Raw genomic sequence first — 55,659 nt, forward strand, 5'->3', positions numbered from 1 at the left:
CCGTCCTGGCCGCACGCTGACTCTCGCGAACGTGCGGCATGTCTTCAGTCTCTTCCCTATCACCTGAGATGGGAAAAGCCGATCCATTCTTCTCAACGACTGCTTCGACTTGGCAACGTCGTCTGGCATGATGGTCGCTCAATAAAACAAGGTGGTGAGGATATAAAGGTGGAAGAGCACTACGAGGTCGTGACAGATGTCGCCGAAATCGCGCGATTGAACAAACAACTTGCGAAGCACTTGCGCGCGGCTCTCCCCTACAAGGAGAGCCGTGAGATAACCTACCCATCCGGCCACCAAACCGGCATGGTGTACTTCGAGGCGCAGACTGGCACTGGTCTTCGTGCTTGGTCAGCGGGCTCCGATTCCGACAAGCTCATGAACTTATTGCTTTCCGCCGATCCGGGCAGCCCAAAGTGGATCGAGATAGCAGTGCAGTTGAATTTTCCGGCGGGTACCTATAACCGGCGCATGGCCGGCGCTTTTATCAGGGATGCCGACGGCGAGATTTTCGTGGCGCACCGGGGCAAGCTGACAAAAGGTCGGGCGGGACTTCCGAAGGACAAAGTGTTCCGCGAGTTTGCGGCCACGACCGTCGAAGCGGCTGATCATCGCAAGAAGACCTCGAGGGTCATCTTGATCGCCGGGCTAAACCACCCTGAACTGGTCGACCGGTTATGGGAATTCGCTGAGGAAGCCCGAGAAGTCGCGACCCGCCTAGGAGAAGAGTTGCATGGAGATGAGGAAAACGAGTCTGTCAGCACTGCACCTCGTGACCCCAACGGTCCTAACAGGTCAAACGGGGGAAAAGCGAGCGACCCAGCACCCACTTCTCCCGCCGAGCGCCTTCTGAAACTGCGGGCCTATTTCGACGAGTATTCCGGCGAGGTGAGCACCAAGGGACATGGCGGCGACAAACGCACCGTCGAGCACGGCGCGATTGTCCGAGCCCTGGAAGCACGACTGAGAGGCGGGGGGGATAGCCAGAAAGCACAAGCCATTGATCTGGCTATCGTCGCGACATCTAGTGTCGATCTATTCGAGGTCAAGACTTCGGCTCGGACGACGGATGTGTGCACGGGTGTAGGGCAGTTGTTGATCCACGGCGAGTGCATTATGGACGAGCTCGGGATCGCAGTGAACCGCTACCTAGTCCTCCCGGAGAAGCCGAAGGCCAGTCATAGCAAAGTGATTTCAGGCAAGCCAGGTATCAAGGTCGTCACTTACCAGAAGGCCGGTTCAACGTACGAATTCAACGGTTTGAGCTGACCTCGTCGCAGTCGCGTCGTAGGCGGAAATCTTTCCACCAACTTTCGCGAGTATGTGATGCAGCGAGTTCGGCCGCCGCCCCGTCCGGGAAAGCGCGTATCAGTAACGACTACATGAAAGGCCGCTCTTCGGCGCAACTGCCGTTCGAACGGCCATGTGCTCACCGTTGCGAACGTCCCATAGTGGCCGGAAGCGGCCCGGTGCGGTCGGCCGTAGCCGACCCGCTCCCGCCATTCGAGGCTTCACGACGGCAACGTCCGGTATCGAATCTTCATCGACTATTCCTTCAAGCTGGGACGCCTCCCGTTTGCCGGCCTGAGTAGAAGAATTCGATCGTGACCTCTGACCTCCCCTCAAGCACGCAGAACGGTTCCACAGAGCGACTCGACACTGAACCGTGCCGGCGGCCGAGAAGCGAGCCTCCCCCCACACGCACGCGGATGCCTGACCGAGACCGTAAAAGAAGAGATGCACGCCGGGTGTCGGCAGTGCCGTATCGGCAGGCGATCTGTCGATGCCGCGATAGATGCCGCAATACACGCGAAGATTGCAACGGCGAAGCGAGAACAGCCCTCAAGACATCTGACATCGCATATCAAAAACACGATACTGATCCCGATTCGTAATCTGTCGCCGTGCAATTAAACCTTGTCGGTGTTCAAAAAGTCTGAATAAAACGCTTAAATACAGGATTTATCAAACATTACAAACCGTTTTTCATAGGTAGATACGAACCTTGCTTTATTTTCCAATCGTCATATTATCGTGTCATCGTATGACATTAGATATCATTTCGTTATTGCCTTCCATCGACGAGATCACCCCCTATGCCGGAAACAGCCGTGAGCACCCACGACTTCGAAGCGCCTTCCGGCAAATCGGATCCGCTCAAGATATTCAGGATCACGAAGCGAAAGTTCATTGGCCATGACAGGGCTCCGATGGGCAGCGCGCCACTCGGCGCCGGTGGAGGCGAAGGCACCGATACGCCGGGGCCGCTGGCGCCTCCGCCACTTCCCTCAAGCGCGTCACGACGACAGCAGGTTCGATCTGGATACACGCCGGCCTGCGCTGATCCGCACAAGCCGGTCTCACCGGGCAGTACCCAGGGTTCGAAGAGGATCCTGGCAGAGGTTCGACCCACCGTTGGCAGAGATTCATTGGCCGCCTGCTTCCGCGTGCGTGTCGAGCTTGATTTCCTCCTCCATTCAAAGACAAGGAAAAACGATGAAAAGGAATATCAGCATGCGCGCGGCACTGGCGCTGTCTACCTTCGCCGCGCTCACCGTGCAGGCATCGGCCAAGGCCGAGACCTGCACGCCTCAGTGGAGCAGTTCGGCGAGCAGCAATACCACCAACCTTCAGAATGCAATCAAGCAGTGCGCTGCCAGCGGTACTAGCAGCAGCCCGGGCTTGGTCGACCTGACCAGCAACAACGGCATCTCGACAGCAGTCATCACCAGCGTGAACCTGGCCAGCAACATCGTGTTGAAGTTGGAGAAGGGCTTCACGTTGAAAGGCTCGCCCTCGCAGCCCGCCAGCGGCGCGATGCTTACCGGAAGCAATCTGAGCAATTTGACCATTACCGGCACCGGCGCGATCGATGGCGATGGCCAGGACTACTGGCCAGCGGCGGTCGGCCAAAACAACACGGCCCGACCGAAGCTGATCGCGATCACCGGCTCGACCCTGCAAATCGGCTCGAACTTCACCGATACCGGAAAATCGCAATCGATCGTCGCTTTTCCGAGTTCGTCCAATGCCACCGACAATGCGCTGATCATTCGCAATTCGCCGAAGGAACAGTTGGTGATCGAGTCCGGTTCCAAAAACGTCACGATCGACGGCGTGTGGATCTACGCAAACCCGAATCGCAATGCCAGCGGCAACGATCTCGCGCCGAATACCGATGCGGTCGACATCATCGGCACCCAGACGGCAGCTGTCCGCAACTGCGTGCTGGACACCGGCGATGACGACATCGCGATCAAGTCCAACGCGGGCGGTGCGGCCACCTCCAACGTCACCATCGACCATTGCGTGGTCGGCGGCGGTCATGGCATCTCGATCGGCGGCCAGGAAGCGGCCGGCAGCACGCTGGCTAACCCTGGCGTCTCGCAGGTGACGATCGACACGGTGCAGTTCAGCGGTACCGACTTCGGCTACCGGATCAAGACCGACCAGACTGCCAAGGACAGCGGCGCAACCACCGGCATCACCTATCGGAACACCTGCATGCGCAACGTCCAGCAGCCGTTCCTGTTCACCTACGCCTACGCATCGGGCACCGGCGGCAACCTGCCAATTATCGCCAACGTCAATATCGACAACGTGATCGCCACCGCCACCAAGCAGCAAGGCGCCATCGTCGGGCTCTCGAACAGCCGGATGGGCCAACCGGCAACGGGCGACACGGGAATCCGCATCACCAATAGCCAGATCAGCGGCGGCAGCGCCTTCTCGGTGACAAACGGCGAATTGCAACTGGGCAGCAAAAGCAGCCTGACCACCTCGATCGGCTCGAACGGTCAGGTGGTGTCTATCACCGACAGCGGCCCGACCCTGTCCTGTCCGAGCAGCATCACGATCCCGGCGCAACTCTAAACCGGATCGTTAAGGCGCAGCCGGTGGCGTTCGACTCGAACATATCGAACAGTGAACGCTTCTTGCGACAGGCCTTCCAATGCCGGCGCGATGACCATCGCGCCGGCACGCTGACCCGCGCCGACTCATCCGGCCAAACGGCAAGCGGGACATCACGGAGCAGACGTTACATCGCCGACGAAACGAATTCGGCGGCATGGGCATGCCCGCAGCCCGTCGACTCGAAGCGCTCGAATCCGAAAACGATCGCCTCACGCGACCGATCGCCTAGCAAGCGACCTGCGGCGATTCAAGTCGATCTCAAGATCTTGTTTTTCAAAAGCGTAAATATTCAATAAATCGAGGATTTTATTTTTATTACCATTGCGAACGACGATAAAAATCATAATTGACCGATCGCATCGCACCCACATGCGCGAACCTCCGGCAATCCCGAATCCGGCAATCTGCTTCCCATATCTGAAGATCCGATCATGTCATCCTTCATTTCATTTCCTCTCACGAATCTCGGCGAGCCGCACCGCACCTACGCTCCGTTGCCCGAGCGGCAATTGGAAGGCGTGCAAACCTGTCATAACTGGAACGTCGACAAGACAGCCGACGAAACCGTCGCCACCGGTGTCTGGGAAGTCACGCCCGGCGCCTACCGCTCGATGAAGGAAGGCGCATGGGAACTGTGCGTGATCCTGTCGGGCGTGGCGGAGATTACCGAGGACGGCGGCGAAACCGTGACCGTGCGGGCCGGCGACGCCTTCGTCCTGAAGCCCGACTTCGTGGGCACCTGGAAGGTACTGGAGACCACCCGAAAGATCTGGGTGCTGAAAAACAAGTAACGCCCGACGCCGTGCCCGAACCGCGAGTCAATAGGGTCATCAAAAGCGCGGCGCGCAATCGACGGCCGCCCTCGCCTTCAATCCGCCCGGTAGTTTCCGCATCCCCACCAGGAAAAGTGCGCGCTTTGCGTGATTCTCCACGGCGTGTCGGAAATCACCGGGGACGGCGGCGATGCCCCGTTCATCGTGCCCGCTGGCGACAAATTCGTGCTGAAGGTCAAGCCGTGGTGAAGTCGGAAGAAACAGGCATGGCCGCGCAACGACGACAGGGAGCGCGGCTCGCGCCGTGCCCCCTGCTCGCGTACTCGGAAACGATCAGGTCTGGAAATAACGCTTGGCCAGTTCGACCCAGTAGCGCACGCCGACCGGAAGAATGTCGTCGTTGAAATCGTAGGTGGGATGATGCAGCGCGGCCGGCGCGCGATCGGCACTGGCGTTGCCGATCAGCACATACGCGCCGGGGCGCGCCTCAAGCATGAAGCCGAAATCTTCCGACGTCATGTTGGGCGGCACGTTGGCGTGGACACGCGCATCACCAAAGGTGTCGCGTATGACGGCCTCGCACATCGCGGTTTCGGCCGGCGTGTTGACGGTGGCCGGGTAGTACTGGAAATACTCCACGTCGACGCGCGCGCCGTAAGCGGCCGCGAGCCCTTCACACATGGTCCGGATATCGGCCTGCAGGCGCTGCTGCAACGTGGATGACAGGGTACGGATCGTGCCGCGCAGTTCGGCCGTTTCGGGAATCACGTTGTCGGTGTCGCCCGCGTGCACCATGCAGACCGAGATGACGCCCGGATCGACAGGATCCTTGTGACGTGCCGCGATCGTCTGGCATTGCAGCACCATCGAGCAGGCCAGCGGAATCGGATCGAGGCCGAGCTGAGGCTGCGCCGCATGGGCGCCCTTGCCCCGCACCGTGATGCGGAAGCGCGAGCCGGCGGCCATGATCGGCCCAGTACGCAAGCCGAACTCGCCGGCAGGCAACCCCGGCCAGTTGTGCATGCCGAACACCGCCTCGGTCGGGAAGCGCTCGAACAAGCCCTCCTCGATCATCTGACGTGCGCCGGCGCCGCCCTCCTCTCCCGGCTGGAACACGAAATGCACCGAGCCCGGCAATTGCGGCATCGATTTCAGCACGCGTGCCGCGCCGAGCAGCATGACGGTGTGCCCGTCGTGGCCGCAGGCGTGCATCACGCCGGGGTTGCACGAGGCATGCGCGAACGTGTTGGCCTCGCCGACCGGCAAGGCATCGAGATCCGCGCGCAGCACGATGCCGCGCGCGGGATCCGCGCCGAGCAGGCTCGCGACGACGCCCGTCCTGGCCAGCCCGCGCACGGTCGTATAGCCGAGCGATTCGAGCTCGCGGGCAACCAGGTCGGCCGTTCGCGTTTCCTCGAAGCGCAGCTCGGGATGCGCGTGCAGATCGCGCCGCAAGTGCGACCAGTGCCCCAGATGTGCGCGATAAAAAGGCAAGGAGGCATCCGGGTCGATGGCGGTTGGCATGGGCGTTCAGTCGTCCTGTCGAAATGGGCGCCGCGCGAGCGGCTGGAAATACGATGCCTAAGCGTAATAACCGAGCATCGCCTTGGTCTCGAGATACTCCTCCATCCCCTCGACGCCGTACTCGCGTCCGTTGCCCGACTGCTTGTAACCGCCGAACGGCGCCTGCGGATCCCAGGCCGGGTAGTTCAGGTGCACCTGGCCGGAGCGGATGCGCGCGGCGACCGCGCGGGCCGTATCGAGGTCGGTGCTCTGCACGTGGGCGCCCAGGCCATACACGGTATCGTTGGCGATCGCCACGCCCTCGTCGACGCTGTCGTACGCGAGAATCGCCAGCACCGGGCCGAAAATTTCCTCGCGCGCAATCGCCATGTCGGATCGCACCTCGGAGAAGATCGTCGGCCGGGCGAACCAGCCCCGCGCCTGGCCGGCCGGCCGCCCCGCGCCGCCGGCAAGCAGCTTGGCATGCTCATCGATGCCGGCGGCGATCATGGTCTGCACGCGATCGAACTGGGCGCGGTTGGCCAGCGGGCCATGCGTCGTGCGCTCGTCGAACGGGTCGCCGACCACCATCTCGGCCAGCGCCGCGCTCGCAAGCCGTTCGACCTGCGGCAGCAGCGCGCGAGGCACGATCATCCGGGTCGGTGCGCTGCACGACTGGCCCATGTTGCGGAACGCGGCGGCCACGCCGAGCGACACGGCGCGCGGCAGGTCCGCATCGGGCAGCACGAGGTTCGGCGACTTGCCGCCCAGTTCCTGCGCGACGCGCTTGACCGTCGGCGCGGCGGCCTGGGCCACCAGCACGCCGGCACGTGTCGAACCCGTGATCGATACCATGTCCACCTGCGGATGCGACGCCATCCGCTCGCCGACCTCCGGGCCGGTCCCGCTGACGAGGTTGAACACCCCGGCCGGCAATCCCGCCGCTTCGACCACTTCGGCGAACAGCAGCGCGCTGAGCGGCGACAGCTCGCTCGGCTTAAGCACCACGGTGCAGCCGGCGGCCAGCGCCGGCCCGACCTTCGCCGTGATCTGATAGATCGGCCAGTTCCAGGGGGTAATCAGCGCACACACGCCGATCGCCTCCCTGAGCACGGCCGTCGAGCCGCGCTGCACTCGAAACGGATAGCCGGCAAGGTTGTCGCGCGCGACACGCAGATGTTCGGCCGCGAGCGGAACATGCGCGTTGCGCGCATAGGTGATGGGCGCGCCCATCTCGGTCGTCAGCGCCTGCGCGAACCATTCCGCGCGCTCGAGCATCAGCGCATGAAGCCGGTCCAGAAAGGCGGCACGCTCGCCCGGCGTCGTGGCGGACCAGCGCGCAAAGGCGCGGCGCGCGGCCTGCACCGCGCGTTCCACGTCGTACGCGTCGCCGAGCGGCAGTTCGGCCAGTGTCTCGCCGGTTGCCGGGCTGACCAGCGGCGCGCGCGCCGTGCCCCCCGGCGCTGTCCATTCACCGTCGATGAAGATCTGCGAGAGATGGCCCGAACCCGCCAGGTGGTCGAGTGGAGAAGTCATTGCGTTGCGTCCTTGTACCGGTACCATGCGCCGACGATCGGCAGGAACCACGGTTTGCCGAAGTGGCCGGGAATCGCCGGCCACGAGAAATCCTTCCAGGGGTTCAGGTCGGGCCGGCCATCCATGATGTCAGCCATGCGCGCGCCCATCAGCGTCGACATCTGCGTGCCATGCCCGCTATACCCCATCGAATAATAAATGCCGTCGCGCTGGCCGGCGCGCGGCAGGCGGTTCTTCGTCATGTCGACCATGCCGCCCCAGCAGTAGTCGATCCGCGTGTCGGCCAGTTCGGGAAACACACTGGCCAATTGCTGGCGCAGGATCCTCCCGCTTTGTTCATCGGCGCGCGGGTTCGACACGGCGAACTGGGCACGGCCGCCGAACAGCAGGCGATTGTCGGGCGTGGTGCGGAAGAAGTTGACGAAATTCTTCGTATCGGTGGCCATGCGCCGGCGCGGCAGCAGGCGATCGAGCAGTTCGACGGGCAGCGGCTCGGTGACGATCAGGAATGCCCCCACCGGCACGATGCGGCGCCGGATCCAACCGAACGGACCGACCTGCGAAATGCCGCTCGCGAGCAGCACCTGCTTCGCGCGAATCTCGCCGCGCGGCGTGCCGATCCGGTAGCTGCCGCCGGCGTCGCGCCGCAGCGCCAGCACCGGATTGTGTTCGAGGATGTGAGCACCGCGCGCCTCGGCCGAGCGTGCGAGGCCGCGCACATAGCGGCCCACATGCATGCCCGCGCTCTTGCCGAAAATGAGACCGCCGAAATACCGGTCCGAACCGATCTCGTCGCGCAGTTCGGCGCGCGTCACGAGCCGCGTGTCCGGGTCGGCATTGGCAGCCAGCAGGGCCTGACTGCGGGCGAGCTTGTCATAGTGCGTGGGCTTGGCCGCGAGCTTGAGCTTGCCGCTGCGCACGAAATCGCAGTCGATCGACTCTTCCTTGACGAGCCGTTCGACCGTATCGACACCGGCGTCGAACGCGCGATAGATCTCGTTGGCCCGTTCTACGCCGATCAGTTGCGACATCGTTCCGTAGTCCTGCGCGAAACCGTTGTTGCACATGCCGCCATTGCGCCCCGATGCGGCCTGGCCTACCGTGCCCGCCTCGCAGACAACCACGCTGGCGCCCTTCTTCGCCAGCGCCAGCGCGGCGGTGGTGCCGGTAATCCCGCCACCGACCACCACCACGTCGCAGGCCTCGACCGGCAGCCCGGCCGGACCGGCGAACGGCTCGGAGGTATCGAGCCAGTAAGAAGTGAATTGCATCTGAGCTCCCTTGCTCCCGATCGAACCCTGCCGGCGCGGCTCGGCAGCCCGCGCGTTACAGGCCGACGACGCCGGCCAGGCCGGAAATGTCGCGAATCTCGGTGTTTTCGTAAAACGGATTGGCCGGCTCGTGGCCGCGATTGACGAAGACCTTGTGCTTCACGCCCATGTCGTGCGCGGACATCAGGTCGTAGCGGAACGAGGACGACACGTGCAGGATGTCTTCCGGGCCGCAGCCGAGCGTATCGAACAGGTATTCGAATGCGCGCAGGCGCGGCTTGTAGGCCCCCGCCTGCTGCGCGGTCAGCACGGCATGGAACGGCGCGCCGAGCTTGGCCACGTTGTGCTGGATCTGCGCATCCATCGAATTGGTCAGGATCACGAGCGGAATTTCCTTCGCGACCTTGGCCAGGCCGGCCGGCACGTCGGCGTGCGGCCCCCAGGTCGGGATGCTCTCGTAAATCTTCAACGCGTCCTCGGCCTTGAACGGCATCGAGAATGCCTTGGCCGTGCGCTCGAGCGCGTTGTGGACGATCTGCTCATACGGTTTCCAGTCGCCCATCGCTTCGTCGAGACGATAAGCCGAAAACACCTTGCAGAAATGCGTCATCTGCTCGGGCTTCAGTTGCGCGCCATAAAGCGCGCGCGCCGCTTCGTTCATCTCGAAGTGGATCAGTGTGCCGTGACAGTCGAAGGTGATGTATTTCGGGCGAAACAAGTTCATGGAAGCAATCCTCGGCGTAATGTCGGCGTTGGGGGCGGAGGCATCCAATGCCGGGTGTTCAATTCAGAAAGAGGCGAAAGCCGGAACGCAGGCGCATCAGAAATCCGCGACCTTGCCCCAGACCGACTGCTCGAAACGTTGGTGACGGTATGGCGCGGGGTCGACGATCGGTGTCTCGCCGCTCGCCAGATCGGCGGTCAGGTGGCCGACGCCCGGCCCGATGCCGAAACCGTGGCCGCTGAGGCCCGCCGCCAAGATAAAGCCGGGAATTTGCGCCGACTCGCCGATTACGGGCACCCCGTCGGGCGTCATGTCGATATAGCCCGCCCAGGATCCCGCCGCCTGCGCCTGGGCGATCGCCGGGACCAGCGCCGCCGCGCGACGGCGGATTTCGGCGATCGTCGGTTCGTGCGGCGTGGGATCGAGTATGCGCATGCGCTCCATCGGCGTCGGCCGGTCGAGGGCCCAGCGCGCCGCGCTTTCGTGCCCCGAGCGCACGCCCTCGAGCGTGCCCATGCTCAGACTGCGCCAGCGGCTCGAGAACATCGGCAGGAAGTCGCGCGCATAGCGCGCCTTCTGCCAGGTCGGATCGAAGCGCGCGACGCCGCTGATCGCGAGCGTGAACAGGTTGTCACCGCGCCGCGTGATCGTGAGGTCCTTCGTGTGCAGCGCATCGGGCAGCGTGCCGCTCGGCAGCGATACCGCCGCCACGGAGGCCCGGATCGTCGCCTGCGGGAAACGGATGCCGAGCTGCCGGCAGAACGTCGACGCCCAGGCACCGCCCGACAGCACGGCGACCGGCGTGCGTATCGTCCCGTGTTCGGTCACGACGCCCGAGACGCGCCCACCCGATGTTTCGATGCCGCGCGCGGCGCAATGCTGATGGACCGTGCCGCCGAGCTTGCGAACGGCCCGCGCCACGGCCGGCGCCGCGCGGCCGGGGTCGGCCGTGCCGTCGGTGGGCGCGAAGACGCCCCCTTTCCACTCGCGCCCCGTTACGCGATCGCGCTTAGCGGCCTCGCCGCCGCCGAATACCTCGGTCCTGACACCGGCCGTCCGCGCGAAATCGCACCAGCGTGCCCAACGCGCGAGTTCAGCCTCGTCGTGCGTGAAATAAAGCAGACCGCCTCGGCGAAACCCGGTGGTTTCTCCCGACTCCGCCTCGAACTGCTCCCACAAGCGCAGGCTCTCGGTCGCGATCGGTAGCTCGCGCGCATCGCGATTCTGCTGTCGTACCCATCCCCAGTTCCGGCTCGATTGTTCGCAACCGACCAGCCCCTTTTCGACGAGCGCGACCTTCATGCCGCGCTTCGCGAGAAACCAGGCCGTAAACGCGCCGACAATGCCGGCGCCGATCACCACGACGTCGGCGTGGGTCGGCAACGGATCGGTGGTTTCAATGCGGGTCAACGGTACGCGCATGGATGGATTACTCCTCTTGGAATCGAATGTGATCAATCTCGTTGAACAAATTATCGAACAGGCACTGCGGGTGTTGTTGAATGGTCAATAAACGCCGCATTAAGACGCGTTTAATGCTGCGGGCAGATGGCGGCGGACTCAAACGCCCATGCATTCGCAAGCAGGTCTCAAGCAAAAACGGCCCGCGCGAGCGAGCCATCAGGACAACGCAACATCGCCGGATCGCCAGGCGCTCAGGCGCTTCCGGGCGCCGCGACGTCAAACGCCGCGGCCGCCTGGAGATGCGCGAGCTCGGCTTCCGTTCTGTGGCACAGCACCTGCGCACCGTTCGCGAAGGTGCGCAAGGAAGGCGCCGTGCGATTGCACATGCCGTCCACCCGCGCCGAGCAGCGCGCGAGGAAGGTGCACAAGTCCGGGTCGCCGGACGTCTCGCCGATCGGAGAGAGCGCTCGATGGCATCGCTCGTTGGCCTCGTCGAGCCATCCCTCGCGCGGCTCCGGCGCGGACGATACGAGCAGGTGCGAATACGGATGGAGCGGCGGCGCCGACAACGCATGGCGGTCGCCCGATTCGACGCGGTGCCCCGCGTACAGCACCACGATCTCGTCGCTGATCGCCCGCACCTTGGCAATGTCGTGGGTAATGAACAGGTAGGACACGCCGAGCTGCTGCTGCAGATCGCGCAACAACTCGAGGATCGCCGCGCCCACGACGGTATCGAGCGCGGACGTTACCTCGTCGCAAAGAATCAGGTCGGGCTCGGCGGCCAGCGCCCGCGCGAGATTCACGCGCTGCTTTTGCCCGCCCGACAGTTCGGTCGTACGGCGCTGCGCGACCGAGGCCGGCAGCTTCACCAGTTCCAGCAGCTCGGCCACGCGACGCCGCGCCGCCGCGCCCTTCAGGCCGTGATAGAACACGAGCGGGCGCGCCAGGGTCCGTTCCACCGTATGAACCGGGTTAAGCGCGGTATCGGCATTCTGGAACACGATCTGGATACGCCGGAATTGATCGCGCGTACGGCCGTTCAGCTCGCGCGGTAGCGGCTCGCCGTTCAGCAGGACGCTGCCGCTGCACGACGGCACGAGCCCGGCGATCACCTTCGCGAGCGTCGACTTACCCGAGCCGGACTCGCCGATCACGCCGACCGTCTGGCCAGGGCGAATCGACAGATCGATGTCGTTCAGTATCATCTTCTCCGGCCAGCCCTTCGCATTGCGCTTGCCGTAGCCGGCGAACACTCGTCGGATCTCCAGTAGCGGCTTGTCGACGGCGGACTCGGCCGGCGCCGCAGCCTCGGGCCTGGCCGCGGGCGTGACCGCCGCGACCAGGCTCTGCGTGTAGGGATGCGACGGCGCCTGCAGGATCTGCGCGGTCTCGCCGATTTCGCGCACCACTCCGTCGCTGAGGACTGCGATGCGGTCCGCCATCTGCCCCACCACGGCGAGATCGTGCGACACGTAGACGGCCGTCATGCCGCGCTCGCGGATGACCGAGCGGAATGCGCGCAGCACGTCCACTTGCGTGGTGACGTCGAGCGCCGTGGTCGGTTCGTCGAGGATCACGAGCTCGGGATCCGTCATCAGGGCCATCGCGGCCATCAGACGCTGCAACTGCCCGCCCGACACCTGATGCGGATAGCGCCGGCCGATCGATTCGGGCTGCGGCAAGGCCAGCGCCCGGAACAGTTCGATCGCCTTGGCACGCGCCGCCTGGCGGCTCATCGTCCGATGAATCAGCGCACTCTCGATCACCTGATCGAGAATCACGCGTGATGGATTGAACGCGGCGGCGGCGCTCTGCGCGATATACGCGACCCGCCGGCCACGGAACGACGCGAGTGCGTTCGGGCGCAGCGAGAGCACGTCGGTTCCGCCGACGCGAATCGTGCCGCCGGCGATCCGGCAGCCGCCGCGCGCATGACCCATCAAGGACAATGCGATGGTGGTCTTGCCGGACCCCGATTCTCCGATCAGCGCGAGCACTTCGCCCTGCATGATGTCGAGATCGATGCCGTGCACGATCGTGGTGTCCGGCTCGCCGGGACGGCTGCCGACCACGCGCAGGTCGCGCACCTGCACATGGGTAACAGTTGAGTGCGACGTCGTGTTCAAGCTCGGCCTCCCGATTTCTTCGACATACGCGAGCCGAGTCGCGGCAAACCATCCACTAGCAGGTTGACGCCGATCGTCAGCATCGCGATCGCCAGCGCCGGAAACACCACGACCGGCGTGCCCTCGCCGAGCCCGGTCATGTTTTCCCGCACGAGCGAGCCGAGATCTGCATAAGGCGGCTGCACTCCGAGCCCGAGAAAGCTCAGACTGCTCAGCAACAGCACGATGAAGGTGAAGCGCAGGCCGGTATCGGTCAGCATCGGATGCAGCATGTTCGGCAGCATTTCCGTCCAGGCGATGTACCACACGCCTTCGCCACGCGCCCGCGCTACCTGCACGTATTCCGAGGTGCCGATGTTGACCGCCAGCGAGCGGGCAATGCGGTACGAGCCCGGCATGTAGCTGACCGCGGCGGTCAGGATCAACAGCGTCAGCGACGATCCGAGCGCCGCCACGAACATCAGCGCGAACAGCTTGGACGGGATCGACGTGAAGGCGTCCAGAAAGCGGCTCAACGGCTCGTCCACGGCTCGCCCGGACACTGCGGCAAGCAGGCCGAGCAGGGTTCCCGTGACGGCGGACAGCAACGCGGAAGCCAGCGCGAGCAGGACCGTGAGTCGTGTGCCGTCGATGATGCGGCTCAACATGTCCCGGCCCAGATAATCGGTGCCGAGCGGCGTCGTCCAAGTCATCGGGCCGTAGAGATCGGGCGACACGATGGTGCCGACCGCGTGCGGCGCGACCCAGGGCGCGAAGGCCGCCAAGAACAGCGCGATCACCACCATCGCGGCGCCGATCCAACCGCCTGTCGACAGACGGAAGGCCGCCAGCTTGCGCGCCGTCCCGGGCGCCGTGTTCGGAACCGGGGCGTCCGCCCGGTCGGAACGCAGGGGAGATGACTTCATGTTCGCAGCCTCGGGTTGGAAAGGATGGCGCACAGGTCCGCGAGCAGGACCAGCAGCAGGTAGCCTGAACAGAACATCAGCGTGCAGGCCTGGACCAGCGCGAGGTCTCGGTTGCCGACCGCATCCACCATCAGGCTCGCGAGCCCCGGATAATTGAAGATGGTCTCCACCACGATCACCCCGCCAAGCAGGTAGGACAGGCTCAGCGCGACGGCATTCGCGATCGGCCCGATCGCATTGGGCAGCGCGTGCAGCAGGATGACGCGCGCCGGACGGGCACCTTTCAGCACCGCCATCTCGACGTAGGACGCGCTCAACTGCTCGAGCACGGCGGCCCGTGTCATGCGTGCCATCTGGGCAATGACCACCGCGCACAGCGTCGCCACCGGCATCGCGTAGGCGCGCAGCAGGTCGTGAAAACTGTCGATCTCGCCGCCGTACGATAGTGCGGACAACCAATGAAGCTTGACCGCCAGCACCAGCACCGCCACCGTGGCGATCAGGAATTCCGGCGTGGCGATCAGGCTCAACGTGCCGAGGCTGATCAGGCGGTCGATCCAGGTCTCGCGATTGACGGCCGCCACAATGCCGGCGGTCACGGCGATCGGCACCGACACGACGGCGGTGATCCACGTCAAGGTCCACGATTTGGGCAGACGCGTTGCGATCATCTCCGAGACAGGCAGGCTGCTCGACGAGGACATGCCGAAGTCTCCGTGCGCGATGGCCGTCAGCCAGTGCGCATAGCGCATCCAGGCGGGCTGATCGAGCCCGAGCTGATGGCGCAGGGCGGCCACCGTTTCCGGCGTCGCCGCCTGCCCGAGTGCCGCCTGTGCGGCGTCACCGGGCAACAGATTCGTGATCACGAAGATGATCGCCGACACCAGCAGCAAGGTGAGGAACGCCGCCCCCACCCGATGCACTATCAACACCAGCATGCCGCGATTCATTCGCCGGCCCTCCCTGTTCCCGGCATGCCGCGATGGCATGGCCACCGCGGCTTCCGCATCCACAAGCTCGCCCGCGCGGCGCTCAGGCATTCCACCAAACATATTCGGCGAACGCGCCGCCCATCATCGCGCCGGTGGGAATCGAGCCCAGCCCCTGCAGCCTCGCATCATGCGCATCGAGGAAGCTCAGGAACGCCGGAATACCGACCCCGCCTTCCTGCGAGACGATGACCTGCATGTCGCCGTACATCTGCTTGCGCTTTGCCTCGTTGGTTTCCGAGCGGGCCGCGAGCAGCAGTTGATCGAACTTCGGATTGTTCCAGCCGCTCTCGTTCCAGGGCGCATTCGACTTGAAGAACTGGCTGAACAGCACGTCGGCGCTCGAGCGCGGATTGATGTTGCCGAAGCCGAGCGGGTGCTTCATCCAGTGATTCGACCAATAGCCATCCGACGGCACGCGCGCGACGCTCAGGTTCACGCCGATCTTCGTGCCGGCCTGCTGCAACAACTCGGCCATCTCGATCGATCCGTTCGCATCGGTAGTGGCGTACATCGGCGGCAGCGCGACGCCGATCGCACCGGCCTTCTGAAAGTGGAACTTCGCCTTGTCGAGATCGAACGGCCGCTGCGGCAGCGACGCGTTGAAATAGCGGTGCCCCGGCTGAATCGGCTGATCGTTGGCCACCACGGCATAGCCCTGGAACACCGTGCCACGCAATTGCTCCCGGTCGAACAGGTATTTCATGCCCTGCACGAAATCGGGATTGCCGGTCAGCGAGTTGTCGCGACGCATGATCAGGTCGGTGTACAGGCCCGATTTGGTTTCCCTCATCGCGTAACCGGGTGTCGACGTGATACGGCGCGTCTGGCGCGGGTTGACGGAATTGATCAGGTGCACGTCGCCGGAGAGCAGCGCATTGACGCGTGCGGCGTCGTCGCTGATGCCGATCAACTCGATCTGGTCCAGATAGGGGCCGGCGCCCGCCTTCCAGTAGTTGTCGTTGCGAACGCCGATCGTCGACACGCCCGGCTTGAACGACTTCACGCGATAGGGGCCGGTGCCGACCGCCGTGGCGAAATTAGTCGTACCTGCCTTCACGATCACCAGTTGCGGCGTCGCGAGAATCACGGGGAGATCCGCGTTGGCCGAGTCGAGCGTCAGGGTCACTTCGTCCGGGCCGGTCTGCTTCGCCTCGGCGAACTGCTCGGCGAGCACCTTCACCTTCGACGCGGTATTCGCGTCCTTGTGGCGCATCAGCGAATACACCACGTCGGCCGGCGCCAGCGGCTTGCCGTCATGGAACGTCACGCCCGGGCGCAGCTTGAGAATCCAGACCCGCCCGTCTCGCGTTTCGACGCTGCGCGCGAGATTCATCTGCGGCGTCAGCGAAGCGTCGAGATGGGTCAGGCTGCTGTAGAACATGAAGCAGCGAATGTAGTCGGACCCGCTCGATGCCTTCGCAGGATCGAGCGTATCGGCCGTCGACGACGTGTCGTAGGCGACGCGGATCGATCCGCCCTTCTTCGGCACGGGGGCCGCAAATGCACGCGACGCGGTGCCGATCCAGCCGCCGCCGGCCATGGCCGCGCCGCCGGCTGTCAACAGTCGCAGCATGTCCCGGCGGTTGACTCCGGCGCTATCTTTTTCATGTTCGCTCATGGGATGGACTCCTCATTGATTGCAGTGGGGCCGGAATCGCACATGACAGCGGACTGCGTGCGACCCCGGTCGGCGCGCCGCTCGCAAGCGGAACGGCGCACCACATCGATCAGAACATCGCCTGGCTGAGCAGGCCGTACCAGCGCAATTCGGGATCGGGCGAACCGCTGTGCGCCTCGGGGGGGCGTTGCGCACCATCTTCACGACCGAATCCACGCAGGGCAGCCCCTGCGCCACGAGCCAGGCGTCCACGGTCGAACCGGCCGGCACGTCGACGCGGATATATTCATTTTCGCGGCCGGTCAGCCAGCTTCCAATCAGGGCCTTGGCATGGATATCGTCGACCGATTCAGCCGCCACGACCGGCCCGATGACATAGCCACGCCCAAAGCGGCGGAACACCGAGAAGCCGATCATCGCGCCGTCGCGCTCGAGCACCAGCCCCGTGCCGACCTGGAACAGCGCGGCGAGCATCGCATCGCGCTCCAGGCCCGTCGCGCGCGTCGCCAGCGCATTCAAAGCTGCGAGATCGCCTGGTTGCGCATCTCGCAGCTCCACGCCTTCCGGCAACGTCACGGCTAGCGTCTCCGTCACGCGCCCCTGGTACTGGTTCAACATGCCGCAAACCTGGAAGCCGAGCTTCTCGTAAAGCGGCTGGCCGGCGGGCGTCGCGTGGAGGAAGGTCACGCGCGTGCCGACTTCATCGAGCATCATCTGCATCAGCGTGCGACCGATGCCGCGCCCCTGGTAGGCATCGGACACGATCACCAGCCCGAGCGACGCGCGTGCCGGGCCATGTTTCCAGCAGATCGCCGTGCCGATTACCGCGCCGTCGAGCTCGGCCACGAAGCCGGTGCCGGTGTCGAGTGCGAATTGCCAGTCGTCGGGCCGGTGCGGCCACGACACCGCGAGCGACATCTTGTGTGCCGTGGCAATGTCCTCAGATTTCATCTGACGATAGGTCGGAGGTGCCATCGAGGTGGCCGGATTCGATACTGCATTCGTGTTCATAATCTTACGTATACCTTAATGATTGACTGCGCGGCACCAGCCGGCTTTCTGCAAGGGCGACAAGCCATCACGCTTCGTTTTGATCGATTATCTTCGATCAAAATAACTTTCAATTAACAATAAACTAACCCATCATTAAACAAAATTTAACGATGTCACCCTGTCGTTTGGCGTGATCATTGCCTGTCCGTCAACCCAGTCGGTCACGACCGGCAACATGCCTTGATGGCGGACCGCGGACACGGGATTCCGCACCGGAAGACACATTAAGCGCCCGGAATTTTGGCGTGTTTAATATCAGTTCAACTTACGATTAAAGGCACGTTAATGATTGAGCTCGACGATATGCGGCTGTTCCGCGCGCTTGGCGGTTCGCGTTCGCTCGCCGCCGCGGCGCGTCTGCTCAACCTGACGCCGCCCGCCGTCTCGGTGCGCCTTCAGCGGCTGGAAGAACGGTTGGGGCTGCAGCTCGCCGTTCGCGAAGCGCGCGGCGTGACGCTGACCGACGAAGGCATGAACCTGCTGGAAGAGTCGATCGAGTTGCTTGAACGGATCGAATCCATCGCGACGCGCGTCGCGGAGCAGTCGGGAAGCGTCAGTGGCCATCTGCGGATCGTGGCCCCGTTCGGGTTCGGCCGTGCACATGTTGCGCCGCTGGTTCGCGACCTGCACCTCGCGCATCCGAGCCTCGGCATCTCGCTGATTCTTGCGGAGAGCCCGCTGTCGGCCGCCTCGGGCGCCGACGTCGTGATTTCGATCGGCACGGCCAAATCGTCGTCCTGGGTCGGGCACTTTCTCGCGCCTAATGAGCGGTTTCTATGCATGAGCCCGAAGTTCGCCAAACGTATCGACCAACTCGACCATCCCACCGACCTGCATCGTTTCGAATGCCTCGCCCTGCGGGAAAACGACGAGGACGTGACGCGACTTCGGTTCATGCCGGACGGCGATACCCACAAGCCGGGCGCGAAAGGCATCACCGTCCGGTTTACCGGCAAGCTGTCGTCGAACGACGGCACCATCATCAGCGACTGGGCCGCGGCTGGCCTGGGCATCATCGAGCGCTCGGAATGGAGCGCCGCAGGGCTGATTGCCTCTGGCACGCTGGTTCGCGTGCTTCCCGCCTGGCGGCTCGAGCCCGCACCGATCATGGCCTTGTTGCCATCGCGGCACGCGGTCACGAACCGGCAGAAGATTTTTCTGGAAGCGGCGAAGCGTGCGTTCGATCCGGCACCATGGCGGCGCACCGAAAGGTTTAGAAGCTGTTGCGAAATTAGTTATCCAGAGATTTGAGACGTGTCCAGCAAATCAAGGCACAAGCCAAAGACATAAAGGCCTCGTGTACATGAGCGTAGCGTTCATAACGAATTTTGAGCCGTCGAAACGAGTGCAACCAGGCAATCGAACGCTCCACTGGCCAACGTGTTTTTCCCAGTCCACTGCCATGTGGCGCGCCGATTTTTGCGAGCATCGGCGTGATGCCGCGCTCACGCAAGCGCTGCCGATGGGGCTCAGAACTGTAGCCCCGGTCGCCTTGTATGATTTGCGGCTTGCGCAGCGGACGTCCCCGCTTGCCCCTGATGTGTGGAATGGCATCGACCAGCGCATCAAGCTGGGTAATGTCGTGACGGTTTGCTGCACTCAGGATGACCGCGAGCGGGATGCCTTGCGCGTCGACGATGAGGTGGTGTTTGCTGCCGAGCTTGCGCCGGTCCGTGGGATTCGGGCCGGTTTTTTTCCCGCCAGTACGGCGCGGATCGATGAGCTATCGACGAGCGCACGCGAGAGGTCGATTTCGCCACGGCGACGCAACTCGGCCAGCAACGTTTCGTGGATGCGTTGCCAGACGCCGGCCTGTTGCCACGCCACGAGCCGTCGCCAGCAAGCCGTGCCTGAACCACATCCCATTTCTTGCGGGAGTAGATTCCACGCAATGCCCGAGCGCAACACGAACACAATGCCTGCCAGCACCGCGCGGTCGGGTGTCGGTTTGCGGCCTGCATACTGGCGATTGCGTGGTGCTCGCACCGGCAGCAGCGGTTCGATGAGTGACCACAATTCGTCGTCTATCAGTTCTTTAGGCATCGCTTCCTGTTGGGCAAAACAAGACAGAAAGTTAACACCAAGTCGGAAAAGTTAACAGACCCAAAACTTAATTCCGCAACAGCTTCTTAATCCCGTTTAACTATCGATTTATCTTCAGTTAAACACAAGCCGTAACCGCGCTCCTATAGTGGAGACTCCCTACGAGCCGGAGATCCCTGACAGACAAGGATCTCCCGCGGAATTTAGCAAGGAGTTCCGATTTTGAACCTGCAGTCGCTGAATACACCGGCCGCCCTGATCGACGTCGCACGCATGAATCGCAACATCGCGCGCATGCAGGAGCGCCTCAACGAATTGGGCGTCGCGTTCCGGCCGCACGTGAAGACCACCAAATGCGAGCCGGTCGTGCAGGCGCAGATCGCTGCGGGCGCACGTGGCATCACGGTCTCCACCCTTAAGGAAGCCGAACAGTTCTTCGCCGCCGGCGTGAGCGATATCGTGTACGCGGTCAGCATCGCACCGGCCAAGCTCGCGCAGGCGCTCGCCCTGCGGCGCGCGGGCTGCAACCTGAAGCTCGTCGCCGACAGCCTGCGCGGCGTCGAGCAGATCATCGCGTTCGGACGCGAGCACGGCGAAGCGTTCGAGGTTTGGATCGAGATCGACGTCGACGGCCACCGCTCCGGTATTCCGCCCGAAGACGCAGCGCTACTCCCCGTGGCACGCACGCTGGTGGACGGCGGCATGCGACTTGGCGGCGTCATCGCACACGCTGGTTCGAGCTACGAATACGACACCCATGAAGCGCTGGTGCGCATCGCAGAACAGGAGCGAGCCGGCACCGTGCGCGCTGCCGTACGTCTGCGCGAGGCCGGCCTGCCCTGCGACGTGGTGAGCATCGGCTCCACGCCGACCGCGCTGGCGGCCGAAAACCTGGACGGCGTGACCGAAGTCCGCGCGGGCGTCTACATCTTCTTCGATCTGGTGATGCACAACGTCGGCGTGAACGACACGTCGGAAATCGCGTTGAGCGTGCTCACGACCGTGATCGGACATCAGCCGGAAAAAGGCTGGGCGATCGTCGACGCCGGCTGGATGGCCATGAGCCGCGACCGGGGCACGCAGAGCCAGAAGCAGGACTTCGGGTACGGGCTCGTGTGCGGTGAAAATGGCGAGGTGCTGGGTGACTACATCATGACCGGCGCGAACCAGGAGCACGGCATCATCGGTCACCGCGATACGACAGATTCCGATGTCGAAGCGCGTTTCCCGATCGGATCGCGGCTTCGTATTCTGCCGAATCACGCCTGCGCGACCGGTGCTCAGTACCCCGAATATGTTGCCCTGAACCCGGACGGCGAGCTCGCCACCTGGCCGCGCTTCGCCGGCTGGTGAGCCTCGTCTTGGACCGATCGGCTCCGCCCCCTCCCCGGACGACGCGGCGACCTCGTAGCGCCACCGCGTCGCGTCGCCCTTGCGGTCCCCCCCACGCGAGCAAGCCATGAGAGCCTTTATTCAATTCTCGCTGAGCGCCCTCGGCGAGCAGCACCATACCTATGCCAGGTTGCCAGACAAGCAGCTCGAGGGGCAGCAGACCCGCAAGAACTGGAACATCGACAAGACCGATGACGGCAAGGTGGCGATGGGCGTCTGAGAAGTCACGCGAGCGCCGATCGCTCGATTCGCGGCGATTCCTGGGAGCTCTACATCATTCTTGCAGGGGGGGCGGAGATCATGGAAGACGGCGGTGAACCCGTCACGGTGCGTGCCGGCGATTCATTCATATTCAAGCCTGGCTTCGTTGGAACCTGGCGCGCGATCAAAACGATGCGCCAGATCTGGGTCACCAAGGACTAAGAACCGCTAACACAAGTCATCCACGAATCTCGAGCAGATGACGGCGGCAGCCAGGACAAGCAGAGCGGCATGAATATCGAGGCGCCGTTCGAAGCGAATTCGAAGCTTGCCGAATCCGGCGAACCAGGCATGCGTACGCTCTACGACCCAACGATGCTTCCCCAGCCGTTCGCTGCTTTCGATACCGCGGCGGGCGATAGGGGCCTTGATGCCGCGCTGTCTCAGATAACGTCGGCAACGCGCGAAGTCATACCCTTTGTCAGCGTGCAGTTTGCTCGGGCGCTTGCGCGGCTGACCGTTCAGGCCCGGTACCGCAGGAATGGCATCAAGCGTGGACTCGAATGCCATCGAATCGTGTCGGTTGGCTCCCGTGATCGTGACAGCCAGCGGGATGCCACGTGCATCTACGACGATGTGTCGTTTCGATCCGAGCTTGCCGTGGTCCGTCGGGTTGGGGCCGGTTTCCTGGCCCCCCGGGGGCTGGAGACGCTTGCTCCATCGAGGCTCGCGCGCTCCCAATCGATCTGGTCGTGTTCACGCAACCGACGCAGCATCGCCAGATGCAGTCGATGCCATATGCCGGCAGCTTGCCAATCTCGCAGACGTCGCCAGCACGTCATGCCACTGCCGAAGCCCAGCTCTTGCGGCAGCTCTTCCCACGGAATACCCGTCTGCAGGACATACAGAATGCCGTTCAGTGCTGCTCGATCGTCGACCGTGCGCCGCCGTCCCCCCTTGGGCGATGGCGTGAACTCCGGAATCAGCGGTTCCAGCGCCACCCACAATTCGTTGCTGATTTTGCATCTTGCCATGCCGCAGACGATACGACGTTCGCAGCGTCACGTCTAGGTTGTGTTATCGGCTCTAAGGAGTCGCACATGCCCAATCGCATCGAAACCACCGGCAACCTCGGTGGCGCCCCCACTTCCCGACACGTCGATACGGCGAACGGCCGTCGACAGGTGACGCAGTTCTCCGTCTTTTGTGACGACTTTCGCCGCCTTCCCAACGGCGAACTTGAACAGGTCGGCGGGTTCTGGGCCCGTCTCAGCGTCTGGGAACCCCAGGCCGAGCGTGTGGCTCGATTGCTCTCGAAAGGGGCGCGGGTTCACGTCGTCGGCACGTTGCGACTGAACGTGTGGGAAGACGATCACAACGAGAAGCAGACCGGCCTCGACATTACCGCTGATAGCGTGTTTCTGCATCTCGGCCGCGTCGATTCTGTCACCTATCGCCGCCGCGAAGAAGACGCCGGTACCGGGGCGCCACCGGCCACGCACGCACCCGCTCATTTCGAGCCACAAACCGACGATCTGTAGAAATGGACCGGCATTGCCCATTTCTCGCCGTGTCGCCGAAGCAGATCGCAGCGTACGTCAGCTCGCTGGGCTGGTTCATCACGGCCCAGATCCGGCTATCCCGCGCCGATCCCACCGAGGCCGACCAGCTGCAGCACGATCTGCGCGCAGTCGCGCTCCGCGTCCAGATCACAGTTGACGACCCGTCAACGATCGAGCATCTGGTCACTGCGATGCACCAGCGTGTCGAGCCATGGCTGATCTATGAAAGCTGGGCTGCCGATGTGTTGTGCCTAGCGCGCTGCACCGCACGCGCGATGAATTCTATCTGCCGCGAAGCGCTCATGACCGGGATAGACGCCAAGGAGTTAGAGCGCGCAGCCGCCAACGAAGCGACGGTGATCGCCGCGGCCAGCGGAAACCCTCTACGACTTCGAGCACAACCCCAGTGCGCTTAGCTACGTAAGCCTTCGAGATTCGACCCGCGAAGCCGTCGGCAATGGAGATTCGAATTGAAGACTCTCATCCTCGCCGAGAAACAAATGGGCGAGCACTCCGCCTTTCTCGCCCTGGCGTCCGACGCGATCGCACACTACGTGCGCTCGCTCGGACGCTTCACGCTCGCTCGAATTCTCGCCGATCGAGCCTCCCCCGGCTCGGACGACGCCATCGCCCGTCATCGCGCCTTATTCGAGGCCGCGCAACGCGTTCAGCTCGAGGTTGATGATCCGCGAACCATCGCGGACCTCGTCAGCGACATTAGCCGGCGCACGCGGAAATCGCAGATCTATGAGCAATGGGGGGCCGATCTGCTCAATGCGGCCTCACCCGTGGCCAAGACGCTACCCCCGCTCTCGCTAGACGCCTTCATGGTGGCAATCGGCGCCGCCGAATTGCGCCGTGCAGCGGCAGACGCTGGTCACGCAGTGGCCGAAGCACGGGCCGCACTCTACGGCGACGATGACGATGATGACTTCTACTACGGCGCCGTCGACGACGACGGCGATGACGACGCCGTTGACGACGGAGATACGGATTGAAGACCCTCATTCTTGCCGAGAAGCCTTCCGTGGCTTCCGACATCGCAAAGGCGCTCGGTGGATTCCAACGCTCGGCCACCGGCGACTGGGAACGTGCCGATACCATCGTGTCCAACGCGATTGGCCATCTGGCCGAAATCGCCGCGCCCGAAGCGATCGCACGACAGACGCCCGTCATCCCCGAGGCCTTCGAGGTCGTCGCGCTCACGAAGACCGAGACGCACCTCAAGCACGTCGTCAAGCTGATCCACCGTGCCGACGTCGACCTGTTGATCAACGCCTGCGACGCAGGCCGCGAGGGCGAGCTCATCTTTCGCCTGATCGTCGATTACGCCCGGTCGAACAAGCCTATCAAGCGCATGTGGCTTCAATCCATGACACCCAATGCCATCCGCGACGCGCATCGGTCCCCGCGCACCGATCGCGAGATGGTGCCGCTGGCCGCCGCGGCTCGCGCGCGTGCCGAGGCGGATTGGCTGGTTGGCATCAACGGCTCGCGTCTTTGCCGACGCGTCACAGGCCAGACCACGCCCGTCGGTAGGGTACAGACGCCCACCCTGATGATCGTCGTCGAACGCGAGGAAGCCATCCGGTCGTTCGTCGAACGCGTCTACCATGAGGTCCACCTGCAGGTCGGCATCGCCGCCGGCGAGTTCAAGGCAGTATGGCAGGCCCCCGAGCGAGCGTCGGCATTGGATGGCACACCGCGCGAGCGTCTTTGGAATCGGCCCTCAGCCGATGCGATCGCCCGGCGCTGTGAGGGTCGGCCCATGCGCGCGCTGAGCGAGGAAACGTCGCCGAGTCGCAAGGCGCCGCCCCCGCTCTTCGATCTCACCACGCTGCAACGCGAGGCAAACCGCCTATTCGGCTTCTCGGCTAAGAAGACGCTCGATCTGGCCCAGGTCCTGTATGAGCGCCACAAGGTGCTGACCTATCCCCGGACCGACGCGAAGGCGCTGCCGGAGGACTACGTGCCGACCGTCACACGGACTGTCGAATCGCTTCGCGATCACGGCTACGCGCAGCAGGCCACGCCGGTCCTCACTCAAGGCTGGATCCGCCCTATCAAGCGAGTCTTCGACAACAGCAAGATCAGCGATCACTTCGCGATCGTGCCGACCGGCAAGCCCGCCGAAGGCCTATCGCAAGACGAATCCCGCATCTACGACTTGGTCGCCCGCCGGCTGCTCGCGGCGTTCTATCCCGACGCCGAATTTTCCTCGACTGTCCGCACCGCGCTGATCGGCGAGGATATCTTCATCGCCCGCGGACGCGTCTTGACCACGCACGGTTGGCTGAGCGTCTATCAGGACAGTCAAGGGGACGCCAAGGACGCACCGACCGCACTCCCGCCGCTGCGCGCCGGCGAGCCCGCGAAAAATCTCGGCGTGCGCGTGGTCAACGGCAAGACGCGAGCGCCCGACAGGTTCACCGAGGCGACGTTGCTGTCCGCTATGGAACATGCTGGCCGCCAGGTCGAAGAGGAGGCGTGGCGCGACGCGACGCCAGCCGCAGCTTCTTGGTCGTGCTCATCGTGAAGTCCCCCGGTTGAAGAACAGCGGCTGGTACGGCCGCAGTACCAAGTCGCGGTTGACGATGATGCGCACCGGCAGGCCCGGCCGCTCGGTCAGCGTCGGCTGGATGTTGAGGTTGCGCCTGGTTATCTCCTGCCCGGCCTGGTTCACGCTGTCCTGCAAGCTGTCGCGTCCGGCGATGATGACGCGATCACCGTTGCGGTTCTCCGGCGCGGCCAGCTCGGCGCCGACGCCTAAGCATCCAGGTGTAGAGAACGAAAGCGACGCCGTGAACCGGTCCCATGAGCCGGGTTGCGGGCGGAAACGCGGCCAGATGCTTGAGAGGAACAGCCACGCAGACAAGCAGAAGGAGCGTTGCCCCTTCTACTAAAGACACAAAACGCATCTTCCGGAGCTGCGACAAGTCCTCGATTTGTTCGGCTGATGAGATCACTTAACCTCCTTGGGAACCTTCCAGAGCGGTTACGAATGTGCGGCTTCGCTCCGCTTTGCGCATATCGCACCTGGGCGGCCGTAAATGAGATTGCGCCATGCGCGCGCATCAGCGGGTAGTTATTCGTCGAAAACGCCGCGGTAATCTCTTACGAACTGCGCCAGCGAGCCCGGCTTCCGCTGCAAGATCCGCTCGACGGTGGCGCTCGACTGATCGCCCGGGACCTCAGCATCGGCCGCGGCGACACCGAAAGCCTCGACCAGCCAGTCCGGTAGCCCAAACTTCTTCAGGTTCTCAATGAAGTCCGCCGCCGACACGTCGAGGTATTTGATCGGCCGGCCAAGGACGTCGGAAAAAACCGCTGCCTGAGCGTGGCCGTCCAGCAGCTCCGGGCCATTGAGGTCATAGGTCTGGCCACCATGTCCCGGCTCGGTGAGAGCTGCGACGGCGACGGCAGCGATGTCACGGGTGTCTAGCAAGGCGATTTTCTTGGCGGCCGGCCCCATCGTGAAGGCGCCCTGCTTGATCTGGCCGGCGCTGCCGAAGAGGTTCTGCATGAAGAAGTTTCCGCGCAGAATGGTGTAGGGAATGCCGCTGTCCTTGATCTGGCGCTCGGCTTCCGTGTTCCACACGCCGAAGCCGACCGTGTGGTGCTCGGCGATTTTGCCGGACAACTTTACGAGGCGGTTGACGCCGACCTTTCTGGCCTCGGCAAGAAGCCGTTCTTCCTGATCCGCCGCGAAGGGCGAGCCCGGCGTCACGAGGAACAGCGTGTCGATGCCCTTGAAGGCGGCGGCAATTGTCTCGGGATTCTCGAAGTCGAGCACCACGCCTTCGATGCCGGGTTGTTGTGGTGCGGCGGCCTTGTCCTGGCTGTGGAACCCAGCGCGCGCCGCGACGCCTTTGTCCGAGAGCTGTTTGGCAACATGCTGGCCGACTTTGCCGCCTGCGGCCGTAATCAAGATTTTGGGAGTTTCGTTCGTCATGATTGTGTCCTTTGGGGATCGTTGGAAAATTGCTGTGTTGGGTGGCGGCGCTATTCGCCGGCGGCCGGCACCGACTTGCGGAGCACGTAGGGCACCGAGTTCGAGCTGCCCGCGACCTTCACGGTCTCGGCCATGAGCGCTTTGACCTTGGGGTTTTCGCGCGCGGCCATGACCGCTTCGCGGCTTTCCCACTGGCCGTAGTTGACGATCTGCGTGCGATCGAGGCTCAGGTGAAAGCTAAAGGACAGGAAGCCCGGCACAAAGCGAACGGTCTCCTCTGCGGAATGCACGAGATACGACAGCACCTCCTCGGCGCGCTCGGGTGTGACTGTGTAGGTGTTGATCGTCGTGACGTGACCGGCGTTTGGGTCGAGGATCGTGAGGCCCTTTTTAGGGGCTGTGGTGCTGCTGGTGTCGATTTCCATGTGGTACCTCCTAGTTTATTTAACTATACGTTCCGTAAATACAAAAATCAAGACTTTCCTTTACGTGCCGTTCTGATAAAATAGGGGGATGAAGACAAACCCGCCTGCGCGGACCCGGACGGGTCGGCCGCCCGGCGCCGCGGCGGAATCACATGCGGCGATCATGGACGCCGTTTTTGCACTGCTACAGGAGGGTCCGGCCAAGGACCTGACGATGGAAGCGGTGGCTAAGAGGGCCGGCGTGGGCAAGCCCACGCTCTATAAGTGGTGGCCCTCAAAGGCCGCGCTCATCATGGCCATGTTCCATGAGCGGATTGCCGTCGCGGTGAAGGCTCCCGCGTCCGCCGCGACGGCGGAAGAGGCACTTCGGACCACGATGCGTCGCTTGATAACGGGGCTCAACGGCCTCTTCGGGAAGGTTCTAGCCGATCTGATCGCGGAGGGCCAGGGCGATCCGGCCCTTCTGCGGGACCTGTTTGACGATCACATCAAGGCTCGACAGGTGGCCGATATCGCCGAGATCGAGCGCGCACAGGCGACGGGTGAATTTACGGCCGCGGTCGATCCGGCGCAGCTGATCGACATGCTTTTCGGCTCGCTGATTTACAGGCGTCTACTGGGTTTGCCTTTGACTGAACAATACGGGGACGCGCTGATCGACGTGGCCCTGCGGGGCGCTTGGCCTCGTAGTTGAGCGGGTCGTCGAGGAAATCGGACGGGAGGCGACCGAGCTCGAAACATCGACTTCGGCTGATTCGGCAATGTCGAGACCCAAAAGCTCGCCTGGATTCGTTGCGATCCCGTGTCGATGGTGCCGACCGCGCCGCCTTTGCAGGGGCGGCCATAGCTCTCTCAATCCTTCGCCCCGATTACTCGCACCCCGGAAAGGAAAACCGTCATGGTTCAACGTCAAATGAAGCGGATCGACATTCTTGGCTCGAAGATGGCTTATGTCGAACATGGGGACGGTCCGGTCGTCGTCTTTCAGGCGTGGAGGATCAGGCTCGCTATTTCGAAGCCTTTGTCGAGGCACTCGGTGTGAAGGACCTAGTCTTGGTCCTGCATGATTGGGGCTCGGCAATCGGTCTGGATTGGGCCCGCCGTCACCAGGACCGCGTCCGGGGCCTTGCCCTGATGGAGTTCATCACGCCGATCCCAACCTGGCTCGACATCGACTCCCCCGCCCGAGAAGCCTTCCGCGCCTTCCGGTCAGATCAAGGTCGAAAGCGTCTGATCGACGAAAACCGGTTCATCGAACAGGTGCTGCCGGGCGGGGTTGTCCGCAAGCTGACCGAGGAGGAGATGGAGGCCTACCGCCAACCATTCCTGGACCCCGCGTCGCGTGAGCCTGTCTATCGCTTCCCCAATGAGCTCCCGATCGCTGGCGCTCCAGTCGATGTTTGGGCCATGGTCCACGCCTACATCGCATGGCTCCACGAGACCGACATCCCCAAACTGCTCTTCTTTGCTGACCCCGGCGCGTTCATATCCCCCACCCGCGCCGCCAAACTCCAAGCTGAGCTGAGGAACTGCACATCGATCCCGCTTGGGGCCGGCCGTCACTTCGTGCAGGAAGACCACGGAGAACTGATCGGCCGAGAGATCGCCAAGTGGCTGCCCACGCTTAAACCCTAAGGTGCCGGCGTTTAACGCCGTCCGCCGACAGACCAGACGCGGAGCTGAACATGTCGGCGTCAGCCACATGAGCGACAAGGGCCGCTGATCCCTCGGGCGTCGCGAGGTCGGCGGCAATGCCCGTAAATTCGGCGTCGGGCACGGCCGCACGCAGCTCCTTCACCGCTGCGACGACCCGCTGTTCCCCACGTCCGTTGACGACCACCGATGCACCCGCACGCGCGAGCCCTTCAGCGATTGCCAGGCCGATACCTGCGGTCGATCCCGTGACGATTGCCTTGCGGCCTTTGAGTTCGATCTTCATGTCTTTCTCCAGTAGAGAGTGAGAAGTCAGTTCGGGGCCAAGGCGGCGCGCTCTGACGAATGACAGGCCGAGCGCCACCAGCACGGTCGAGCACTGCAGAATGGAGTCCACGCCCACGTCGCGATACAGCGCCCAGCCGGTGGACTGTTTACTTCGCCGCTTCCGCTGCGCGGGCGAGCCTTTCGACCCAATCCTGGTGATAGCGGTACAGACCACCGGGATGCTGGCGGCCGAGCAACTCGACGAAGAACTCACCCTGCTGCGTCTCCTCCGTCAGCACGTGACAGCCCTCTGGGGTTGGGCTGATGACCCAGCCGTGGTATGCGCTGGACTTGGTCTCGTCGCCGTCAACCGTCGTCGCCCACGCGAGCCTCCGGTTGGGCACACACTCCGTGACTGTGAGGCTCATCGGATAGCCAACCGTCACCCGGTGGTACCGGGTTCCGAGCTTCAGTTCCTTCTCGCTGGACAGGATCTCGACCTGATCCTCGGGCGGAAAGTAGCTGGACCAGTTCACTGCGTCGACAAGCAGCTTCCACACCACTTCGGGAGGTGCCTTCACGTCGATGTCGTTGAGCGCGTAGATGGCTGATTTCTTCGGGTCATACCGTTCGGGCCAAATCACATGGTCGTACATGGGTCAGCCCACCTTTTTAAACAGGTCTTGAAAAATCAGCTGCGTCCAGTTCCTTCCCCGGGCCTGCACCAACTGACCGCCTTCCGCGAGCTTGCCGAGACTGATCGGTGCGTAGCCGAGTTGCTGGACCAGGGCGGCGACCGTCGCCGTCGCGCCTTCGTCGTCGCTCGACAGAAAGATCACCCGACGGCCGCCGGCAGTAGCAGGCTCCTGCGCGAGCACGCTTGCCGGCAGATGGTTGAACGCTTTCACGAGGTGCGCGCCAGGCATCGCCTTCGCCACGATCGCCGACGAAGGCAGGTTGTCGAGGTCGGACAGCGGTACGCCATAGGCATTGGTGACGTCGATGACGACCTTGCCCTTCCATGTCGGGGCGGCCTTGGCGACGTCGCGGTGCGCCCAGAAAGGGACTGCCAAGAGAATCACGTCGGCCTTGAGCGCTTCCTCCAGCGTCAATGGCACGACATTGCTACCAAGCTCTTTGGCCAGCGCCGCGATGGAGTCCGAACCGCGGGAATTCGCGATACCGATCGTGATGCCGTTGCGGGCGAATTGACGGGCGAGGGCTGCGCCGACGGCGCCGCTGCCGATGATCGAATAAGTCATTGAAGACTCCAGGGTTGAGCGTTCTCAATCTGCAACCTGCCGCATGAAGTAGTGCTCTTCGTGGGCAGCCTTGCTGCGTAGGTCACTACTATGGGGACAAGCGACGCATCTTAGAAGACGGTATATTGAGATACATACCATCTGTTTATGAGATGAAGGAAACACCAATGCTCGATGGCATCTCTCTGGATCAGCTCAGAACCTTCATTGCTGCCGTGGATGAAGGCAGTTTCTCGGCCGCAGCTCGCAAGCTCAACCGGGTTCAGTCAGCGGTGAGCGGCTGGGTCGGTGGACTGGAAGACCAAATAGGGGTCGTGCTCTTTGACCGCTCGGGCCGGTTCCCGAAGCTCACGCCAGAGGGTGCGCTGTTGCTCGCAGACGCCCGCAACATCGTCTCCGGCGTGGACACGCTGAAGGCTCGTGCCAAGCTGATGACTTCAGGCGTCGAGCCTGAACTCGCGGTAGTGGTTGACGTGTTCTTTCCGACCGCCGTGGTCAGCGCCGCCGCGAAAGCATTCGCGCATCGGTTTCCATTGACGCCGCTGCGCCTCTTCGTCGAGGGTTTGGGAGCGGCCTATCAACCCGTTCTGGATGGTCGATGCAGTCTTGGCATCCTGCCGCCGTTGCCGCAGGCATTTCCGTCGTTGGTTAGCGAGCGACTAGGCGAATTGTCATTGGTCGCGGTCGCCGCACCAGATCATCCGCTCGCGAAAGTGGAGCATCGGATACCACCGCGCGTGCTCGCGAAACACATCCAACTCGTTATTACCGACAGGTCCGACCTTACGGCCGGTCGAGACTTCGGCGTCGCTTCACCATCGACTTGGCGTTTGGCGGACCTGTCAACGAAATATGCGTTCCTCAAGGACGGCGTGGGATGGGGAGGGATGCCCTTGCACATGATCGAGAAAGACATCGCTGCAGGCACGTTAGTCGTTCTGGATGTGGACGAAATGCCAAGCGCCACAGGTTGGGTGTTGACGATGTCCGCTTTCTACCAACCTTCGCAACCACCTGGGCCCGCAGGGAGATGGTTTATCGATCACTTGAAGACCTTGTGGCATCAACCCGATCAGACGCCTTTGGTAAGTGGCGTCGTCACGCGTAAGGCCGGTAGAGAAAGGAAATAGCTACCGCCTTCGGTTTGCACGCCGCATAGCGGTAGATTGGCCCGTATGGACGATTGCTCCCGAATCCCGGACAGAGCTGCGTGTCGTCCAATTCCTGGCATACGTTGTCGCCCAATCTCCCAAGACACACCACCGCCGCGCACCGTCGCGGCGAGTTGCTGTCCCGACCGCGGTTCAATTACCGGTTTCCAAGGCACCAAGCTGAACCCCATGCCATCGTCGAGCATGGCGTAGCGCCCGCTGGCAAGCATGACGCTGCGCCGGTAGATGCCGGCCACGCGCTGCCCGTCGGCCACCGGACGGTGCTCGAGGCCGGTTTCTGCGGCTATGCCCTGCGCGGCCTTCGCCAGTTCGCGCCCGCGCAACGTCGCCAGCAGATTGCGAGCCAAAATCACACGCTGCCCGCGATGCTCGGCCAGTCCCTGTTCGGCCAGGAAGTCGGCGCGCTGCCGTAGCGCATCCTTGACCTCGGCCCCAAAGCCCAAGTCGCCAAACCCTTTGCCGCCGCCGATCAACTGCTGGTCGAGCCAGGTGGCACCGATCACGCGGGTTTGCCGCTCGACGGGCAGGTGCGATTTCATCTCCACCGCCATCCCGCCGCTGCGGCGTTGCGTATCGTACTGGCGACCACGCTCGGCCAGGTCGTTGGGGATGCGCCAGACGCCTTCGGCTTCGCGCTCCACCACGCCGGCGCGGCGCAGGGCTTCGAGCCGGCGCACGTGCGCGGCCAAGCCTGCATCACCATGAGTTGCCAGCGCACGGTGCCGTACTCGTTGGCGTGCCAGCGGATGCGGCAGAACATCGCGCCAGGCAGGAACACCGCGACGCGACGCCAGCGGTCGAGCCGGACGATACGCGCTGGCTCGCCGAAGCGCAGATAGAGGTCGATGCGTTGCTCAACGTAGGCGAGCGATACGCGGGTTACCTATGCTTCCGCGTCTATCGAAGGGCAACATCGAACGGCGCGTGCACCGAGCGAAATGTGGTGAGGATGCGGTCGCGGGCCGCATCCAGTTCATTGGCAACACGAGCGCTGAGCATGTACGTGGGGCAGTCCTTATTGCCGCAACTACAGTGACGAATCTCGCCTTCCCGAAGGCGCGAGACGAAGATGCGGCGCAGTTCATCGACCTGGCGCACGACCTGCGCCAGCACCGTGCGAACGCGCTGGTCCCGAATGTGATGGATCGAGGGGATGCGCCTGATTTCCGCACCTTCGCGGGTTCGCCACACACCGGTATTGAGGGCACCGATGGTGTCCTCGACGGCTTGCTGGAACGCCGGCAGCGAACTCTCCTGCTGGAACGGCGTGCGAAATGCTGGCCGGTCGAACACCGCGGCCATCAGGCCCAGCGCATCAGCGTCGGACAGGTCTGGGAAGTCGTCAACGAACTTGCGGATCTCCGCTCCGGCTTCGGGGAACTCGACACCCCGAACGAAGCGATGCAAGAGATATTCGCCGCGCAGGCGCAGGTTCTCCTCGAACTCGACGCTCGACCAGATCGTCACATGCTCGACGCCGAGTGCATCAGCGGCGTCGGCGATCCGTGTTCTGCTGGCGTCGGAGACAGAGCCGCGGCAGACGAACTTGAAGACATCAGGTCTGCCTCCGACAACCTCGACGGCCTTCTCCATATCGGCGCGGGCCTTCGTCAGCGTCAGCGAGTCGCGGTTCGCGCACTGGATAATCGTCTTGCGCGAAGGACGATCATCGAACTCCTCGATTCCGAAGATGTCTCGCCCCTGGTCGCCGCCCGATTGACCATGCCAGATCAGGTCACGCCAGCCGGCACGAACGTGGTAGGCAAAGACAAGGCGTTCAAATTGAACGCCGCTATAGTCTTCAAAGTGGATCGGATGAACGGTGCTCGCCATAGGCAACGGGCCTCATGCCGCATGGACAGAGGGCGACGATGGCGGCGGCTGCACGGCCAGCCGCAGTCCCATTGCCTTGAGGATGGCCGGCACGCCGCCGAACGCCTGCGCTATGTGGCGCAGCACGGTCAGCAGTTCGGCCTGGTTGCCGTCTTCCAGAATGCCGTTGATGACTTCGAGCGCGAACGCCGGATCGCTGCGGTACAGCTCGGCCACCGCCTCGTCATGGGGTCTGCTTCTCATCGTCACCTCGAAGTCACCACGCACGCATTTTGAAGAGTCGCCCTTGTTCACTCTCGTCGTGCAGAGTCACGACAATCTCGTCGGCACTAAATACAGCTTCGTCATCGCCAGGCCGCAAAGGCAGGTCTGAGTCAATCAGTGTGATGATGGGTTGAAGCCCCAAGTCGGCATACCGGCGAATGACCGCCAGCAGATTCTCTTTCTTGCGATCATCCAGGGACTCGAACACGCCGTCGTGGTAAACGAAGCGCGGGAACTTGTCGTCCAGGTGGGCTCGCAAGATGGCCAAGTCAAAAGCGATGCACAGCAATTTCCTGTACGTATGTCCAAGGTCGGCACTGGTTGCATTACCTGACTCGTCAAGAATTTCCGCCCTGAACTCCAAATGCCCCACCTGGTTCGGCGATACGCTCAGCAGCGCCTTGCGGTCGATTACCTCTTCGACAATCTCGCTGAAGAACACGCGGATCGCCGAGAACAAGCTGTTCTGATCAGAGTTTTGCTTCTCGACATCCGCCTCGATCTGGGTCTGTAGATGCCCACGCTCTTCGGTCAACGCCCTGATCTCGGTTCGCAGCTCCTGCAGACGATGCAGGAAGCCGCGTTGACGCTCCAGGGAAGTGATGTCAGCGCGCAGCGTCACCATCTCGTCCGAGACCTGCTTGTACTTGCCAAAGATGTCGGTTCCACTCAGGAATGAAAGCATCTCCGAGCGTTTTTTGCCCAAGGTATTCAGTTCTGCATTGATGCGCTTAAGCTCAGCTTCGACCTCTGCGCGTTCTTCCTGCAGATAGCCGCGGCGCTCATCGGTAATTGCCCGATTGAAGGCAATCAACTGCTGGAAGTCCTTCTTGATCTGCCCCTTGAACAGGACGCCGGCTTCCTCGAACAGGCGCTGCGCTTCGTCAGGGTTGAAGAGGATCTGATCCTCTTCCAGCGAGGTGATGATCTTCTTCTTGTTCTGGTTAAGCGAGTAGCGTTCGGCATTAAGCGACGCGATGCGCTCGTCGATGTCATCGACCAACTGCTTGGTGCTGTCTTTGTCCTGAGCACGAAAGTCGAAGGCGTCGAGCAGTTTCTGCTTCTTCTCAGCCTCTTTCTGCTTGAGCAGCAGGATGCCCTCGATTTTGCTGATGTCCTCAATGGACCCGCCCAGCTCGTTCTTGATGGTCTGCGCGGTGGACTGCTTCTCCGCGAGCTGCTCTTCCTTCTCGTAGTGCTGCGCCACTAGTTGAGCGTCAAAGCCAAGAACGTGAGCCAGAAAAGGCTTCCAATCCGAATGCGCAGCCGCGAACTTGCGCAGATGAAACACGTCGCGGAAATCGTCCTGGGAGCGCAGCAGGTAGCCCAAGCCTTTGCGAAAAGCCCAAGGCTTGAGTGCACGCCAATCAAGCAGTCCATCCAACAGGTCACGCGCTCGCTCGAAGGGCATGTCCTGGTGGTCCCACTCCGCTAGCGGTAATCCTGACAAGTCCTGGTGCCCGGCCTCGTGGCGCTTGAAACTAATCTTGGTGGCTTCTTCCACGCCACGCCGGATCGTCACGAACGATGCGTCTTCCAGCTCGATCTCCAGAAAGAAGATGAAGTCCTGGAACAATTCGGCGTGCTTGAAAAGAAAGAACTTGGGGTCGCGTTTGGCAAGGAAGCCGAAGTCGAGCAACCGCCCAAGCGTGGTCTTACCGAGGTTGTGAGTGTCCTTGTTTCGGTTCTCCGGCAGGCGAATTTCAGCCATGACGACATTCAAGCCCTGGACGAACTCCACGGGCTCGAACAAGTCAGGCTTGCTGGAATAAAGTCTAGACAGCTTCATTTGGCCCCATGTACTCCACGGCGTCGGTCTTGGGGCGATATTCGATCAGGCCCATGAGATACAGAAAATTCAATGCCGGCAAGAACAACACGTCCCCGCCGACGACACTTTTTTTCGCAAACTTGCGCAGCACGTCGTACTCGTCCACGCGCCGCGCCTTCAGGCGAGCCAACAGCAGCAACGAGACGTTGATGACCGTGCGATCAGGGTGAGAGTGCTTGGTCGGCCGCAGCATCGCCCACCTCCCCGATATCGCAGTTCCAGTACATGTAGAACAGCACGGCGCGCGTCAAGCGCTTGTGGGCGTGCTGTCGCAAGACAGGATCGCGGCTGAACAACAGGTCCACCAGATACTCCATAACCTCGTCGAAGGTTTGGTAGTCCTTGCGCTTGGCGATGATCTTGAGTTGGAACTCATCGACCACCGACTCGTACATGCGCAGCAAGTCGAGGTTTTCCGGTGCTGCCAGGAAAGCCCGAATTTGAGCGGTCTCCTTCAGGTACCTCCGCCGCTGCGCCTTGGCGTAATCGGCACTCATGTTGTTGAGTGCGTTCTTCTGCTCGTAGGTCACGCGCGCAGTCGGTGGATCGTCAAGCAGTGCGACCACACCATCTTTCTGTCGGGCCAGCGCTTGCACTACTTCGGCTAGGTCATCGGGGCTGACGATCAACGGCGAATCGACCGGATCGAGGTCTGCTTCTCTCGCGACTTCGGGGAAACGTTTCAGCCAAATCTCCAGTTGCTCCAATCCGCAGAGGTAGATCGACGGGGCGGCAATTCCACATTGAGACGCGATGTAATCGCGTATCTCCGTTTCGGCATTGCCCGCCAGACGACGGTTAGCGAACAGCATGTAGTGATCGAGCTGCTTGGCCTCGCGCAGTTTCTTGACGCGGGGAATTTCTTTGCCCAGAACGGTGTTCGCGGCCGTCGTGCTGAAGAAGTCGGATTCGGAGAAATTACGGTTGTAGCCGTTGGTGTGCTTGGCCTGGACGATGGTTGTACCGACCCACGGCGCTGTTTTGCTTGGATGCAGTTCCGCCGTTCCCATGAACTTGGCATCGCGTCCGCCATCGGGCCCTTTTGCAAAGCCCTGTACGGAAGCCCCAAGCAGCCGCTGGCACAGGAGAACGATCAGCGTCTCGAACTGACCATCACTCAGGTCTTCGTATGCGAATTTCATTGCGGTTCTGGCTCGCTCGGCTCGTTAAGCTGCAACCGTGATGCCGGCAGCATGGGCACGTCGCGCCGGCCTAACGACGATTTCGACATGCTGGTCTAGGGAGACCAGCGCCTGCATTAGGCGTTCAAGCGATATGTTCTGCAGCTTGTAGCGTCGCACCTGAGACACCTTGGGCTGTGTCATGCCGGTGATGTGAGCCGCCTCAATCTGGCTAAGGCTGCGCTTATCGATCAGCTCGTTCAGCTTGACCGCTAGGACGGCCTTCGCTGACAGCTCTTCCGCGTCAGCGAAGCCGAGGTCAGCCAGCACGTTGTCGGTACCTTGAGGATGGTCTTTGCGCGTCATCACGATCTCCCGCTCGCACCATATCGGGCGAGCACTGCCTTCAACCGCTTCTCGATCAACCCCACGTCCGGCTGAGGTGTGGCAATGCCGGACTTGGATTTCTTCTGAAACGCATGCAACACATGCACGGCGTCGCCTACGCGCACGGTGTAGACCGCGCGGAACGTATCGCCCCGGTGATCTTCCACCAGTTCATACACTCCGGAGCCGAGCCCTTTCCAGGGCTTGGCTGAACCGGGAGTGCTGCCCAACTGGACAACGAAAAGCGCGACCCCCATGTCTTTCTGTACCGGGATGGGGAACTCCTTGAAGTCCTTCTTCGAGGAGCCTTCCCAGTAAAGGAGCTTGCGTTTCTCAGACATGGAGTATACCCGTTCGGATATAGAATGCAACCACTACCGCACCCATGCGACAACGGCCTCCGTCCGTTCGCTCTCGTACAGCTTGCATGGGTGAGGAAGAATGCGCGGCCTCAAGCAGCGCGCAGGTCTCACCGAGCGCCGCTGGCGCGGCATGCCAAGGCGCATGAAGCCGCTGAGCTGGTTCACACCGTGGACTCCTCGGCGCGTCGTGCGCCGATGATCGTCTTGCGCCGGCTTGCTACCAACTCAGCCGCTTCTCGCACCGGCTTGTCCTCGGTATGGACGTAGCGCATGAACATCACCACGGTCTTGTGCGCCGTCAGCGCCATGCCGACCTTGACCGGGATACCCGAGTTGGCAATGTCGGTGGCCGAGCGATGGCGGATGCCATGCGTTCCCACATGCGTCGCACCAGCCGCCTTGAGCGCGCGGCTCCAGCCGCCGTAATACTCGCCCGTGGTCAGGTGTTGCCCCGGATGGCGCGGCGACGGCAGCACATAGGGGTTGTCCTTCTGCCGTGGAGCGGTCGAAAGCAGCCGGTAGGCTTCCTCGCTCATGGGCTTGGACATGCCTCCGGTCTTGCTGTCGGGCCAGACGACGCGCCGATTCTCCAGATCAACCCATGCCCATTCGAGCGAGACGATTTCGCCACGGCGGCCGGCAAACTCGAATTGCAGGCGGATCGCCAACGGGATGACGTAGTTCTCCAGTCCCTCGGCCTCGATCTTGTCAAGCTGCCGGAACAGCTTGCCCATGTCCTCGTCGCTGATGAGGTGGGTGGACTTGCCCGCAGGAAACAACTGAATATGCCGGCAGGGGTTGCTGCCGTCAGGCCGAGCGCGTCGATCCGGTAGGCGCTGATCAGCCACGCGACGCCGCCGGCGCCGTCGGCCAGCGAGGCCAGTCCCGCGCGCGTCGCGCCACAGGCGAGCTCATAGTCGAATAGCCAGGGCCCGGCGTCGGCCAAGGACGCGTCCGGCGTCTGGTCGAAGAGCGCTACCGATGCCTGCGAGCGCTGCGGCACGCCGGCCTGGTCGGCATAGAGCAGGCCGTCGACCAGGGCATAGAGCCGCACGGCGGTCGAGAGCTGCTGTTGCCGGGTGTCAAAGAACGCCCGGATCGCGGTGGAATCCATGCCGTCACCCGCGCGCGACCATCGTCGCGGCATTGGCGGCCGCTGCCTTCAGGCACTCCAGGCAAAGTGTCGGCGAGGGGGCGAGCGCCAGAGCAACTGACGCAGCGATCGCCGCGCCGGTCGACGCCACGCCGGCGCCGATGTCGTCGAGCGACATGGCATGTTGGGACGCGATCAACGTCGCGGCGCAGGCGGTCTTCATGCCGGCGACCGCCGTGTCGCGCCCGTTAATCTGGTGCGGGATCACCCGCCCGGCATCCGGCAGAATCGGGAACACGCCCTTACACTGCGGGCACATGACCTTGTGCCCTACCCCGGCAATGGGCTTGCCTTCGATGGTCGCGGACGCATCCCCTTCGAGCACGCGGCCGCCGTGCGTCGTCGTGTCGCCGACGCAGATCATGGCTCGTTGTGACATCGGCCCTCTCTCATTTCGTTTGATTTTCCGAGAATCTACCATGCCAGCGGCACCGGCACGACGCCCTCCGGCCGCCAAGGCGTCACCTCGCGGTTTTCTGACCAGGCTTTGCAGTTTTCGTCAATTTGATGCGGTATGCTTCGACGGCTCTCGTGGAGACCAGACGACAGATGCTGATTCGGGAACAAGGAAGGCTCATCAAGGTGATGCGGGCAGAACAAGACATGCGGTCGCAGCCGCGTAGGCGGACGCGCCACGTGGTCCTTGGCGTCTTTCATGCCGACGGCGAGGTGCCCGCTTCGTTGGCTGCCGCGCTGGCGCCCGAGGAACGCCAAATCCTGTCTCGGTGGCTAGACGCGTACCGGCGCAGTCGGCCGGCCACTTCGATGCCGCCGGCTGCCGGGGGCAACCAGCAAGATCTCGAAGCGCTCGTTACGCGGGTCGCCGCAGTCGCCGATTCGGTCCGCCCGGCCGAAGCCGAGGCGCTGCGATCCCGGCTGCAGCGCGTCAAGCGCACCCTGACCCGGTCCGCCCACGATGTGAGTCGTCGAAACGGGCCACAGCAATCATCGCCAGGCGCGCACGTCGACCTGGTAGACGCCGCCTCATCGGTCGGCACCCAAGGCGCCACGGCATCCTCGTAGGGCGCTGGTACTCGTCGGAAACGGTCCATGGCACGACAACACCGCACCCCGCAGCGACGCTCGCAGCCATCGGCGAGCGCCCGGCTACAGCGCACGCTGTTACTGCCGCTGCCCCAGCGACACGCTGAAGAGTTATCACTGCAATATCACACGGCTTTCCAGGCCTTGCGTATGCGACAGGGATGCGCGCATGGACTAGCCATCCTGTTGCAGCTGGTGGTCTTGGCGGGGTTTATCGACGAAGCCCGGCGACATGAGATCCGGGCCGAGGTCCTGGTCGCCGCGGAACGCGGCATCAACGTCGCGCTCGAGCACGGCAAGGCCAGTGGAAAGTGGATGCTCGACGCCCAGACCGACGAGCTCATGGCCTCGCTGATTGCCTGGCAAGACGGTCAGCTTCGCACCATGCCGCTGTCGGTGATGCGGCAGGCGCTCGATCGGCTTGAGCGCCTGCGCGACGGAAAGTCATTCAACCAGCTGCCGACGCGGCGGTAGCTGCCTGGCAGCATCGTGTAGCGTTAGATTTCGAATGCGCTGCGGTCCTTGCCAGCGATCCACGCGGGCGCCTTCACACCACCGAGTCGCACGAAATCACTCGTCGGCACCACACGCCCGCAGACGCGACAACGTGGCTTTGGCTTGATCACTTCGGGATTCCAGTTGCCCCCTGCCATCGCGTCTTTTCCACGGTGCCGGCCAGGCCGGCGTTGTTCAGCGCGTCGCGGAGAACGCAGAACGCGGCCGGTATCGCAAGTACCTCCGCTGGTTAGCCTTCGCGGACTTCGAGAGTCGAGACCATGCGGATCGCCTTCGAGAAATTCGCGAGGTTGACCGAAGTTTTCGTCACGACCCGGTGCAACTCCTCGACACGCTCGCGCGAAGCGTCCGTGTGCAGGCGAACGACATAGCTCACTTCGTCGTATCCCGGGTTCACGCTCTCGTCGAGCCCGAGGAAACCACGCAAGTCCAGCTCACCATCGGTCTCGATTTCCAGACTGTGTACAGTGATGCCCATCGCGGCGGCGTTAACCACGTATCCGACCGTCAAACAAGCGTTGAGTGCGGCCATGAGCAACTCTTGCGGATTAGGCGCGCTATTCGTGCCCAAGAGCTGGGTGGGTTCGTCCGCTGCGATTTCGAAATGCCGCTGGTGAGTCACCCCGCCCAGCTCATAGTGGCTGACAGTCGCAACGGAACGCGTCTGGTGTTCCCAGTTCGTCTTGACGTTGAAGCGCGCGTTTCGCTTCGTGTGGTCCGTGGCGACTTCTTGCGCGAATTGCTGCAAAGCTGGCACATCGATTCCGTTCGGGTGGGTAGTCATCTGCTGGTCCTCCTAGGTGCGCTCTCGCGCATGGAAAAGTTCAAACATGCGGAAAACTACCATCTAGTTGGTAGTTTTACAAGAGCATTTCTCGCCCTTGTTGTCGTGACGCTCCTTCGAGATTGATAGAGGAATTCACCGCGCTGCCCGCTCAAAGAAAAAAACGCACGAGGTCGGTGAGTGCAATTGGGGACACGTTCCTCTGCCATCTGCTTGCGGGGCGTCTCTGCAAAGTTGGCCCGCTGCGAAGACGAGATACGCCGTCATGCTTGACAAGAAACCAACTAGTAGGTAGAATGCGTTTGCAGTGATTCGTTCGGTCCGTTCAATTGAAGATGGCAGTGTGCCGGAGGATACATGGCGGCAGGTACGCGCGACGCGTTGGTTCAAGCTGCGGAAGGCCTGATGCGCTCGAGGGGTTATGCCGCCTTCAGTTATGCCGATCTGGTCGAAACCGTTGGCATCCGGAAGGCAAGCATTCACCATCACTTCCCGACAAAGGAAGATCTGGGCGTTGCGATTGTGGAAGCCTATGTTGCGAGAGTGGTGGAAGCGTTCGAGCGAATCGACCGCGAGAATGAGGACTTCTGGGACCGCTTGAACGGATTTTTTGATACCTTTCGCGCCAGCAGTGATGGAAGCCTGCTCCCGCTCTGCGGTGCGCTTGCCGCCGAGATGGCCGCTTTGCCGCCCGAACTGCAGAAGCTCACTCAACGGTTTTTCGAGCTGCAACTGCGCTGGCTAACCAGGGTCATCGACAAAGGCATCAGCGACGGCGAGATCCCCGCCGGTGTGGGGAGTTGCCAGAAGGCGTATCAGGTATTGAGCGTTCTAGAGGGAGCCAGCTTTGTCGAGTGGGTCATGAAGAACGGCGAAACGCTCGACCACGGCATCATTCGACTCATTGTCTCCGCAGCATAAAAAGGCGATCGCTTCCCCAAACGATTCATCGTTGCACCCAGCGCCAGAGCCGTTTTCCGTGTGAAATGGCTCTTTTATTTGAGCGTTTATTCTACCAACTAGTTGGTTGTTTTTTTGGAGAAAACCATGGAAAACTGGGCTGAAACAATCGGCGCCGTCACCCGTCGCGTGCATGAACTCGCACGGTACACCCCGGACACGCTCAAAGGTGTTGGTTTGCTCGGTGCCGCCGGCACCAAGACAAATCATCTCGATGCAAAGACGCGAGAACTGATTGCGTTGGCAGTCGCTGTCACAACACGCTGCGACGGCTGCCTCGCTTTTCACGCGGCAGAAGCCAACAAGCTCGGTGTGACGAAGGAAGAAGTTGCAGAAGCACTTGGTGTCGCCATCAATCTCAACGCCGGCGCCGCTGTGGTCTATAGCACTCATGTGCTCGACGCGCTGGACCATCTCGGTCGCGAGTAAATGCCCTACCCGGCGCAACCGCTGCGAGCGGAGCGCCACGAGGCAGCAATTTCTTGGTGAGGATGAAACATGAAGCGGGTCAATGTAGAAGTGTGGTCGGACTTTGTCTGCCCCTGGTGCTGGATCGCAAAACGACGCCTGGAAAAAGCGATAGAAGGCGTGACGCAGCACGTCGACGTGGTCGTGACACACAAGTCCTACCGTCTTGCGCGAGGCATGGTTCCGACCGGCTTTACAGACGCGCTTTATGCCAAGTTTGGAAACCCGACAGCAGCGCAAAGAATGATGGATGCGGTGTGCTCGGCCGGAGCCCAGGAAGGTCTGAACTACCGATTCGAGACCATGCGCTTTGGCGACACGAGCGACGCGCATCTACTCGTTAAAAGTGTCCAAACGCCCGAAGACAAACAACGGATGATCGAAGCGATCTACAGGGCCGCGACGACCGACGGGATTGACATCTTTGATAGAGCCGCGCTCATCGACCTTGCGAAGAGCATCGGCATTTCTGCTGCGTCGCTCTCCTTCGACGATCGCGAGTTGGTGTCCGAAATCGCGCGAGATGAAGCAGAGGCAAATCGAATCGCAAATGGCGTTCCGCTGTTTGTCTTCAACAACCGAACGTACCTCTCGGGCGCACGTGAAGTCGCCGTGTTCGAAAAAGCGTTGTTCGACTCCGCCGAGAACGTACCGGACGAAAGCGAAGACACCGGAGGCATGAGCTGCAGCATCGACGGGTGCGCTCACTAGGCAGGCAGCCCCCCCATTCACAAGGTATCGATTTTTTCCGGACTGACCGAAATGCGCGTGAAGCAGATTCCCGGCTGTTAGATAGCCATCCGTTTCATTTCGCATTTAACCCGACACTCGCCAGCGCCCTGGCGCACCTACATTTTGAGCAAAATGATGAGTAAATTGTTTACAACCTACGATCTCTCCGGGACACAGCTCGCCAACCGCGTCGTCATGGCACCGATGACGCGCACGCGTACGCCCGATAACATTCCCAACGATCTCACCGCGCTCTACTACGCGCAGCGTGCTTCCGCCGGCTTGATCATCACCGAAGGTCTTCCGGTGTCCGAAGAGGGCCGCGGCTATCTGTATACGCCGGGTCTGTACACCGACGAGCAGACGGAAGGATGGCGGAAGGTCACCGACGCCGTGCACAAAAAGGGCGGCAAAATCTTTGCCCAGCTCTGGCACGTTGGTCGGCTGTCCCACGTTTCCATCCAGCCTGGCAATGCGGCTCCGGTTTCGTCGGGCGAAGTGCCGGCGACCACGACCATGGTCTACGCGTGGGTAGAACCCGGCAAGGAGGGCCCGGTCCTCCCGAGTGTGCCGCGTGCGCTGACCACGGACGAAGTGCAACGTATCACTCAGGACTTCGTTGCATCCGCGCGTCGGGCGATGGACGCAGGCTTCGACGGCGTGGAAGTGATGGCGGCCAATGCCTTCCTGTTCGACCAGTTCCTGAGCAGCGCGCTGAACACCCGCACCGACCAATATGGCGGTTCCATCGCTAATCGTCAGCGCTTTTTGCTGGAGACGATCGACGCCCTGGCAGACGCCATTGGCGGTGAAAAGGTGGGCCTGCGGGTCTCGCCGTTCGGGCGCATCTACGATATGGAGGCCTTCGAAGGGGAAGCGGATGCGTGGGCGAGCATGGCCTCGGCCTTGAACGAACGGAAGCTGGCGTTCGTGCACCTGAACTATCAGACGACCATTTCGGCAGCAGGTACTCCGGATGGCTTTGGTGCGGCCTTTCGCAAAGCCTACCAAGGCACGCTGATCGGCGCCGGCGGCTTCACGCAGGAGCTCGCCGAAGCCGAACTGGCGAAGGGAGAACTTGACCTGATCGCGTTCGGCACGGCCTTCATTTCCAATCCCGATTTGGTGGAGCGGATGAAGAACGGTTGGCCGCTCACGGAGCCCGATCGGTCGACCTTCTATGGCGTCATTGGTGCCAAGGGCTACACCGATTATCCGATTTTCGAGCAGGAAACCGCGTAATCGGACTGAAATGCCGACGCATCATTCCGGTCCCCGACATGAACGCGAGATGAGGTACGGCGGGCTCGGGCTGCTTGCATGGGAAGTCTCCGAATCAACTTTTTCAAGTCGTTCGAAGTGCTTCCCATCGGCATTTAATAGCATCAGAAGATCTGGCGAAACTTGGCCGGCCGACCACGATCCGGACCGACCGACGCGTCGCCTCAGGTTGCGTGCCACATTCAGACTCCCCATCGACGTCAATGCAGGCCTTCGAAGCTGTTGCGCGTCATGGGACCGAAAGGTCAAGCGGATATGCCGTCGTCCGTCGGTGCGATAGACCAACAGCTGCATCGCGCGAGGCTCGTTGAATGCTTGATCTCGTACATGGAGAATCCAGTATGGGCTATAACTTTGATCGCTCGATCTCCCGCCGCAACACAAATGCAATGGCGGAGGAAGGTTTCGCGAATTATCTGTTCGGAGCGGATGCACCTGCACTTGCACTCGAGATGCCGAGAGAAGAGCTGATATCGATGTGGGTCGCTGACATGCAATTCGCCGCCCCCGATGCCGCCATACATGCCATTACCGACCGCCTCAAACATCCCATCTTCGGCTACACGGCAGACCTGGACGAGCAGCTCTATCAGGCTTTCCACTCCTGGTGTGCGCAACGATACAGCTGGCATTTCGCTCGCGAGGAAATGCAGGTCTCACTCGGCGTCATACCTGCCCTCTTCGCGCTCGTAGAATATGTGTGCCGCCCCGGCGACAAAGTGCTTAGTCTGACGCCGGCCTATGGATACTTCAAACACTCGGCGCTTCAGCGCGATCGCGAATTCGTGACGTCGCGCATGCTCGCATCCGACGACGGCAAGTACTCGATCGACTTTGAGGACTTCGAAGCGAAAGTTAGCGATCCTGCGGTGAAGCTCTTTTTCCTCTGCCACCCTCACAATCCGACCGGCCGGATCTGGACAAGCGACGAGCTGCGCCAAATGGGTGAACTCTGCATCGCAAACGGTGTGAAGATTGTTTCTGACGAGATCCATTGCGACTTGCTAAGAACCGGCAATGCACACACGCCGTTGGCGAAGTTGTTCCCGAGTAGCCCGGACATCATCACGTGCATGGCCGTTAGCAAGACGTTCAATCTGGCAGGAATGATGATCGCGACCGTTATCATCCCGGATCCGGAATTGCGCTCGGAATGGAAACGGCGCCACTACCCGTTCGTGAACCCGCTCAGTCTCGCCGCCGCCATCGGTGCGTACCGCGATGGCGCTCCGTGGTTGGATGCGCTGCGGCTGTATCTGGACGAGAACTTCGCCCTGACTCAACGCTTTCTGAGCGATCACTTGCCAAAAGCAAAATTTCGCGTTCCGGAAGCGACCTATCTGGCGTGGATCGACCTGCGGACCTATTTCGACGATTCAGTCAACCTCACGCGTTTCTTTCTTGAAAAATCAGGCGTCGTTCTCGAAGGTGGAGAGATGTTCGTCGAGAACGGCGACCGTAGAGTGCGACTCAATCTTGCGTGTCCTCGGGCGCAGCTTCGGCTGTCCCTCGAACGAATCCGAGATGCAATCGTGAATCAATACCATTGAATCAAGCAGACGCAAGGCAAGACAGCAGCATCAACTCAAACGAACCCAAGGAACACTTATGCCGCTCATTAATGTAAAAGTCATCGAAGGCGTTTTCTCCGCAGCCGACAAGGAAAAGATCATTTCTACCCTCACCGACGCCATGGTGTCGATCGAGGGCGAAAATATGCGGCCCGTTACCTGGGTCATCGTTGAAGAGGTAAAGAGCGGTGACTGGGGCATTGCCGGCAACGCACTAACAACCGAGAGGGTTAAGGAACTGGCCGCAGGTCAGTAACTGGCTGGCTCTGAACGGGTTCCAGCGGCAGTGAAGTGATCATCGCTTATGCCTTTGGAGCCCTTTTTCATTGCTTCCACGGCATGCTACCTATAACGCGCAGCCAGCAAGATTGATCGAGTGTGCCAGGTCACCGTTCCGAATTTCAACAGCCGCGCTGTTCCAAAGTGAGCACGGCGACAAGAGGCGCGGGAGGTCACAATAGCCAATCCGCCGATCTTTGCGGCGGCTTCGGTACCGATCCAAATACAGCCGCGCAATCGTCGCGATCGGCACGCGTCTGACGCGCGCAGCGCCGCGAATTAGTCGCGGCTATAGGTGCGCAGTTGCAGTTGTTCCGAATGGGGGCCGTTGGCCATTGTGCTCAATAGTCCGCTGGATCGGGGTAACGCGGGAGCCGAGCTGCGCGCGCAGCCAGCCATCATCGGCCAGGGCGTCGATCACGGCCGGCGGGACGCGTTGCCACCACAGTTCCTGGTCCGCGCGTGCAGGCAATCCAACGCAGCTACGCAACCGGTCTAACCAGCTGCGCGGCGCGGGAACCCTAGGCCATCGGTACGGCGCTGTCACGTTGACGGGTGTGGTCGCGTAAGATGCCGCGCTGAAACCAAAAGCGCTCTACCACGGCCATCGATTCCCCGAAGCAATCATCAGCCAGGCGGTCCGTTGGTATTTCCGCTTCCCGCTGAGCCTACGCGACATTGAGGAACTGCTATTCGAGCGTGGCGTGATCGCCAGCTACGAGATGATCCGCCGATGGTGCGACAAATTAGGTGCAGCCTTCGCCCAGCGGGTCAAGGCTGCGCGACGAAAGCCGGACCGCACCTGACATCTGGACGAGATGTTCGTGAATCTGCGTGGCGAGCTTTGGCTGCTGTGGCTGGCGGTCGACGAACACGGTGCCGAGCCGGATATTCTGCTGCAGAAGCAGCGCGACAAGTCCGCAGCGAAGCGCTTTTTCCAGCGTGTGCTGCATTCCTTTCCTGCGCCGCGCAAGATCGTCGCCGACCAGTTACGCAGCTACCCGGCTGCCAAGGCCGGCATCCCGGAGCTCGCCAACGTCAAGCACGTGTTCGTGAAGGCCGCTGCCCGCGTGAACAACCGCGCCGAGAGCAGCCGTCAGCCGACCCGCGAACGCGAGCGACGCATGCGGGGATTTCGCGTCCCGAAGCGCACTCAGGCTTTCCCCGAAAGCTTCGGGCCGATCCGTCAGCACTTCGCCCTGAAGCTGAATCTGCTGCGCGCTTCGCTTTTTCGCAAACACCTCGCCGTACGCTTCTCGGCGTGGCGTGAATTGACCGGGGTCACCCCGAATCCGTCCGCTGCATGAAACATGCAGGTCGCGCTCGCGCCCCTTGCGAACATACTCTGCTAACGTGACAGCGCCGGTCGGCGAAGCTCACATCGGCCGGGGTAACCGGATTGGCAGCCTCGACATCGTGATCGACCGTAGCGACGATCGTCTCGGCATACCAGGGCGGCCGCAGAGCCCGTGTACCTCGGTGCGAGCCGCTCGGCGGTCCATATGAAGATCCTATTGAAGAGCGTGGCGAACGTGTCCAGAGACGGCGCGGCGCCAGTGTCCAGGCACGTGACGAGCGACGTTCCGGTCGCCGCCTCCTCGGGCGAACAGCTCGGTGCGAGGCGGCACCAACCAGAATCAGCCTGTCAACTCCGCGGGCCTGACCTGCCTGATTTCCCCAGACCGTTTCAATCCCGAAGAAAGGCAGTGGCCGGTAGGCGGCCGACATTCCATTCGATCTTTATGAGCGCGTTGCGTATCCTCGTCACGCTTGCTCAGGAATCGCTGATCGCCCACCCGCGAGAGTTGCTTCGCGCGCTCCTGCGCCTCCAGGTATCGATGGCTCGGAACACCGAGCAGTTGCTGGTCGTGCATGGCCAGGGGTATTGTCAGGTTGTTGCGCGAAGGCTTGTATAGTAGGGCATGAAGAAATCGACCGATGCCGTCCACTGCATGAAACATGCAGGCTCGCTGCGGTTCGCCTCGGGCCGTCCCCCGGGGCCGAGATGCTCGTCGCGATGGTTTCTAGGCCGCCGTCACGCGGAAGAACGAAATCGCCTCCGCCAGTTGACGCCCCTGGCCTTCCAGCGATGCCGACGCGGCCGCCGCTTCCTCCACGAGCGCGGCGTTCTGCTGGGTCACCTCGTCCATCTGCACGATGGCCCGGTTCACTTCCTCGATGCCGCCGCTCTGTTCGCCCGAGGCCGTCGCAATTTCTCCCATGATGCCGGTCACGCGCGCCACCGCCCGCGTGACCTCGGAGATGGTGGTACCCGCCTCGACGCGCGAAATCTCGGCCGCCAGGCTGCGGCCTTAATCGGTCACGTCGCTTGCGCCGGCCACCATCGCACTGAACCGCTCGAGATTGGCTTCTACGCGCCGCTCGGCGTCCTCCACGGCGGCTTTCTCGATCGCGACGTCTGCGGGGGTGGTGACCAGCACCAGATTGCGCACCGCCATGGCACGATCGTCGACGGCGGCACGGATCGCCTACGCCAGCTGCGCGCGAGCGGCCACGCCGGCGACGAAGCCTGAGAAGCGCTCGTCGGCCTGGTTCAGGGCGTGCAGCGCAAAGGCGGATACGACCAGCACCTGCCCGGCGAGCAGGCCGAAAGTGCCAAGCAGCTTCGACCGTATGGTCAGATGTTCGAAATTCATGCCCTTCCCCGTCTATGGATGGCGATCTGGCGCTGCGTGCATGTATCACGCGCCGACTGCCCATCCGTTGTCATGCGGCCGTTCCCGACCGTTCGCTTCGATGCATCCATTCCAATGGATAACTAAATAATTCATACGAAACTGATGTCGTGCCGGCCTGTTTATCTCGCCACATCGGCAATCAGCTCGTTGGCCACCGCGTAGCGCGTGAGATCTGCGTTGGATTTGAAATCGAGCTTTTCCAGCAATCTCGCGCGGTAGCTGCTGACCGTTTTCACGGACAGACACAGCTCGCTGGCGATGTCCTTCACCCTTTGTCCGTCGGCAAGACGAACCAGCATCTGCAATTCACGATTCGACAGGTCTTCGTGCCTCTGACGCCGCCCCAACAGCAGACGATCCGACAGGCCTGCCGCCACGTCCGCGCCGAGGAACCGTTGCCCGCGACAGGTCGCATCGATCGCGGCCAGCATGTCGGCAATATTGGCCGAGAGCCGGACATAGCTAGTAGCGCCGGCCCGCAGCACCCGAATAGCGTTGTCGTCGTCGGCACCCGACGCGAGTACGAGCAGCGGCACGTCCGGCGCATGGCACTTGATTTCCCTCACGCGCCCCGGTGCGCATTGGAGCCGCCCGCTGACGACCAGCACGACGAGCCGAGCTGCGCCGACATTCCGGATACCTTCGCCCGGCTCGATCTCCCCGGTTCTCGCTCCGTTCTTGCTTCGCGCCAGCAACGCGCAGACACCGATCCGAAGAATTGGATCGCCGTCGACGACGATAAAATCGTATGAATTCACGGGTATCCGTCCATAAACCGCGAGGTCCGCGCCCGGACGTCGGGCGCCCTCACGCGTTGCGCGCATGATGCAGCTGGCCGCCGTCCGAACAGGTCCGGCGTGCCGAAGTGATGGCGTCCCGCCGTTGGAGGAAGACTACGGCATCGGCATTCCGGCAAGTATCAAATTTTGCAATTTTTTTGATAAACACCCTTTTAGTAGGGGAAAACACTGAGTATTTCATGGAAAATATGCGAAAAAATACCAATTAAGTATCAATTTAATCTTTTCCTGATATTCTTTGATCGACCTTTTCGTACGACCCGGGCTGGTCGCCCGGCGCGAGGCCGGGCTTTCCGGCCTTGCCATCGAGACAGGCGGTGTTGGCTCGCGGGTGGCGTCCGCAAATCGTGACCGGACGGGAAACGTTGTCGCCGCACGATGGTGATGCGCAGGCCCGCCCGCCTCGCAAGGCTTACGTTGGGGTAGCACGATGACGCAGATGCAAAGCAGCGATACCTCTCATGGCGATGGTCTAGCCATCTTCGCCAAGCAGTCGATCATCCACCGTGACGGGAAACTGTACGGGCACGAGCTGCTATTCCGTGATCAGACGGGAGTCGTGACCGCCATCACTGACGACGTGAGAGCGACCACATGCGTGCTTGAAGCGGCGGTCGGCCATGTCGGCCTCGATCAAGTATCGCCGGTCGGCGTGTTTTTCCTGAATTGCTCCGACGCTTTCCTGATGTCGCCGACGATCCATGTGTTGCCGGCACATCGCTTCGTGCTGGAGGTACTCGAAACTAGCACGGTGGACCTACGGCTGCTGCGACGTTGCGAGCAGTTGAAGGCCATGGGTTTTCGCATCGCGCTTGACGATGTCCGCGTGGTTTCGCCGAAGATAATGGACGCGTTGCCGCTGATAGACATCGTGAAGGTGGACTGGCCGTTCATTGAAGAGCGCGAGCGCGATCTGCTGGTCGATATCCTGGTGAGTGCCGGCAAGATCGCGCTCGCCGAGAAAATCGAAACCGATGCCGATCGTGACCGCGCGCTGCAGGCCGGCTGCGATTTGATGCAGGGGTTCTTTTTCAGCAAGCCTCGCATCGTCGCGAGCAAGAAGCTACCGCCCGATTTCAAGGTCATCGCGCACGTGTTGCAGGCAATCCTCGACGAGGAAAACCTCGCGGACCTGTCGATCAAGATCGAGCGGTGTCCGAAGCTTTGCATTCAGCTGCTTCATCTTGCGAACAACTGCGCCGCGACAAAGCAATCTCGGGCGAGGATATCCTCGATCTCGCAGGCTGCTTCGCTGGCCGGCACTAACATGCTCTTGACCTGGTGCGCACTGCAGCTCTACCAAGGCGGAGCGGATGTGCTGACCGATCCGCTCGCGGATCTTGCACGGCTACGCGCCAAGCAGATGAGCGACATGCAAACGGCCGGGGGAGGCACGGCATGCGCAGTCACCAAGGCTCGCCTGGTCGGGCTGCTGTCCCTGCTGCATATCAGCCAGGGCGTTTCGGCTCTGGAGCTTTGGCGGCCGATCGCGCTCGACGCGGAGATCAAGCGTGCGCTGATCCTGCAGGAAGGGCCGCTCGGCGCCGCACTGGCTAAGGTAATCGAGCTTGAACGCGCTTTTTAGAAGCGACGATCCCAGGGCCATGCGAGGGAGACGTTTTATGACGGGTTGCAAAAAAAACATATTGCAAGGATTCGATACGTCTGGATAGTATCCCAGCCCCATATCCCATTGCTGAGACTGAGCTCATGAGCATTTCCGAGGAGGATCGTGTACTGACATCGCGGGACGTTGCCCATCGGCTCGGCGTGTCTATCAAGACAGCGCAAGGCTGGATTGAAACCAACGTGCCGCAGTCCTGGAAAACTCCCGGGGGGCATCGCCGTGCCCATGAGCGTGACGTGCTTGCCGCGCAGATGCGCATGGCCTCGTCGCAGGACTACGACCTCGCTCCGGTGCCCGTTGCCTTCCTGACCAGCGAGCCGATCTGGTGTCGCTTTCGCGAACGCCTGGCCGACGTGGATGCCAGGTTTGAGCACGTTGCCGACGCCCTGACGGCCTTGTCCACCTTCGGCCGGGTCCAGCCCGCCGTGGTGGTGGTTGATATCTCGGCGACCGACTGGGACCGGGGCCTCGTGGTTAATCACCTTCTGTCCGACTCGCACCTCGCCCACGTGGTCGTGATTGCGCTGTGCGACGAGCGCGGCCGCGCGCATCTTGCGGCGGTCGCCTCGGCGCGTCTCATCGTGCTTGCCCGCGACGCCGAGGCGGCTGCCGTCGAGGCCGTCCGCGCCGCGCTGGCGCCTTTCCTTGACGGTGCGTCCGGCGATGCGGAAGCAGCCCAGGCCTTACCCTATCCCGTCGCACGCAATGAGGCCAAACGCTTGCTTGCCTTGCAGCGCTCCGGCTTGGTGGATAGCCCCTATGAAGACATCTTCGACGATACGGCCAGATTGGCGGCCCGCATGTTTTCGGCGCCGATTGCGCTGATCAGCCTCGTGACCGCCGACCGGCAGTGGTTCAAAGCCCACCATGGGCTGGCTGCGAGGGAGACGCCGCGGATCTGGGCGTTCTGCAATTACACCATCTTGGGCGATCCGTTCGTGGTGGAAGATGCCTTGCAGGATTCACGCTTCAAAGACAATGTCCTGGTCACCCGCGCACCGCAGATACGGTTTTATGCGGGCGCGCCCTTGCGCGATAGCAACGGCTATGCGCTCGGATCGCTCTGCGTCATCGATCAGGTTTCTCGTAAGGCAAGTAAAACAGAGATGGATGAGCTCCGGCTGCTGGCGGATCTGATCTCGTCTCGTATCTGCCTGGCACAGAAACTCCGGGAACAACAACAGCGCCATACTTCCGCGTAGGGCGGATTCGGCGGCAAGCACAACGGCACCGGCGGTGCGGACCACACTGCGTCACCGGCAGGCACTTCGCCCTGAAGCGGCATCTGCTGCGTGCTTCGCTTTATCGCAAACACCTCGCCATACGCTTCTCGACGTGGCGTGAATTGATCGAGGTCGTCCAGCATCCGCCTGCGGCATGGAACAGGCAGGTCGCGCTTTCGCCCATCGTGAAAATACTCCGCTAGCGTGATAGAGCCATTTAGCACTACAGCCGTAGATATAACGAAGAAGGAGGTGCGCAACCGCGGCGCCGGTAATGGCATTGCCTGGCGCGATAATGGTGTCTTCGACGCCATGTGGACCAAGCCAGCACGTACTCGACTGAGTATGTGCCTCGCCATAGCAGCCGGCACAGCAGCCTACGGTATTGTCAGGTTGTTGCGCGAAGGCTTGTATAGTAGGGCATGAGAAATCGACCGATGCCGTCCAGCCGTGCGTTGATTCGCCGATCTCGTTCAAAGGCTACCGCTTCCCACCTGACGTGATCAGCTACACGGTGTGGCTGTACTACCGATTTCCGCTGAGCCTGCGCATGGTCGAGGAAATGCTGGCGGCACGAGGCATCGAGCTGACCTATGAGACGGTGCGATGCTGGGCCACGAAGTTTGGTCTGGCGATCGCCCGGCGCATCCGTTCCACGGCCTCGAGCCGCAGCGACAAATGGCACCTCGACGAGGTCGCGGTGACCATTCGCGGCGTGAAGCATTGGCTCTGGCGAGCCGTAGATCAATACGGCGCCGTGCTAGATGTCCTGATTCAGCGCCAGCGCGACACCGCGGCGGCCAAGCGACTGATGCGCAAGCTGCTCAAGCGCCACGGCCGCCCGCGCGTCATCGTGACGGACAAATTGCGCAGCTACGCGGCGGCCAACACCGCACTCGGCCTGTGTGTCGAGCACCGGCAGCACAAGGGGCTGAATAACCGCGCCGAAAATTCGCACCAACCGACTCGCGTGCGCGAGAAGGTGATGCGCCGTTTCAAATCGGCGTGTCAACTGCAGCGATTCGCGTCCGTGCACGGCCAAGTTTCCAATCTGTTCGTGGGCTGCCGCTATCATCGGGATGCGAAACGCAAGCGCGTAGCCCGAGCCCAGGCGAAGGCGGCCTGGGAACGGGCGTCGCGCGCCCGCTTGGCCACGTAAGCGAATCGCTGGCGGGCTCACCTTGCCCTTCCTCGTACGGCTACCGAACAACCTGATAGTACCGTTTCATGAAGTCGAGGAGCGATGTCGGCCGCACTGTCGGATATTGGTCATTTGCGATGCCGCACAAAGCCCCTTCGCCCGACATCATCGGTAGCAGATACTGGAGCGGCAGCATTGCCATTGGATGAGCACCGGCTTTCGCCATTCGGCGTAGTTCGGCATATCCGTCCGCGATCGACCCTCTGCGCACCTGATGAAGCTCCTTGCCCGTTGCTGCCGCATAGTCAGCTGCAATCTGGGCAATGGTGCGACGGTCGCCCGCTACGGAAACCACGCTATTGACCGTCGTAGGATCGTCAATGGCAGCGACTGTCCATGCTGCAACATCGTTCAAGGAGGTGAAGTCGAGGGGCACTTCGTCGTCGCCCCAGTAAGTGATCGTGCCTGCCTCGGCGTCGATCAGGCCGGGGTTGGAGAACACAGCCTCCATGAACCCACCGTTCAGGATGTGGGTATAGCCGATGCCGCTCGGGCTTACCTTGCGATCAAAGGTCCGCCGCATGTCGAGATAAGGGTTAATGCCCTCAGGGATTGAGAATAGGTCCTCAGAGAAGTCCGACGGAACAAATCGTCCGACGCCCGCCGCGAGCGCTGCCTCAAGCAACCGGGACTGGCCATCAATGATGGTGTCAGGTCCACCCTGAACTGCTGAAATAACAGTACCGACGCCTGCACAGGCGTGCTTGAGGCTGAGCGGGTCGTCCAGGTCCATATTGACGACGGTTACGCCGTTCGCTATCCACCCTCTTGCACGATTGCCGTGTTTGCCTGCCGAACCGCCGCGAACACCCGCACGGATCTCCTTGGCGGGCCGTGTGCGAAGTAACGCATCGATGATTCGGTGCCCCAGATCGCCGGCGGCGCCGGCGATCAAATAGCTCGTGTGTGTGTTCTCCATATCTCCCTCCGATAGTCGTGACGCGCGGTGTACGTCGTCGGGGAGAAGTCTAGGGCGTTCCGATTTTGAATATAAGATAGCTAAAGCGCGACTCGCTGTTCCGGAAAACGACACGAAATGGACCAAGCCGACCTCGTCATATTTCTTCGATTAGCTGATAGTGGAAGCCTTTCGGGCACGGCACGGACGCTGAAGTCTCCAAAATCGACCGTAAGCCGGGCGCTCTTACGATTGGAGATGGAGATTGGATCAGCGCTCTTCGACCGGTCCACACGACACTTCAGGCTAACTGACACGGGAAAACTGCTACTGCCCTACGCGTCGCGGGCAGTCCACGACTTGCAGGAAGCGCAGGCGATCATTGATGGCTACGCGGGGGAACCACGCGGGCTTCTACGTATCAACACGACGCAATCGTTCGCACAGGGAATCATTGCACCCATGCTGCCTGACTTTCTCGACCGCTATCCGGAACTGACCGTCGAGCTGACCACGGACTCAAATTACGTCGACATCGCGCGCGAAGGTATCGACGTAGCGGTGCGCGTCGGTACACTTCCTGACTCGTCGCTCATCGCTCGCAGACTGCCACCGGTCGAATTGTGGCTATGCGCAAGTCCATCTTACCTATCGCGGTCGGGCGTTCCGAGGCAGGCAGCTGAACTTCACGGACATAGGCTCGTCGTTCGCGAGGCACCCACGAGCTGGGTCTTTCAGGATGGCCAAACGGAATTGACCGTACAGCCACGCGGTTCGGCAATCATCCCGGACGCGGCTGCGCAGAAGATCGTTCTCGAAGGCGGCGGCGGGATTGGTTTTCTTCCAAGCTACCTCGCAGCTCCCGCCTTGACG

General features: G+C 62.0%; 56 protein-coding genes and 8 pseudogenes (1 of these 64 cut by a window edge). 27 read left to right on the forward strand and 37 right to left on the reverse strand.

The features are described 5' to 3' along the window. Positions 1–168: 168 nt before the first annotated feature. The 3 genes from AB4850_RS25915 to AB4850_RS25925 all read left to right on the forward strand — a co-directional run bounded on the left by AB4850_RS25915 (position 169) and on the right by AB4850_RS25925 (position 4,706). Positions 169–1,269 carry a hypothetical protein gene (locus AB4850_RS25915; RefSeq protein WP_414442330.1) on the forward strand — a complete coding sequence of 367 codons (1,101 nt, stop codon included), beginning with the start codon at positions 169–171 and terminating at the stop codon, positions 1,267–1,269. Positions 1,270–2,496: 1,227 nt separating this feature from the next. Next, complete coding sequence (locus AB4850_RS25920; RefSeq protein WP_414442331.1) at positions 2,497–3,873, forward strand: glycoside hydrolase family 28 protein; 1,377 nt, start codon at positions 2,497–2,499, stop codon at positions 3,871–3,873. A 473-nt stretch (positions 3,874–4,346) separates the two neighbouring features. Beyond that, entirely contained in the window at positions 4,347–4,706 is a 360-nt protein-coding gene (locus AB4850_RS25925; protein WP_414442332.1) for a cupin domain-containing protein, read from the forward strand. 315 nt (positions 4,707–5,021) lie between these two features. Here the strand turns inward: AB4850_RS25925 and AB4850_RS25930 are convergent, their stop codons facing one another. The 10 genes and pseudogenes from AB4850_RS25930 to AB4850_RS25975 all read right to left on the reverse strand — a co-directional run bounded on the left by AB4850_RS25930 (position 5,022) and on the right by AB4850_RS25975 (position 17,781). Continuing rightward, on the reverse strand, positions 5,022–6,212 hold the full coding sequence (locus tag AB4850_RS25930) for a M20 aminoacylase family protein (protein WP_414442333.1): 1,191 nt from the start codon (positions 6,210–6,212) through the stop codon (positions 5,022–5,024). Between the two features lie 57 nt (positions 6,213–6,269). Next, positions 6,270–7,727 (reverse strand): aldehyde dehydrogenase family protein, encoded by a 1,458-nt coding sequence (locus AB4850_RS25935; protein WP_414442334.1) that lies wholly within the window; start codon positions 7,725–7,727, stop codon positions 6,270–6,272. After that, complete coding sequence (locus AB4850_RS25940) at positions 7,724–8,998, reverse strand: NAD(P)/FAD-dependent oxidoreductase (RefSeq protein WP_414442335.1); 1,275 nt, start codon at positions 8,996–8,998, stop codon at positions 7,724–7,726. Before AB4850_RS25940 ends, AB4850_RS25935 begins: the two co-directional genes overlap by 4 nt. Before the next feature lie 55 nt (positions 8,999–9,053). Beyond that, positions 9,054–9,722, reverse strand: a complete 669-nt coding sequence (locus AB4850_RS25945) for a haloacid dehalogenase type II (protein WP_414442336.1) — start codon at positions 9,720–9,722, stop codon at positions 9,054–9,056. Between the two features lie 96 nt (positions 9,723–9,818). Then, complete coding sequence (locus AB4850_RS25950; protein ID WP_414442337.1) at positions 9,819–11,144, reverse strand: NAD(P)/FAD-dependent oxidoreductase; 1,326 nt, start codon at positions 11,142–11,144, stop codon at positions 9,819–9,821. A gap of 233 nt (positions 11,145–11,377) precedes the next feature. Next, positions 11,378–13,255 carry an ABC transporter ATP-binding protein gene (locus AB4850_RS25955; protein ID WP_414442338.1) on the reverse strand — a complete coding sequence of 626 codons (1,878 nt, stop codon included), beginning with the start codon at positions 13,253–13,255 and terminating at the stop codon, positions 11,378–11,380. After that, positions 13,252–14,160, reverse strand: coding sequence for an ABC transporter permease (locus AB4850_RS25960; protein WP_414445613.1), 909 nt, complete (start codon positions 14,158–14,160; stop codon positions 13,252–13,254). The genes AB4850_RS25955 and AB4850_RS25960 overlap by 4 nt, the downstream gene beginning before the upstream one ends. Further along, the gene (locus tag AB4850_RS25965) at positions 14,157–15,110 is read right to left on the reverse strand and encodes an ABC transporter permease (protein ID WP_414445614.1); all 954 of its coding nucleotides are present in this window, start codon (positions 15,108–15,110) and stop codon (positions 14,157–14,159) included. The genes AB4850_RS25960 and AB4850_RS25965 overlap by 4 nt, the downstream gene beginning before the upstream one ends. A gap of 82 nt (positions 15,111–15,192) precedes the next feature. Continuing rightward, positions 15,193–16,770, reverse strand: a complete 1,578-nt coding sequence (locus tag AB4850_RS25970) for an ABC transporter substrate-binding protein (protein WP_414442339.1) — start codon at positions 16,768–16,770, stop codon at positions 15,193–15,195. Positions 16,771–16,879: 109 nt separating this feature from the next. Beyond that, positions 16,880–17,781: pseudogene (locus tag AB4850_RS25975) on the reverse strand (GNAT family N-acetyltransferase). A 327-nt stretch (positions 17,782–18,108) separates the two neighbouring features. Between AB4850_RS25975 and AB4850_RS25980 the strand changes: the two are divergent. Next, the gene (locus AB4850_RS25980) at positions 18,109–19,074 is read left to right on the forward strand and encodes a LysR family transcriptional regulator (protein ID WP_414442340.1); all 966 of its coding nucleotides are present in this window, start codon (positions 18,109–18,111) and stop codon (positions 19,072–19,074) included. Here AB4850_RS25980 and AB4850_RS25985 read toward each other — a convergent pair. Then, positions 19,055–19,866 (reverse strand): IS5 family transposase gene (locus AB4850_RS25985; RefSeq protein ID WP_414440148.1). Its coding sequence is split into 2 segments (ribosomal slippage): positions 19,055–19,527 and positions 19,527–19,866, totalling 813 coding nucleotides; the frame shifts between segments, so codons are not numbered across the junction. The genes AB4850_RS25980 and AB4850_RS25985 overlap by 20 nt on opposite strands. A gap of 222 nt (positions 19,867–20,088) precedes the next feature. On the opposite strand from AB4850_RS25985, the gene AB4850_RS25990 reads away from it, so the two are divergent. The 3 genes from AB4850_RS25990 (at position 20,089) to AB4850_RS26000 (ending at position 21,681) form a co-directional block, all read left to right on the forward strand. Beyond that, positions 20,089–21,219, forward strand: a complete 1,131-nt coding sequence (locus tag AB4850_RS25990) for a DSD1 family PLP-dependent enzyme (protein WP_414442341.1) — start codon at positions 20,089–20,091, stop codon at positions 21,217–21,219. Positions 21,220–21,325: 106 nt separating this feature from the next. Beyond that, positions 21,326–21,478 carry a hypothetical protein gene (locus tag AB4850_RS25995; RefSeq protein WP_414442342.1) on the forward strand — a complete coding sequence of 51 codons (153 nt, stop codon included), beginning with the start codon at positions 21,326–21,328 and terminating at the stop codon, positions 21,476–21,478. 26 nt (positions 21,479–21,504) lie between these two features. Then, positions 21,505–21,681, forward strand: a complete 177-nt coding sequence (locus AB4850_RS26000) for a cupin domain-containing protein (RefSeq protein ID WP_414445615.1) — start codon at positions 21,505–21,507, stop codon at positions 21,679–21,681. A gap of 6 nt (positions 21,682–21,687) precedes the next feature. Here AB4850_RS26000 and AB4850_RS26005 read toward each other — a convergent pair. Beyond that, positions 21,688–22,493 (reverse strand): IS5 family transposase gene (locus AB4850_RS26005; RefSeq protein ID WP_414442343.1). Its coding sequence is split into 2 segments (ribosomal slippage): positions 21,688–22,163 and positions 22,163–22,493, totalling 807 coding nucleotides; the frame shifts between segments, so codons are not numbered across the junction. A 66-nt stretch (positions 22,494–22,559) separates the two neighbouring features. On the opposite strand from AB4850_RS26005, the gene AB4850_RS26010 reads away from it, so the two are divergent. The 4 genes from AB4850_RS26010 to AB4850_RS26025 are packed head-to-tail and all read left to right on the forward strand — an operon-like array spanning position 22,560 to position 25,557. Further along, entirely contained in the window at positions 22,560–23,000 is a 441-nt protein-coding gene (locus AB4850_RS26010) for a single-stranded DNA-binding protein (protein WP_414442344.1), read from the forward strand. A 2-nt stretch (positions 23,001–23,002) separates the two neighbouring features. Next, a complete protein-coding gene (locus AB4850_RS26015) occupies positions 23,003–23,437 on the forward strand; it encodes a hypothetical protein (protein ID WP_414442345.1) in 435 nt (144 codons plus the stop codon). Between the two features lie 54 nt (positions 23,438–23,491). After that, a complete protein-coding gene (locus AB4850_RS26020; protein ID WP_414442346.1) occupies positions 23,492–24,019 on the forward strand; it encodes a hypothetical protein in 528 nt (175 codons plus the stop codon). Then, complete coding sequence (locus AB4850_RS26025; RefSeq protein WP_414442347.1) at positions 24,016–25,557, forward strand: DNA topoisomerase; 1,542 nt, start codon at positions 24,016–24,018, stop codon at positions 25,555–25,557. Before AB4850_RS26020 ends, AB4850_RS26025 begins: the two co-directional genes overlap by 4 nt. Here the strand turns inward: AB4850_RS26025 and AB4850_RS26030 are convergent. The 4 genes and pseudogenes from AB4850_RS26030 to AB4850_RS26045 form a co-directional block, all read right to left on the reverse strand. Then, positions 25,549–25,794, reverse strand: a pseudogene (locus AB4850_RS26030) (TrbI/VirB10 family protein); the annotation flags it as partial. The gene AB4850_RS26025 and the pseudogene AB4850_RS26030 overlap by 9 nt on opposite strands. Next, the gene (locus tag AB4850_RS26035; protein ID WP_414445616.1) at positions 25,745–25,939 is read right to left on the reverse strand and encodes a DUF3817 domain-containing protein; all 195 of its coding nucleotides are present in this window, start codon (positions 25,937–25,939) and stop codon (positions 25,745–25,747) included. The gene AB4850_RS26035 and the pseudogene AB4850_RS26030, both read right to left, overlap by 50 nt. 167 nt (positions 25,940–26,106) lie before the next feature. After that, on the reverse strand, positions 26,107–26,973 hold the full coding sequence (locus AB4850_RS26040) for an SDR family oxidoreductase (protein ID WP_414442348.1): 867 nt from the start codon (positions 26,971–26,973) through the stop codon (positions 26,107–26,109). Between the two features lie 50 nt (positions 26,974–27,023). Next, positions 27,024–27,398, reverse strand: a complete 375-nt coding sequence (locus tag AB4850_RS26045) for an antibiotic biosynthesis monooxygenase family protein (RefSeq protein WP_414442349.1) — start codon at positions 27,396–27,398, stop codon at positions 27,024–27,026. 163 nt (positions 27,399–27,561) lie between these two features. On the opposite strand from AB4850_RS26045, the gene AB4850_RS26050 reads away from it, so the two are divergent. Together AB4850_RS26050 and AB4850_RS26055 are read left to right on the forward strand one after the other, a co-directional pair. Further along, positions 27,562–28,092, forward strand: a complete 531-nt coding sequence (locus tag AB4850_RS26050; RefSeq protein WP_414442350.1) for a TetR/AcrR family transcriptional regulator — start codon at positions 27,562–27,564, stop codon at positions 28,090–28,092. A gap of 98 nt (positions 28,093–28,190) precedes the next feature. Continuing rightward, positions 28,191–29,033: a haloalkane dehalogenase gene (locus AB4850_RS26055; protein ID WP_414442351.1), complete on the forward strand. Its 843-nt coding sequence runs from the start codon at positions 28,191–28,193 to the stop codon at positions 29,031–29,033. Here the strand turns inward: AB4850_RS26055 and AB4850_RS26060 are convergent. From AB4850_RS26060 to AB4850_RS26070, 3 genes are all read right to left on the reverse strand, one after another. Further along, complete coding sequence (locus AB4850_RS26060) at positions 29,023–29,337, reverse strand: SDR family NAD(P)-dependent oxidoreductase (protein WP_414442352.1); 315 nt, start codon at positions 29,335–29,337, stop codon at positions 29,023–29,025. The genes AB4850_RS26055 and AB4850_RS26060 overlap by 11 nt on opposite strands. A gap of 148 nt (positions 29,338–29,485) precedes the next feature. Next, positions 29,486–29,974 carry an SRPBCC domain-containing protein gene (locus AB4850_RS26065; protein ID WP_414442353.1) on the reverse strand — a complete coding sequence of 163 codons (489 nt, stop codon included), beginning with the start codon at positions 29,972–29,974 and terminating at the stop codon, positions 29,486–29,488. 3 nt (positions 29,975–29,977) lie between these two features. Beyond that, positions 29,978–30,580: an NADPH-dependent F420 reductase gene (locus AB4850_RS26070; RefSeq protein WP_414442354.1), complete on the reverse strand. Its 603-nt coding sequence runs from the start codon at positions 30,578–30,580 to the stop codon at positions 29,978–29,980. Between the two features lie 167 nt (positions 30,581–30,747). Here AB4850_RS26070 and AB4850_RS26075 point away from each other — a divergent pair, with 167 nt between their 5' ends. Next, entirely contained in the window at positions 30,748–31,710 is a 963-nt protein-coding gene (locus AB4850_RS26075) for a LysR family transcriptional regulator (RefSeq protein ID WP_414442355.1), read from the forward strand. A gap of 86 nt (positions 31,711–31,796) precedes the next feature. Here the strand turns inward: AB4850_RS26075 and AB4850_RS26080 are convergent. From AB4850_RS26080 to AB4850_RS26135, 12 genes and pseudogenes are all read right to left on the reverse strand, one after another. Then, a pseudogene (locus AB4850_RS26080) lies at positions 31,797–32,441 on the reverse strand (DUF3363 domain-containing protein); the annotation flags it as partial. Beyond that, positions 32,441–32,599: pseudogene (locus tag AB4850_RS26085) on the reverse strand (DUF2840 domain-containing protein); the annotation flags it as partial. The pseudogenes AB4850_RS26080 and AB4850_RS26085, both read right to left, overlap by 1 nt. A gap of 50 nt (positions 32,600–32,649) precedes the next feature. Then, positions 32,650–33,585, reverse strand: a complete 936-nt coding sequence (locus tag AB4850_RS26090; protein ID WP_414442356.1) for a hypothetical protein — start codon at positions 33,583–33,585, stop codon at positions 32,650–32,652. Positions 33,586–33,597: 12 nt separating this feature from the next. Further along, positions 33,598–33,828 carry a DNA-binding protein gene (locus AB4850_RS26095; RefSeq protein WP_414442357.1) on the reverse strand — a complete coding sequence of 77 codons (231 nt, stop codon included), beginning with the start codon at positions 33,826–33,828 and terminating at the stop codon, positions 33,598–33,600. 13 nt (positions 33,829–33,841) lie between these two features. After that, a complete protein-coding gene (locus tag AB4850_RS26100) occupies positions 33,842–35,602 on the reverse strand; it encodes a DUF2326 domain-containing protein (RefSeq protein ID WP_414442358.1) in 1,761 nt (586 codons plus the stop codon). A gap of 22 nt (positions 35,603–35,624) precedes the next feature. Then, a complete protein-coding gene (locus AB4850_RS26105; protein ID WP_094853047.1) occupies positions 35,625–35,873 on the reverse strand; it encodes an ABC-three component system middle component 8 in 249 nt (82 codons plus the stop codon). After that, a complete protein-coding gene (locus AB4850_RS26110; RefSeq protein WP_414442359.1) occupies positions 35,842–36,822 on the reverse strand; it encodes an ABC-three component system protein in 981 nt (326 codons plus the stop codon). Before AB4850_RS26110 ends, AB4850_RS26105 begins: the two co-directional genes overlap by 32 nt. A gap of 24 nt (positions 36,823–36,846) precedes the next feature. After that, complete coding sequence (locus AB4850_RS26115) at positions 36,847–37,167, reverse strand: helix-turn-helix domain-containing protein (protein WP_414442360.1); 321 nt, start codon at positions 37,165–37,167, stop codon at positions 36,847–36,849. Further along, the gene (locus AB4850_RS26120) at positions 37,167–37,529 is read right to left on the reverse strand and encodes a type II toxin-antitoxin system RelE/ParE family toxin (protein WP_414442361.1); all 363 of its coding nucleotides are present in this window, start codon (positions 37,527–37,529) and stop codon (positions 37,167–37,169) included. The genes AB4850_RS26115 and AB4850_RS26120 overlap by 1 nt, the downstream gene beginning before the upstream one ends. Before the next feature lie 182 nt (positions 37,530–37,711). After that, positions 37,712–38,365, reverse strand: a pseudogene (locus AB4850_RS26125) (tyrosine-type recombinase/integrase); the annotation flags it as partial. A gap of 59 nt (positions 38,366–38,424) precedes the next feature. Further along, a pseudogene (locus AB4850_RS26130) lies at positions 38,425–38,697 on the reverse strand (DUF4123 domain-containing protein); the annotation flags it as partial. Continuing rightward, positions 38,669–39,082 carry a PAAR domain-containing protein gene (locus AB4850_RS26135; RefSeq protein WP_414442362.1) on the reverse strand — a complete coding sequence of 138 codons (414 nt, stop codon included), beginning with the start codon at positions 39,080–39,082 and terminating at the stop codon, positions 38,669–38,671. The gene AB4850_RS26135 and the pseudogene AB4850_RS26130, both read right to left, overlap by 29 nt. 170 nt (positions 39,083–39,252) lie before the next feature. Between AB4850_RS26135 and AB4850_RS26140 the strand changes: the two genes are divergently transcribed. Continuing rightward, positions 39,253–39,726, forward strand: a complete 474-nt coding sequence (locus AB4850_RS26140; protein WP_414442363.1) for a hypothetical protein — start codon at positions 39,253–39,255, stop codon at positions 39,724–39,726. Between the two features lie 27 nt (positions 39,727–39,753). Beyond that, complete coding sequence (locus AB4850_RS26145) at positions 39,754–40,221, forward strand: hypothetical protein (protein ID WP_414442364.1); 468 nt, start codon at positions 39,754–39,756, stop codon at positions 40,219–40,221. A gap of 271 nt (positions 40,222–40,492) precedes the next feature. On the opposite strand, the gene AB4850_RS26150 is transcribed toward AB4850_RS26145, so the two are convergent. Next, positions 40,493–41,047 carry an OsmC family protein gene (locus tag AB4850_RS26150; protein ID WP_414442365.1) on the reverse strand — a complete coding sequence of 185 codons (555 nt, stop codon included), beginning with the start codon at positions 41,045–41,047 and terminating at the stop codon, positions 40,493–40,495. 357 nt (positions 41,048–41,404) lie between these two features. On the opposite strand from AB4850_RS26150, the gene AB4850_RS26155 reads away from it, so the two are divergent. The 7 genes and pseudogenes from AB4850_RS26155 to AB4850_RS26185 all read left to right on the forward strand — a co-directional run bounded on the left by AB4850_RS26155 (position 41,405) and on the right by AB4850_RS26185 (position 47,645). Further along, positions 41,405–41,968, forward strand: a complete 564-nt coding sequence (locus AB4850_RS26155) for a TetR/AcrR family transcriptional regulator (RefSeq protein WP_414442366.1) — start codon at positions 41,405–41,407, stop codon at positions 41,966–41,968. 126 nt (positions 41,969–42,094) lie between these two features. Then, the gene (locus AB4850_RS26160) at positions 42,095–42,436 is read left to right on the forward strand and encodes a carboxymuconolactone decarboxylase family protein (protein ID WP_414442367.1); all 342 of its coding nucleotides are present in this window, start codon (positions 42,095–42,097) and stop codon (positions 42,434–42,436) included. A gap of 69 nt (positions 42,437–42,505) precedes the next feature. Further along, positions 42,506–43,186, forward strand: coding sequence for a DsbA family oxidoreductase (locus AB4850_RS26165; RefSeq protein WP_414442368.1), 681 nt, complete (start codon positions 42,506–42,508; stop codon positions 43,184–43,186). A gap of 153 nt (positions 43,187–43,339) precedes the next feature. Then, entirely contained in the window at positions 43,340–44,449 is a 1,110-nt protein-coding gene (locus tag AB4850_RS26170) for an alkene reductase (RefSeq protein ID WP_414442369.1), read from the forward strand. Between the two features lie 350 nt (positions 44,450–44,799). Beyond that, positions 44,800–46,038 carry a MalY/PatB family protein gene (locus AB4850_RS26175; RefSeq protein ID WP_414442370.1) on the forward strand — a complete coding sequence of 413 codons (1,239 nt, stop codon included), beginning with the start codon at positions 44,800–44,802 and terminating at the stop codon, positions 46,036–46,038. 58 nt (positions 46,039–46,096) lie between these two features. Then, positions 46,097–46,315, forward strand: coding sequence for a tautomerase family protein (locus AB4850_RS26180; RefSeq protein WP_036057610.1), 219 nt, complete (start codon positions 46,097–46,099; stop codon positions 46,313–46,315). 601 nt (positions 46,316–46,916) lie between these two features. Continuing rightward, positions 46,917–47,645: pseudogene (locus tag AB4850_RS26185) on the forward strand (IS6 family transposase). Positions 47,646–48,362: 717 nt separating this feature from the next. Here AB4850_RS26185 and AB4850_RS26190 read toward each other — a convergent pair. The 4 genes and pseudogenes from AB4850_RS26190 to AB4850_RS26205 all read right to left on the reverse strand — a co-directional run. Continuing rightward, positions 48,363–48,617, reverse strand: a pseudogene (locus AB4850_RS26190) (methyl-accepting chemotaxis protein); the annotation flags it as partial. Positions 48,618–48,650: 33 nt separating this feature from the next. Beyond that, the gene (locus tag AB4850_RS26195) at positions 48,651–48,797 is read right to left on the reverse strand and encodes a hypothetical protein (RefSeq protein ID WP_414442371.1); all 147 of its coding nucleotides are present in this window, start codon (positions 48,795–48,797) and stop codon (positions 48,651–48,653) included. 30 nt (positions 48,798–48,827) lie between these two features. Beyond that, positions 48,828–48,995: a hypothetical protein gene (locus AB4850_RS26200; RefSeq protein WP_414442372.1), complete on the reverse strand. Its 168-nt coding sequence runs from the start codon at positions 48,993–48,995 to the stop codon at positions 48,828–48,830. 161 nt (positions 48,996–49,156) lie between these two features. Then, positions 49,157–49,795 carry a LuxR C-terminal-related transcriptional regulator gene (locus tag AB4850_RS26205; RefSeq protein WP_414442373.1) on the reverse strand — a complete coding sequence of 213 codons (639 nt, stop codon included), beginning with the start codon at positions 49,793–49,795 and terminating at the stop codon, positions 49,157–49,159. A gap of 472 nt (positions 49,796–50,267) precedes the next feature. Here AB4850_RS26205 and AB4850_RS26210 point away from each other — a divergent pair, with 472 nt between their 5' ends. From AB4850_RS26210 to AB4850_RS26220, 3 genes are all read left to right on the forward strand, one after another. Beyond that, positions 50,268–51,422 carry an EAL and HDOD domain-containing protein gene (locus AB4850_RS26210; RefSeq protein ID WP_414442374.1) on the forward strand — a complete coding sequence of 385 codons (1,155 nt, stop codon included), beginning with the start codon at positions 50,268–50,270 and terminating at the stop codon, positions 51,420–51,422. Between the two features lie 125 nt (positions 51,423–51,547). After that, on the forward strand, positions 51,548–52,666 hold the full coding sequence (locus tag AB4850_RS26215; protein WP_414442375.1) for a GAF domain-containing protein: 1,119 nt from the start codon (positions 51,548–51,550) through the stop codon (positions 52,664–52,666). Between the two features lie 487 nt (positions 52,667–53,153). After that, entirely contained in the window at positions 53,154–53,846 is a 693-nt protein-coding gene (locus tag AB4850_RS26220) for an IS6 family transposase (protein ID WP_414445617.1), read from the forward strand. Positions 53,847–53,886: 40 nt separating this feature from the next. Here AB4850_RS26220 and AB4850_RS26225 read toward each other — a convergent pair whose 3' ends face one another. Next, the gene (locus AB4850_RS26225; RefSeq protein ID WP_070106595.1) at positions 53,887–54,807 is read right to left on the reverse strand and encodes an NmrA family NAD(P)-binding protein; all 921 of its coding nucleotides are present in this window, start codon (positions 54,805–54,807) and stop codon (positions 53,887–53,889) included. Between the two features lie 117 nt (positions 54,808–54,924). On the opposite strand from AB4850_RS26225, the gene AB4850_RS26230 reads away from it, so the two are divergent. Next, positions 54,925–55,659, forward strand: partial view of a LysR substrate-binding domain-containing protein gene (locus AB4850_RS26230; protein WP_414442376.1) — the 5' portion only. 162 nt of this gene lie beyond the right edge of the window; only the first 735 of its 897 coding nucleotides appear in the window; it begins with the start codon at positions 54,925–54,927; the stop codon falls past the right edge of the window.

This window comes from Burkholderia sp. 22PA0106 (assembly GCF_047497155.1).
In the GTDB taxonomy this organism is placed as follows: Bacteria; Pseudomonadota; Gammaproteobacteria; order Burkholderiales; family Burkholderiaceae; genus Burkholderia.

Bases quoted from the DNA above. Each gene is read 5' to 3' on its own strand.
- AB4850_RS25970 (WP_414442339.1), bottom strand. From the start codon at position 16,770: ATGAGCGAACATGAAAAAGATAGCGCCGGAGTCAACCGCCGGGACATG.
- AB4850_RS26065 (WP_414442353.1), bottom strand. From the start codon at position 29,974: ATGTACGACCATGTGATTTGGCCCGAACGGTATGACCCGAAGAAATCA.
- AB4850_RS26160 (WP_414442367.1), top strand. From the start codon at position 42,095: ATGGAAAACTGGGCTGAAACAATCGGCGCCGTCACCCGTCGCGTGCAT.
- AB4850_RS26135 (WP_414442362.1), bottom strand. From the start codon at position 39,082: ATGTCACAACGAGCCATGATCTGCGTCGGCGACACGACGACGCACGGC.
- AB4850_RS25930 (WP_414442333.1), bottom strand. From the start codon at position 6,212: ATGCCAACCGCCATCGACCCGGATGCCTCCTTGCCTTTTTATCGCGCA.
- AB4850_RS26050 (WP_414442350.1), top strand. From the start codon at position 27,562: ATGGACGCCGTTTTTGCACTGCTACAGGAGGGTCCGGCCAAGGACCTG.
- AB4850_RS26035 (WP_414445616.1), bottom strand. From the start codon at position 25,939: ATGCGTTTTGTGTCTTTAGTAGAAGGGGCAACGCTCCTTCTGCTTGTC.
- AB4850_RS25980 (WP_414442340.1), top strand. From the start codon at position 18,109: ATGATTGAGCTCGACGATATGCGGCTGTTCCGCGCGCTTGGCGGTTCG.
- AB4850_RS25920 (WP_414442331.1), top strand. From the start codon at position 2,497: ATGAAAAGGAATATCAGCATGCGCGCGGCACTGGCGCTGTCTACCTTC.
- AB4850_RS25950 (WP_414442337.1), bottom strand. From the start codon at position 11,144: ATGCGCGTACCGTTGACCCGCATTGAAACCACCGATCCGTTGCCGACC.
- AB4850_RS26175 (WP_414442370.1), top strand. From the start codon at position 44,800: ATGCTTGATCTCGTACATGGAGAATCCAGTATGGGCTATAACTTTGAT.
- AB4850_RS26210 (WP_414442374.1), top strand. From the start codon at position 50,268: ATGACGCAGATGCAAAGCAGCGATACCTCTCATGGCGATGGTCTAGCC.
- AB4850_RS26060 (WP_414442352.1), bottom strand. From the start codon at position 29,337: ATGAAGATCGAACTCAAAGGCCGCAAGGCAATCGTCACGGGATCGACC.
- AB4850_RS26140 (WP_414442363.1), top strand. From the start codon at position 39,253: ATGCTGATTCGGGAACAAGGAAGGCTCATCAAGGTGATGCGGGCAGAA.
- AB4850_RS26120 (WP_414442361.1), bottom strand. From the start codon at position 37,529: ATGTCTGAGAAACGCAAGCTCCTTTACTGGGAAGGCTCCTCGAAGAAG.
- AB4850_RS26105 (WP_094853047.1), bottom strand. From the start codon at position 35,873: ATGCTGCGGCCGACCAAGCACTCTCACCCTGATCGCACGGTCATCAAC.
- AB4850_RS26070 (WP_414442354.1), bottom strand. From the start codon at position 30,580: ATGACTTATTCGATCATCGGCAGCGGCGCCGTCGGCGCAGCCCTCGCC.
- AB4850_RS26015 (WP_414442345.1), top strand. From the start codon at position 23,003: ATGGACCGGCATTGCCCATTTCTCGCCGTGTCGCCGAAGCAGATCGCA.
- AB4850_RS26040 (WP_414442348.1), bottom strand. From the start codon at position 26,973: ATGACGAACGAAACTCCCAAAATCTTGATTACGGCCGCAGGCGGCAAA.
- AB4850_RS26155 (WP_414442366.1), top strand. From the start codon at position 41,405: ATGGCGGCAGGTACGCGCGACGCGTTGGTTCAAGCTGCGGAAGGCCTG.
- AB4850_RS26095 (WP_414442357.1), bottom strand. From the start codon at position 33,828: ATGAGAAGCAGACCCCATGACGAGGCGGTGGCCGAGCTGTACCGCAGC.
- AB4850_RS26165 (WP_414442368.1), top strand. From the start codon at position 42,506: ATGAAGCGGGTCAATGTAGAAGTGTGGTCGGACTTTGTCTGCCCCTGG.
- AB4850_RS25960 (WP_414445613.1), bottom strand. From the start codon at position 14,160: ATGAAGTCATCTCCCCTGCGTTCCGACCGGGCGGACGCCCCGGTTCCG.
- AB4850_RS26195 (WP_414442371.1), bottom strand. From the start codon at position 48,797: ATGGCGGTGCGCAATCTGGTGCTGGTCACCACCCCCGCAGACGTCGCG.
- AB4850_RS26225 (WP_070106595.1), bottom strand. From the start codon at position 54,807: ATGGAGAACACACACACGAGCTATTTGATCGCCGGCGCCGCCGGCGAT.
- AB4850_RS26110 (WP_414442359.1), bottom strand. From the start codon at position 36,822: ATGAAATTCGCATACGAAGACCTGAGTGATGGTCAGTTCGAGACGCTG.
- AB4850_RS26075 (WP_414442355.1), top strand. From the start codon at position 30,748: ATGCTCGATGGCATCTCTCTGGATCAGCTCAGAACCTTCATTGCTGCC.
- AB4850_RS26045 (WP_414442349.1), bottom strand. From the start codon at position 27,398: ATGGAAATCGACACCAGCAGCACCACAGCCCCTAAAAAGGGCCTCACG.
- AB4850_RS26150 (WP_414442365.1), bottom strand. From the start codon at position 41,047: ATGACTACCCACCCGAACGGAATCGATGTGCCAGCTTTGCAGCAATTC.
- AB4850_RS26170 (WP_414442369.1), top strand. From the start codon at position 43,340: ATGATGAGTAAATTGTTTACAACCTACGATCTCTCCGGGACACAGCTC.
- AB4850_RS25965 (WP_414445614.1), bottom strand. From the start codon at position 15,110: ATGAATCGCGGCATGCTGGTGTTGATAGTGCATCGGGTGGGGGCGGCG.
- AB4850_RS26115 (WP_414442360.1), bottom strand. From the start codon at position 37,167: ATGACGCGCAAAGACCATCCTCAAGGTACCGACAACGTGCTGGCTGAC.
- AB4850_RS25995 (WP_414442342.1), top strand. From the start codon at position 21,326: ATGAGAGCCTTTATTCAATTCTCGCTGAGCGCCCTCGGCGAGCAGCAC.
- AB4850_RS25945 (WP_414442336.1), bottom strand. From the start codon at position 9,722: ATGAACTTGTTTCGCCCGAAATACATCACCTTCGACTGTCACGGCACA.
- AB4850_RS25940 (WP_414442335.1), bottom strand. From the start codon at position 8,998: ATGCAATTCACTTCTTACTGGCTCGATACCTCCGAGCCGTTCGCCGGT.
- AB4850_RS25925 (WP_414442332.1), top strand. From the start codon at position 4,347: ATGTCATCCTTCATTTCATTTCCTCTCACGAATCTCGGCGAGCCGCAC.
- AB4850_RS26090 (WP_414442356.1), bottom strand. From the start codon at position 33,585: ATGGCGAGCACCGTTCATCCGATCCACTTTGAAGACTATAGCGGCGTT.
- AB4850_RS26145 (WP_414442364.1), top strand. From the start codon at position 39,754: ATGGCACGACAACACCGCACCCCGCAGCGACGCTCGCAGCCATCGGCG.
- AB4850_RS26215 (WP_414442375.1), top strand. From the start codon at position 51,548: ATGAGCATTTCCGAGGAGGATCGTGTACTGACATCGCGGGACGTTGCC.
- AB4850_RS25935 (WP_414442334.1), bottom strand. From the start codon at position 7,727: ATGACTTCTCCACTCGACCACCTGGCGGGTTCGGGCCATCTCTCGCAG.
- AB4850_RS26180 (WP_036057610.1), top strand. From the start codon at position 46,097: ATGCCGCTCATTAATGTAAAAGTCATCGAAGGCGTTTTCTCCGCAGCC.
- AB4850_RS26200 (WP_414442372.1), bottom strand. From the start codon at position 48,995: ATGAATTTCGAACATCTGACCATACGGTCGAAGCTGCTTGGCACTTTC.
- AB4850_RS26010 (WP_414442344.1), top strand. From the start codon at position 22,560: ATGCCCAATCGCATCGAAACCACCGGCAACCTCGGTGGCGCCCCCACT.